Below are 55,418 nucleotides of genomic sequence, written 5' to 3'. Positions count from 1 at the left end.
AAACAGCCCATGCCGGGAGTAAAGCTCATGGGGGAAGCGCTCGTCAAGCTACATTATATGATAGAAGGTTATAAAATCTTTGAGAAACTGCAAAATGACAAAGGTTTTTCCCTACAAGATTAGGTCCAAGGAGGGGCAGGGGTGGTTTGACCCGGCTCCTTCATCTTTACTATACAACTTCTAACATATCAACCTGTGCAGCAGATAAAGAACTACATCAACGGCCAGCTAGTAGCCCCCAAAGCAGGGCAGTATATTGATAACTACAACCCAGCCACAGGCGAGGTTTATGCGCTTATACCTGACTCTGATGCACAGGACGTGGAGGCGGCGGTGCAGGCAGCACAGGCGGCTTTCCCGGGCTGGGCGAATACTTCCGCCGAAAAACGCGGCCAACTGCTGATGCGCATCGCTGACCTGATCGACCAGCACCATGACCGCTTGGCCGAAGCCGAATCGATTGATAACGGAAAGCCACTGAAATTGGCAAAGGCAGTCGACATCCCAAGGGCCAGCAGCAACATGCGCTTTTACGGAACCGCTATCCAGCACTTCGCTTCAGAGGCGCATTACATGGAGGGAACGGAGGCCATCAATTATACCGTCCGGCATCCGCATGGGGTGGCTGGGTGCATCTCCCCCTGGAACCTGCCGCTATACCTATTTACCTGGAAAATTGCCCCTGCCCTTGCCGCTGGTAACTGCTTAGTGGCAAAGCCCTCTGAGGTGACGCCCATGACGGCCTACCTGCTTTCTGAGATATGTATGGAGGCTGGGCTGCCGGCTGGCGTACTGAACATCGTGCATGGGTATGGGCAGAAAGTGGGTGCTGCCATCGTGGCCCACCCGAAAGTGCCGGTGCTTTCGTTTACCGGCGGCACCAATACCGGCCGCAGCATTGCCGCCACCGCAGCACCCATGTTCAAGAAACTCTCTTTAGAATTAGGGGGCAAAAACCCGAACATCATTTTCGCGGATTGCGATTTTAACAACGCACTCCACACCTCTATCCACTCTTCGTTTGCCAACCAAGGGCAAATTTGCCTTTGCGGCTCCCGCATTTTCATCGAGCGCCCGCTTTATGAACAGTTTAAGCAGGCTTTTGTGGAAAAGGTACAGAACCTGACTGTTGGTGACCCGCTGGAAGACGGGACTAAAATGGGAGCCGTGGTTTCGGAGGAGCACATGCAGAAGGTGCTGTCCTACATCGAGCTGGCCAAGCAGGAAGGCGGCATCATCCTAACCGGTGGACACCAGGTACAGGTAGAAGGACGTTGCGCCAACGGCTGGTTCATCGCCCCAACCATTATCGAAGGGCTCTCGCCGGAATGCCGCACCAACACCGAGGAAATCTTCGGCCCTGTGGTCACGCTCACACCTTTTGATACCGAGGAAGAGGTTATACAATATGCCAACTGCACCGACTATGGCCTCTCCGCCACTATCTGGACCAAAGACCTGTCACGTGCACATCGTGTCGCGCATCAGGTCCATTCAGGCATCATCTGGATTAATACCTGGCTCCTGCGCGACCTGCGCACGCCTTTTGGGGGTATGAAAAACTCCGGCGTGGGCCGCGAGGGCGGATTTGAGGCCCTGCGCTTCTTCACCGAGCCGCAGAATATTTGTGTGAAGCTGTAAAGGGCGTTTTGTTGTATAAACGGGCAGGACAAATCTGAAATCTGACGATTTCAGATTTCTTCCAGCGATAGAAGCTAGCTCCGTTTAGCGTTCCTCTCAAAAGGAGGCAAAGGGACAGTGTCGGGTATAACTTGCAACATTCATCTCCCAAACCAACTATACTTTAAAGAGAGCGCATCATAATAGCGTTCTGCTTATGCGTAAAAAGGATGCCACATACCAAAACATCACCCCTTATCTACTTGCCGAACTGGAAGTAAGCGAGCAGGACCTGCACGCACTGGAGATTGATCCGCTGGAACTGGCTGCGATTTACTACGACTACCTAGGCCGCCAGGAGACACTCTATGACCTGGCCCGGATGGTTACCAGCATTCTGAAGCGGGCGCCCCATGCCTATACCGTGCGTTACCGTGTAAAGGAACCACTGCACTTGCTCAAAAAGATCATTCGAAAAAAGAAAGAGTACCCTTACCGCTACCTGACGCCGCAGAACTACCTAAAATACATCAACGACCTGGTGGGCGTGCGCATCCTGCATCTGCACAAGAACGAGTACCACGACATCGGGGAGCATATAAAACAGCTCTGGAAACTGAAGCGAAAGCCCTATGCCTATGTCAGCAGGAAAAAAGCCTCGAAGTCTCTAGAACTAACAAAGCAGGGGTATAAACTGCTGGTGAACCCCAGGGGGTATACCGCCCTTCATTATATCATTAAGACGCAACTGGGCAAGCAGGTTTATTTTGTCGAGATCCAGACCAAAACGCTGTTTGAGGAAGGCTGGAGTGAGATTGATCACCAGGTTTATTACCCCGACCACAGCCACCATGAGTTACTGGAGCTGCTCCTGCTGTTGCTGCACAAGTTTACGTACCAGGCAGACAACATCGCCACATATACTCAGGCCATTGCCGATGAGCTGCAACAGCACCGGAACGCGTCCATTAAAGATTGCGCCGCCACCAAAGCGCGCATCCGTCAACAGCTGGACAAATTACCTGTGGAGGCGCCTGAAAAGCAGTTGTTCTATAATTGCCTGGCTAAGTTAAAGCTGTAGCCATACCTCCCACAAAGCAAAACAGCCCACCAAAACTAGCGGGCTGTCTGTAACATGTTATTCTATTTGCTTACTGGTTTACTGGGGCGCCTTTGGGGTTGATTAGCTTGCGCTCCAGGAAATCGGTCATCATGGTGAAGCGGTGCAGGTAAGTGTTGCCGCCATAGATGCCGTGGTTGCGATTCGGGTAGTAGAAGCTCTCAAACTGCTTGTTAGCATCGATGAGGGCATCCTGCATGGCCACCGCATTCTGGAAATGCACGTTGTCGTCGCCAGTACCGTGGATGAGCAGCAGGTCGCCTTTCAGCTTGTCAGCAAAAGAAAGCGGCGAGTTGTCATCATAGCCAGATGCGTTCTCTTGTGGTGTTTTCAGGTAGCGCTCCGTGTAGATGCTGTCGTAAAAACGCCAGTTGGTTACCGGAGCCACCGAAATGCCGGCTCTGAAAACGCCATCTCCCTTGGTCAGGCCTAATAGGGTCATGTAACCCCCGAAACTGTGGCCCCAGATACCGATGCGGTCCTTGTCCACGAAAGCTTGCTTTCCTAACCACTTGGCTGCTTCAATCTGGTCCTCAATCTCATACTTGCCCAGGTTGGCATAGGTGGTTTTCTTGAAATCTGCGCCCCGGGCACCCGTGCCGCGGTTGTCCACGCTCACGATGATCAACCCTTTATCAGCCAGCACCTGATACCACAGGTAGTTGCTCCCGCCCCAGCTGTTGGTTACCGTCTGCGAGCCTGGGCCGCCGTACACAAACATCAGCACCGGGTACTTCTTGTTCGGGTCAAAATCCGTCGGCTTGATCATCCAGCCGTTCAGCTTGGTGCCTTCTGCCGTGTTCAGGGTGAAGAACTCCTGCTTGGCCAGGTTATACTGCGCCAGCGTATTCTTCAGCTTCTCGTTTTCCTCCAACATTTTGATCAGCTTACCGTCTTTGGCGGTGTGAAGGCTAACGGTAGGCACCTGGTTAGCAGCCGAGTAGTAATCGAGGTAGTACTTGAAGTCGTTGCTCATGTTCACGCGGTGCGTACCTGCTTTCTCGGTCAGGCGCTGCTTCTTTTTGCCTTTGCTACTGATGCTATACAGGTGGCGGTCCAGCGGCGATACCTCAGTAGAGAGGTAGTACAGGCGGTCGTTCTTCTCGTCATAACCGATAAACTCGCTTACCTCCCAGTTGCCGTCCGTGATCTGGCGTACCAGTTTGCCATTCATGCTATACAAGTACAGGTGGTTGAAGCCGTCTTTCTCTGAAGAGTGAATGAAGTATTTCCCATCCTTCAGGTAGGTCAGGTCGTCGGTGATGTCGATGTAGGCTTTGTCGGTTTCCTTCAGCACCACGTTGGCTTTACCGGTGGTCGCGTTGGCGTGCAGAATCTCCAGCGTGTTCTGCAGGCGGTTCATCTTCTGGATCGACAGCAGGTTGGCATCGTTGGTCCACTTGATGCGCGGAATATAAATATCGGCCTCGTTGCCGGTGTCCATTTTCACGGTCTTGCCGCTAGCCACGTCATACACCGATACCTTTACCGTAGAGTTAGCCTCGCCAGCTTTTGGGTACTTAAACTTATAGTCCTGCGGGTATAGCTCGCCCCACATCTGCATGTTAAACTCAGGCACATTGCTCTCATCGAAGGTATAGAAGGCGATCTTCTTACCGTCCGGCGACCAGTGGAAGCCCTTGGCAAACGAGAATTCCTCTTCATACACCCAATCCGCATACCCGTTGATGATGGAATTGAACTTGCCATCGATGGTAATCTGCGTTTCCTGCATGTTGCTCAGGTCCGTCACAAACATGTTGTTCTCGCGGGCAAAGGCAACGCGCTTGGCATCCGGCGAGAAAGACGCGTATAGTTGCTTGCCGCCATCACTCAGCTTGGTCAGTTTTTTAGAGGCGATGTCGTAAATGTAGAACTCGGCCTTGGAGGAGCGGCGGTAGATTGGCTCCGTGTCGGTGGAGAACAGCACCTTCTGCTCATCAGAGGAAAAAGTATAGTCGTCGTACTGTATGGGTTGGTTACTGCCGGCCGGCACCAGGTTCTCGCCCTCGATGATGGTGGCCACCGGCTTTCCGGTTGTCACGTCATACCTCACGATGTCTTGTACCCTGTTTTGCTCGTCAGGCACCTGCGAGCTGTAATAACGGCCGTCGTTCATCCAGTTCACACCATACACCGATTGGGCACGGAACGTACCTTTCTTATAGACGTCTTCCAGGGTAATGTTTTTTTTCTGCTGCGCTTGCGCCACAAAAGCACAACAAAGCAAAAAAGCGGTTAGAAAATGATTTTTTAGTGTTGAATGCATGCGGGTTAGTTTTGTTTCTCTGCTCTAATTTAGAGGAATATTATCGTTCTGCCATAAACCATAGCCAAAACCATACCGAGGCCAGTTCCAAAATGGCTATCCTCCAAAAAGCAAGAGGCAGCGCCCTTGCGGAGGCTGCCTCTTGCTTTTATAATGTGCTGCTGACCGGTGCTAGAAGTTATAGCCAACCGTTAGCAACACCGATTTCTGATTGTTGTCAATATCCACAACGGGCTCTCCACTGCCAGAAGTAAACTGGTACGGCGAGTAACGGCTATCGCTCTTGGTGTTCACGAAGGCCAAGTCGAGGTAATAATTCTGCAGACGCACCCCGGCACCCAGAGAAAGTGATTTAATAGAGCCGTCCAGGGAAGCGCTCTGGTATGGATCGCCGGAATAGGCGTAACCGGCGCGTAACCTAAACGCTTCATAGCGGCCCTCTGCCCCTATCTTATAGTTCATCGCCGACTGGTATGTGCCGGATATTTTGCTGTTGAGATTCGAGTAAAAGTTGCTGGAGCTACTTCCTAGTTCATCCTGCTCTCTAAAGCGGTTACTGGCATAATCCACATACTCCACATCGCCCGATATAAAGCCATATTTGCCCAGGAAAACAGCGGCGCCGCCCGATGCCCGGAATGGTGTCGTCAGCTTATAGGAGAATTCGCCGGGAACCTCTGAAGCGTCAAAATTCTCAGTAGCACCTGTAGAGGGGTTCAGCGAAGTAGAGAACAGCGAGCGCCTGTAAGTATCCGTCAGCGAGTAAGCTGTTGGCGTTTGGATGCTCACCCCCAGGCGCAGGGCGTCAATCGGACGGGCAATTACTCCTACTTTTAAGTTCACGCCTGCCCCACGGGTGGTATAATCATCGTACAACTCCAGGCTATAGTCACCGGCCACCACAGGGTTACCGTTCTCATCATAACTGGCCTCATAATATCCCGATTCCCGGAAAATACTCTCTTGGGTAAAGTCGGTTGTCAAGATACCCACCGTCGCGCCGATGTATATCCTGTCCTTGTAGCTAGTGCCCACGCCAATATCAATCTGGTTCTGCGAGCCTCTGCGCTCAATATCCTCTCTTTGGGCAATATTGCCGAGGCTGTAAAGCGGTGCGGCATATTGCCCCTGCTCATCCTCAAACACATCGATCAGGTAATTGCTGTAGGCCAGGCCTTCTAACGTACTGATGCCCGCCGAGAACTCATTATCCAGGCTTTGCAACAATGACTCACCTCCCCTCAACACCCGGTTATTTGCTTTGTCTGCAAAATAATCCAGGATGGTGTTAGGCGGCGTGGAAGTGTTCTGGTAAGAAATACGCTGGTTGAAATTGTTCAGGCGGGTCAGGCCAATCCCAAAGTTTAAGCCTCGCCAGTCGCTGTTATCGCTGTCGCCTTTCCGGTTAGAAAGCACAATGCTGATCTGAGGTACCGTCAGCAGGTTCCGCTCGTCAGGTTGCTGCGCCCTGTCATTTGTAGTGGCAGTGGTAGTGTTATACTGCAGGGCAGGCGTAAAGCTAAACTCTGATCGGCGGAACATACCCAAGCCGGCAGGGTTCGAGAAAAGGCTGGAAACATCAGCGCCCAAGGCTGTCTGAGCGCCTCCGATGCCCTGTATGCGGGCAGAACCTGCTACTCCCAACTGAGAGTAGCGCAGGGCATCCACCTCGGTTTGGGCAAAAGCAGTTCCGCTCCAGCCCAGCGCTAACGCCAGGCTGGCCAAAACTATCTTTTTCATATGCAATTGAGTTGTCCTTTCAGGTTGATGGTAAAATTAATTTCCCCTTGTAGGGCGGCCGCCACGGCTACCAGAAGAGGAACCGCTGCTGCTGCCCGAGGAGCTGTTGCTATTATTGTAAGAAGGGCTGCTGCTCTCGAATGAACTACGTTCCGGACGGCTTTCGTAGGTGCGCGTTGGGCGGCTTTCTACCGGCCGAGGCCTATTTATCTGCTGCTGCTGTTGCGGCTGTCTATATTCCTGGGCAGGTGCGCTGCGGCGCTCTGTCCGGCGTGGTGTAATAACACGGCGTTCCTGCTGCTGCTCGTTGCCGTTTGTGGCTTCCGACTGGCGCACAGGGCGGCTTGGACGCGCTGGCAAGGCTGTTCTGGTCTCCTGCGTCTCACTGGTCGTACCCACAGACTCCCCACGGCGTGCTGGCCGGGTAGTTATCTGGCGGCCCTCGCGGCTGCCTCCATCAAATGCCTCGCCTCTAGCCGGACGGCCAGTGTTAGCAGGTCTCTCACTTACCACCGCGCCTCTGGAATCGCGCGGACGGTTCTGCAAGCGCACCGGGTTGGTCACAACAAGCGGTCGGTCATAGAACATATTGTTATAAGGGGAACCGGCGTAATAACCGTTATGGAATCCGTTGTAGTACCCATTGCGGAAGCCATTGTAATAGTTATAGCCATAGCTTCCGGGCCACCAGTTGCTGTAGTAAGGGCGGTTATAAAATCCTCCCCAGTTCATACCATAGCTAATGCTCACGCTCAGGCCATTCCCCCAATAAGGGTTGCGACGGAAAGAGCTGAAAGAGCTATAAGCAAACGGGTCGTTGAAAAACGGGTCATAGAATGGGTCATAATAGGCATAACTGGCCATGCGCGGAGTATAAGCCGCCCCCCAGTAAGGGTCTACATACGAGTGGCTTGGCCGATACCAGTTATCCCGTGGGTCATAGTCGCGGCCGTCATAGTATTCATCGCTGTTCGCATAATCGGCAGCAGCATTGCGCTCCCTATATTCAGGGTTCAGCACCTCGTCTTCGCCAAGCGGCTCTTGCACTCTGCTGGGCTGGCTGGCGTATTGCTGCTCCGGTGCGTTGCTTTCTGGCTGTACGTATACCGTCTCATCAGACGAGCTATAATACATATCGTCGTATTCAGATGACTGCATCGCGATTGGGCTGCTGCAGCCTGCCACCAACAGCGCGAGCAGTGGGGCTAAAGAGTATAAAGTATATTTTTTCATGGCGTGTGCTGGTAAAGAATCCCTTAGGAAAGCGCTATACCAAAGATATACACACAATGGTGTAATTCCTTGCTCATAGTACAATATAATTAACGTAATTTTGGGCTTGAATGATATACGCTTTATACTACCAGATAAGCAAATGCCATTCCAAAGCACTATAATAAAAGTATTATTTACTATAAAAGTTTAGATTATGAGCAAGGGGTTACCAAAAAGAAGCGAGGATTACTCGCTATGGTACAATGAGCTGGTAAAAAAAGCAGGCCTGGCAGAGAACTCCGCAGTTCGTGGCTGTATGGTGATTAAGCCCTACGGTTTCGCGATCTGGGAGAAGATGCAGCGCGTGTTGGATGATATGTTTAAGGCCACAGGCCACCAGAATGCTTATTTCCCACTGTTCGTGCCTAAGAGCCTCTTTGAGGCAGAAGAGCAGAATGCAGAGGGCTTTGCCAAGGAATGCGCCGTGGTAACCCATTACCGCCTGCAGACGGACCCCGATAATGCCGGAAAGCTTCGCGTAGACCCCAATGCTAAACTGGAGGAAGAACTCATCGTGCGCCCAACTTCAGAGGCCATCATCTGGAGTACCTATAAAAACTGGATCCAGAGTTACCGCGACCTGCCCCTGCTCATTAACCAGTGGGCAAACGTAGTGCGCTGGGAGATGCGTACGCGCCTGTTCCTGCGCACGGCTGAGTTCCTGTGGCAGGAAGGCCATACCGCCCACGCCACCGCCGAGGAGGCCATTGCCGAAACCAGGCAGATGATGGAGGTATACGCCACCTTTGCAGAGCAGTATATCGCTTTACCAGTTATACGGGGCGTGAAAACGCCAAGTGAGCGCTTCGCCGGCGCCCTGGATACTTATTGCATCGAAGGACTGATGCAGGACGGGAAAGCCCTGCAGGCCGGCACGTCGCACTTCCTGGGCCAGAACTTTGCGAAGGCTTTTGATGTGAAGTTTGCCAAGAAAGACGGCGGACTGGAGCACGTATGGGGAACCTCGTGGGGGGTAAGCACCCGCTTGATGGGTGCCCTTGTGATGGCGCACTCCGATGATGAAGGCCTTGTGCTACCTCCAAAGTTGGCTCCGATCCAGGTGGTGATCGTGCCGATTTACAAAGGCGGGGAGCAGTTAGCCCAGATCAGCGAGAAAGTGCATACCCTGAAGAAGGAGCTGGAGGCGCAGGGCATCAGCGTGAAGTACGACGACCGCGACACGGAGCGCCCGGGCTTCAAGTTTGCCGAGTGGGAACTGAAAGGCGTTCCGGTGCGCCTGGCCATCGGCGCGCGCGACCTGGAGAACGGCACCGCTGAGGTGGCCCGCCGCGACACGAAGGAGAAGAGCACGCAACAGTTTGCAGAATTAGCCGACTATATCCCGGCCCTGCTGGATGAGATACAGGAGAACATCTATACCAGAGCCCTGACGTACCGTGAGGAGCACACCACCAAAGTAGACTCTTACGAGGAGTTTAAGGAGGTGCTGGAGGGCAAAGGTGGCTTTGTGCTAGCCCATTGGGACGGCACCGCCGAAACCGAGGAGCGCATCAAAGAAGAAACCAAGGCAACAATTCGCTGCATTTCCATCAACTCTCCGGAAGAAGAAGGCCTGGACATGTTGACGGGCAAACCAAGCAAGCAGCGCGTATATTTTGCCAAAGCATACTAGCACCACAATTATAGGCAGCCTGTTGCCAGGCCATAGCTTATACATGTATTTAAAAGAGCCGTTTCCATTGGTGGATGCGGCTCTTTTGCTTTCCGGTGCGTTGATAAGATAAGGGGTATAAAACTCTTGCCTCGCAGTGGGCATCACCGGCCGTGGTGTGCCTCCGTAATTATTAATTGACTATTCGTGATTGAAAATTGCTATATTTACTAACGTAAGCCCTACACTATGGTATTAGACTGGATTACAGTTTTATTGCTGATCGGCATTGGTCTGCTGCTCATTATCGTTGAGTTGGTTTTTGTGCCCGGCACTACGGTGGTTGGTATCCTTGGCTTTATACTAGCGGGCATCGGCATCTGGATCGGGTATGCGGCACTGGGCAATACCCTGGGGCACATCATCCTCGGCACCACGGTGCTGATCGGGGCTGTGGCTTTCTTCTATAGCTTCCGCTCTGATAGCTGGTCGCATTTTGCCCTGAAGGATCAGAACCGGAGCTTCGTGAACGAGGAGTTCCCGCATGTGCTGGAAGTGGGCGAAGAAGGGAAAGCCGTATCGGCACTCCGTCCGCAAGGCACTGCCCTGTTTGCTGAGCGCCACCATGAGGTGCAAACGCAGGGCGAGTTTTTACCCCCTAGCACTCCTATCCGCATCATTCGCTTACATCAAAATAAAATTATAGTAGAAGCAATTTCCTAAACTCATTTCGATGGAAAACCTATCCGTGTTATTGATTATTGCGGGCGTTATCGTAGCGCTCATGATTTTTTTATACTTCGTGCCGATCAGCCTCTGGATCACTGCCCTATTCTCGGGTGTGAAAGTGGGGCTGGCGGAACTGGTGTTCATGCGCATCCGAAAAGTGCCGCCAAGCCTGATTGTCAACTCCATGATCAACGCCACCAAGGCCGGTATCGACCTGACCACTACGGAGCTTGAGACGCACTACCTGGCTGGCGGTAACGTGCCGATGGTGATCAAAGCCCTTATCTCTGCCGACAAAGCAAATATCCCGCTGTCCTTTAAGCAGGCCACTGCCATCGACCTGGCCGGCCGTAACGTGTTTGAGGCTGTCACCACTTCCGTTAACCCGAAAGTAATCAACACCCCGAATGTAGCTGCTGTTGCCCAAGACGGTATACAACTGATCGCCAAGGCTCGTGTAACGGTGCGTGCCAATATTAACCAGCTGGTAGGTGGTGCCGGCGAAGAAACCATCTTGGCCCGTGTGGGCGAGGGCATCGTAACGTCCATCGGTTCGTCCACATCGCATAAAAGCGTGCTGGAGAACCCGGACATGATCTCGAAACTGGTCTTGCAGAAAGGTCTGGACGCAGGCACAGCCTATGAAATCCTGTCGATCGACATTGCCGACATTGACGTGGGCGAGAACATCGGTGCCAAACTCCAGATCGACCAGGCAGGTGCCGACCTGCGCGTGGCCGAGGCCAAAGCCGAAGAGCGCCGCGCCATGGCCGTGGCAGTGGAGCAGGAGATGCGTGCCAAGGCCCAGGAGGCCCGCGCCAACGTAATTCAGGCCGAGGTAGAAGTACCACAGGCTATCGCAGCGGCTTTCCGCAGCGGCCAGCTGGGCATCATGGACTATTACCGCATGCAGAACATCCAGTCCGACACCGACATGCGCAACTCCATCGCTAACCCAGGCCAGGGCGGCGCTAACAAGCCAAAGGAAAGCTAAGGAATTAAGTACCTGCAAAACAGCTACGGCCATACCCCAACAGGTATGGCCGTAGCTGTTCTGTGGTGAGCTGTTTAGTTTTGAAAGTTGCCTTTTAAGCCCCCTTTGTATGGTATTAGATTACAATTGATTGCATACAATCAATTGTAATTCTTCTGCTATCGAGCGGTTGGCTCAATAATGATTCTGCGGTAGCTCGTTAAAGGATGCGTTCCGTTATCTGTTACCTCACAGATGACATGGAAGCTTTTTCCTGCAGCGTCGGATGGGATTTGAACAGTAATGCGGCTCGCGCTGGTATCAGACAGTGTTATCTCCTGCTCATAAGTGCCCGCCTCAGGCAGAACCCACCATTTGTACGTCAGCTTGTTTCCGTCAGGATCATAGGATGCCGAGGCGTTAAGGGTGATGGAGGCAGTACCTGGCTTAGGATTAAATTTAATAGGGGCAATACTTTTGTCTTTGTTGACGATGACAATTGGGTTTCGGTTGCCGTTGCCGCCTTTTGCCCAGTCCATGCGGGCCGCGAAATTGTTGAACGTGGCGGGATAGAAGTATGCTTCATACTTTTTGGATACGGGATGTGCCTCGCTCTCACCATGATTGGTATAAGCATAGGTCTTCCGGTCCTCGCTTAGCACCCATTCAAAATAACCGCCCCAACCGCCGTGCCCGGGGTTTTCTGGGTTGTTGAGGCCATTGGGTAGTACATACAGGAAAGAGGGCGTGTCGCCTTCTACACCGTATTTATACTTGGGGTATACCTTGCCCAAGTTGCCGTGGCTCTGGATATGCGTCTCATACTGCTCCCAGTTTTGCTTGCCTGTGCCATTTTGATAGCCCCAAGCCGACTCGTCCCAAATGAAGAAAAGCTCCTTGCCGAACTCCTGCCGCATCCATTGGTGCGAGCTAATATCAAAAGGGGTGCGTTGGTCCCGGTCCTGGTCGGTAATGGCATAGAAGCGGATTTTCTTTAGGAACTGCTGTACCTCTTCTTCCGATCGGTCCTGGCGCACGCGCCAGAGGGCCTGCGCGAGTGTATTGCCACCTCCCCAGGCCAGCACCCACACCGGGCGCTCATCCTTTTCATCGGCCATCCTGATAATCAAATCGCTGCCGGGAGAATCGTTGCCTTCCCCGATGAACTGCATCCCCCTGTTTTTGCTGCCATGCACCGTCCGCGACCTCAGGTAATCGGCGCTGGGCCAGTAGCCAATGCGTTGTTTGGACTCATCAGCCACATGTTCTTTTTGATTAGAGCGTTTGCGCAGGTTAGGCAGGTCCTTTGCGTAAGCATCCGTTGCATCATGTATCAAATCGAAGAAAGCGACCCGCGTACTGTCCAAGCTCCAACCTGTGGTGTAAACAAGCCCCTCGATCTCCAGCATATCGGCATGCACCATAAGCCGGACCAGTGACTCGCTGTCGTCTGTTTCCCAGGTCGAAACATCGGTTAGGACAACAATGCGCGGTTTTAGCGAAGCGGAGCCAGGGCTGCGCTTTTGTATTCCCTGCGCATATAGCGCCTGCGAGACAAGGGTTAGAAAAGCAAGGAGCAAGAAAAACTTAAATTTCATATTCTGAATGCCTATTTAAAAATGGACTTCTAAATCACCACGCTTGGATGTATGGATTAAGTTTATAAAATTAACCTCGCTTTTAAATGGATACTACTGGATTTTAAAGAAAAACATGCCGAATTCCGAGATTTTGAAAACGTTTAATGAAAGCCGCAAGGAGTTTAGGCCTTACGACCTGACGTGTGAGCTATGGGCTCCGAGCCTCATGCGAAAGCCGGACCGGCACAATGAGATAGAAATAAACTATTTCCCGGAAGGGTCCGTGACTTACCTTTTCCAGGACAGAAAAATAACTGTTACAGCGAAGAGGCTTACCTTGTTTTGGGGGCTTATCCCGCATCAAATTGTGCACCATGAGGGAACTACTCCATACTATGTTTGCACCATCCCTTTTTCACAGTTTCTGGAATGGAAGCTCCCCGCCTCGTTCGTGGACAGCGTGCTGAAGGGCGAAGTTCTGTTCGAGGCATCTGAGGAAAGTGCTTCGTATGATGCATTCCTGTTAAAGAACTGGCTCAAGGACATAAACAACAATGCCTCTGTTGGAGTAACCTTACTGGAGATGCGCGCCCGCCTAGCCAGGATGGCGACGAACATGCCGCCTAAGAAAGAGACCGATAAATCTCCTGTTCCTTTACATGAGATCAGCCAAGTAGAAAGGATTGCGGTTTACATTGCCCAGAATTACTCTAACCCTATCAAGGCTGCTGATATAGGGGAGGCAGTCGGTCTTCATCCAGATTATGCGAACTCAATCTTCAAGAAAGCCTTTGGCAGAACATTGAGTGAGTATATCCTGGAAGAAAGGGTTTCCCATGCACAGCGGAAACTTGTGACAACGGATAGCAGCATAACCGAAATTGCCTTTGAATGCGGCTTTAACTCCATTAGCCGTTTTAACGCTGCCTTCTCGAAGGGAAACGGCTGCACTCCCCGGCAGTTCAGGAAAAACTACCAATAGAAGATGGTGAAGTCAACCTAGAAGCAGTTCCCTCTCCCGCCGGCGCACCAAAACCTTTGCCCCGATTCCAAGTCAGGAAGGCCATTTACTTTATAACCAGTGTTATGATTGCTTGGACCAGTTTTTAACGAAGCTCTATATGAAAGCAGCAATGAGGAGAAGTGCTAGTCGGTAATAGCGCTAATGACAAAATTGACCTTGGTAGGTGCTATTAGCGCAATCTGTAAGAAGAGTTTTCCGAAGCAGGGATGCAAAAACCCACATAGCGTTCACTGAAGACAGTACTAGTGAAGCGTGAGCCAGCTTAAAGCATCTTCTACGCTGTAGAAGTTCTTGATTGGTATTGAAAGGTGCGCAGCCTGTGTCACCTCATTGATAGGGCCTTCCCGGAGAGTACTCTCCGTCACAACGCGTGCAAGCTTCTGGAGGCGGGTTGTCGCTAAGTCTGTAGCAAACCGAAGGATAAGCTTTTTGTATTCTTGCTCTGAAATATCAACAGTTCCTTTCCTGGCGTCAGTAAGCAAGTTCTTCACGTCATACAGCTTCACCGTCTCAATAATTGTATCCATAATGTATACTGCCTCGCTGACACTGTAGTCTCGTACCTCTGGCCACTCAACAACAAGCACATCCCTTGCAGGGTCGTAGTTAAGCTTGATAACGGCATTAGGTATAATCATTGAGGCGCGAATAGAGGGAAACAATTGTAAAGGTAACGCGAATATACAACTTTATAAGCTACCGCGTTCCTTTGTAATGGCAAGAACGTGGCAGATTATATACACCACTGGCAAGCACCGATCATGAGCATCTCGCTAGTGGTGTATATAACTTTTCAATGATTCAGATTCTGGATAACTCCTGAATTACCCCAGAGTCAGTAAGGTGCATTTGTATACTTGTGTATACTTGGTCTTTTTGTGATCAAGTATATACCAAAGCAGTATTCTACTTCAGGAAACACTGTCTAATAATGCCGGTCTAACTTATCTACTATTCTCCACTTCTTCTCTGCCGGCACAATGGCTATCAGCCCTACAACTGCACTTTTACCTTGCTCGAAGAGCATGTATAAATAAAATGTTTCTAGGGTAATCACAATAAATAGGTATCTGTTTATATTTGCCGCTCTTTAAACCAATTAAATGCCTGCTACCCAATTCTTACAGCCGCGTCCGGGCAACAGGATCGGCTGCGTTCAGGCTGCGCCGAAGCAAGGCCCCTATACCAATATTCCTATTGAAACTGCTGCCTCAGAGGCTGCTGCTTCAGCAAATATCTTAGTTGTTGAAGCGGTTCAGGCGTTTTAACTCTCCATCCTCAGGCATTACGGGTATAAATTTTAGTAATCACCGTTCTTTTAGGTCATCAGATGAAAAACCTTTGTTATGTTTTGCTGATTGCGGCTGTGTCTCTGACAGGCTGCATGAGCAGTAAAAAATACGCGAGCCTGGTAGATGAAAAGCTACGGGCCAGCACTGTGCCCCAAGCCACTACTGCCCAACACGACAGCTGGCTGGTTATCAACACCGACAGCATCGCCAAAAAGCAAAGCTCGGTGAAACAGGTGGAGCGCTCTTTTATACCGGCAATCCTGTATTGGGGCTGGAATTCAACGATGGAGACGGAGCTTGCCACGGCCACAACTATAGGCTTCCTGGAGGGCGCTGTGCTAAAAGCTGCCGACAGCCTGCACTTGGCCGAGAAGCTTCAGGGAGGCAAGCTGGTCATCACGCTTCGGGAGGTGCCGGACAAGTTTGTCTATCAGAACAAAGGCAGCGTGCTGTTTTTGCTGGTTGCTTACACCGTGAGCGGCGCTGAAGCCATCGCTCCCGCGCAAAAGGCTCTGGTTGCCAGCTTCGAGGTGCAAGATGGAGTTCAGGTGGCCACGAGTGGCGATGTGCTAGTCCGCAATAGCGACAAGCCGGTCAGAAACATTTGGAAATCGACTAAGAAGTTTACCTGGTCCTACCTCGATCTCTACCGCAGCGACACAGAGCGAATGGGCACAGCACTCGTGCAGCAGATTGTGCAGCAGCTGGATGCCCGCGCCACCCTTACCACTTACTAAGCCACCGTATGCAGCCAAACTTATTCAACTCCATCATCAGGCATTCACTTACACTAGTATTACTGCTTGCCAACTACACTGCGTTTAGCCAAGCCAAAATAGAGTGGGCAGCGAATTACAGGATCTCAGCACCCGACTTCGAGGCCCAGCCTCCTAAAAGCCGCGAAGATGTTACGCAAAGTTTCCTTTTGGCCGGAAGCCTGGACTATGGGTATGCGATGACCAACTATGAGTTCATGCTTACAAAAAACTTCAACAAGCACGTAACGGCCTATTTCACTCCTGCCAACTCCTGGATGCAGACAGGAGAGCAAACAGACTTTCTCCTGCGTTATGCCCAAATGGAGTTTGACTTGCTGGAGTTGTATGCACGGAAACTGCGAAAGCGCCTGTATGAGTCTAAAAATGCATTGTCTAACTATGATTTTTTTCAGCAGGCTTATGATGAGGTGATTGCGGAGATGGGTAAAAAGCAGGTTGAAATGCAGGATGCCGCCCTGGCGTCTGAAGCGAGTATGACGGCATATCATCAGCAAATAAGAAAAGACATTGTCGAGCTGCCGGACTATTGCAAAGCATGCAAACCGGTAAAGACGAAAAAGTAGGAATAGTATGAATTTTTTCAACCGAAAGAGCCAGCATGTGCTGGCTCTTTCGGTTGAAGGCAACTGCCTAAGTGACAGCACAGATACATCTTCTTACCTTTTCAAGTTCTGAAACAGCGCGTGCAACGCTAAACTCTAAATGTGGATATGCGAAACGGAGTAGAACCTTTGCAATTCACCGTCAGGTCGGCTTCTCTTTAAAGAATCAATGGTGCGTATCCAGGCGAGTTCTGCGGTGGCTTTGTCGTAGCGTCGGATGGTGTCGTTGTTGCACGACCACTAACAATACCCCAGCCGCTTTCCCCATCCGCAGGCATCGACAGCGGCGCCTTGATCGTACCTCTGTAACCAGGCATTGGGAAACTCATCAGAGAGGCGATAGTGAGCCCTCCCACAGCGTAAACCGACAGCTTGTGCATGAACTCGCGCCTGTAGGGCCGGTTGTGTGCATAGTCGCGTCATACAGGTCAAGCACTTCTTGCGTGATGTCTTCTTCCTTGAGTTCGTCTATTATCGTAACATATTAGTTGCACACTATCGGGTAGGCTGTATACCTGTTTTTTCTAATAATACCGGCCTAGCTTATCTACTATTTTACGTTTCATCTCCGCTGGCACAATGGCTCCCTGCTTGCGGTATAGCACCTTGCCGCCCGGCTCGATCAGGAGGGTATAGGGCAAGGCTCCCTGCCACTCCGGATCGATGGCTTCTATCAGCGCGTACTTGTCCTCGGAGTTGAAAAGGTAATTCGTATTGGAGGCTTCCAGTTTCTTGAGCACGTTCAGCGCCTTGTCTTTTTTGTCTGGCTTGTCGGCACTGATGGTGATTAGCTCGAAGTCGCGGTTGCGGTACATGCGGTTGATGTCCACGAAGTCGGGCAGCTCTTGTACGCAGGGGCCGCACCAGGTGGCCCATACATTCACCAGCCGCGTCTTGTCGGTGTCGTTTTGGAGTAGCGCCCGCAGGCCAGCAGCATCAATCGTATTGAGTGTTACTTCTTCTTTGGCCCATTTGGCCCTTGCCCGCTCCGCCAGTTCCCGCTTGTCCGCCCACTTGATGGAGCAGCCGAAGGTTTTGGTCTTTGCCACCGGCACGGGCTTTCCGGCCAGCATGGCATCCAGCGCCTGGCGAGTGTCTTCGGCGTTGGCTGAGCCTGGCTTCTCAGACGCATCCAGGCGGCCATTGTACTGCAGCTTGCGCTGCTTGTCGAAGAGGAACACATGCGGGGTGGCCGCCGGCCCATAGGCCATCGACATCTTCTGTGTGGCCCCGTCATACAGGTACGGGAAGTTATACCCCTTCTCCTTCGCCCGCAGCTTCATTTCCTCGAAACTATCGCCCATGTCGCTGTAGCCCAACTCGTCAAGGGTCACGGCATCCGGGTCGTTTGGCGACACGACCACCACTGCTACGCCCTTATTTTTGTAATCTGCCGCTAAGGCCTTCATGCGGTCTTCGTAGGCTTGCGCGGTGGGGCAATGGTTGCAGGAGAAGATAACAGCCAGCACCTTGGCATCGGCAAAGCTTTTCAGGGTGTAGGTTTTACCATCGGTGCCAGGCAGGCTGAAGTCCGGTGCCTGTGCCCCGATCTCCAGCGTTTTAGGGTCTGCGGCAAGCGCCGAACTAACTGCCAGCATAATCATACCCAGCATGAGGCAACCCTTGTGTAAAGCTAATCGCAACATAGTTTTTTATTTTAACGCCCTGAAAATTTAATGCTCCTTAAGCTTTTACGCTTACCTAAAGATAGGAATTTAAGGCTATCCTACAAATTCTCCCAGCACTGCATCGCCACTGCGAGCACCTAATGGAAACTTTGTAACAAGCATGGATTCTCCGAAAGCAACAGACCCACACCAAATAGATCGATGCGGGCCTGATGCTCCTAATAATTATCTTCTGTTTACGCTTAGGCCGAAGGCTTCAGTGTAAAGGTGCGTGTAACGCTGTTGTATGGGCCGGGCAGCACCTGGCCACCGTTCCCGATTAACTCCAGCTGAATGGTGTTCTCACCCATTGGCAGGCCCTCGATGATGTATGGCAACCATCTATCCAATACAAACTGGGTTCCATTAATGGTCGCTCGGACTTTGTTGCCTGCTGGCGACAAGTCTGTGTTCACCAGGTAAAAATCCAGCATAACACGTTCTGTGTCTTTGCCCACATACTCTCCCTTCGGGCGGCTGTAAAACATGTGCGGCTTCGTTAGGTCAATGTCCAGTTTTTCGGCAGGGCGGCCCACGGTTACCTTGCGTAGGTCATAAGCACCCTTGTGCTTCAGGCTCTCGTGGTAAGAGCGCGAAAGAAACGACAGAATCACGTGCTCGCCCTCTGTCATGTCTTTTGTAAAGTCAGTCTCGTAATGAGCTGTATAAGGCTCGTTGTCAACGATATTGTGGATATGCTGCCCCTGTTGCGAGTTGGCCAGGTGCTCCGCATTGGAGTGTGGCGTCATACGGGTCAGCTGGTAGTTCGATAAAGAGTAGTTGAACTGTACCGGCCCTGGCTCCACGACCCCTCCCTCCGGCGGCGTGTTCAGGCGCAGCTGCGACTCCGGGTAGTTTTGAGAATTGTTGAAGGCAAAAACGCGCAAACCATTTTTGCTCATCACGGCTCCGTCTGGCACAGGGCCCTGGCCAACCGGAGTAGTCTCTGGAGCTTGAGTCTCGGCCTCCTGTGTCTGCCGGGCAGTGTCGCAGGCGGTAAATCCGATTGTAAGAGCCGATGCAAGTAGTAAGAACGTTTTTTTCATCTAATTCTGATTTGGTTAGCAACAGTGCTAATTTAACGATTTCATTTTTCCGTATATTGCGGTCTACGTATTAATCACAAAAAAGTATACAGTTTTTACTATATGAGCGAAATTTTGTTTGAGGAGGTCCCTTCGTTGGATTTAGCCGATTTCACATCAGGCGACGCAGAACGGAGAGCAAAATTTGTAAGACAACTAAGCGACGCGTACCAGAACATTGGTTTTATTGCGCTGCGAAACCACGGCCTGAGCGATGAGCTGACTCAAAAGCTGTATGCTGCTACCAAAGCGTTTTTTGCCCTTCCGGAGGAAGTAAAGCAAAAATACGAGGTGCCGGAACTGGCAGGGCAACGAGGCTATGTGGGCAAGGGGAAAGAGCACGCCAAAGGCCGCAACACCGGCGACCTGAAGGAGTTCTACCACGTGGGCCAGGAGGTAACCGACAACGACCCGATCAAGGAGGAGTACCCAGACAACATCTTCCCGGAGGAGATTGCCGGTTTCAAAGAGGTGACTTTAGAGGCGTACCGCAAGCTGGAGGCGGCCGGCAAGCAGGTCCTGAAGGCCATCGCCATTAACCTGGGCCTGGAGGAGACCTACTTCGACGACAAGGTGCATAACGGTAACAGCATTCTGCGCCCGATCCACTACTTCCCGATCGAAGACCCGGACAGCGTGCCGGCCGATGCCGTACGCGCCGCCGAGCACGGCGACATTAACCTGATCACGCTGCTGATGGGCGCCAGCGCCGACGGCCTGCAGGTGCTGCGCCGCGACGGCAAATGGATTCCGATCACGGCATTACCAGAGCAGGTAGTGGTGAACGTGGGAGACATGCTGGCCCGCCTCACCAACAACAAGCTGAAGTCAACCATCCACCGCGTGGTGAACCCTCCGCGTGAGCTGATGAACACGTCGCGCTACTCTATCCCGTTCTTTATGCACCCGCGCTCCGAAATGGATCTGACTTGCCTGGAGAGCTGCATCGACGAGAAAAACCCAAAGGCTTACCCGGATGCGACAGCCGGAGAGTACCTGAACGAGCGCCTGATAGAGCTCGGCCTGAAGAAGGCTTAACAACAGTACTCATTAAAGTAGGAATGAAAAGAGAGATAGTTAAAAGCTGTCTCTCTTTTTTTACTTTTGCGCCCACATGAGCCTACGCTATTATATCTTCTTAAGAGACGTTCTCATCCTGGCCTTCACCGCATTCGGGGGGCCACAGGCGCATATAGCCATCATGTTCAAGCTGCTGGTGGAAAAACGCCGCTATCTCACCGAGCAGGAATTGATCGAGTTGAACGCGCTCTGCCAGATACTGCCCGGCCCCACCTCTACCCAAACCATCACCGCGATCGGCTTTAAGATAGGCGGCCCCAACCTGGCTTACCTCACCCTTTTCGTCTGGATTGCCCCTGCTGCCATCTTTATGGCGTTAGCCGCGGTGGGCATTTCATTCCTGCAGGAACAGGGCATTTCGCTGGATTTCCTGAGGTATATACAACCCATGGCGGTTGGCTTTGTGGCTTATGCCGCTTACATGATCAGCGCCAAGGTGATTCATACCAAAACAGCCACTATACTGATGGTGGTATCGGCTGTGCTGGCCTATTTCTTTTCCTCGCCCTGGGTTTTCCCGGCTCTGCTAATCGCTGGCGGAGCCATCACGGCGCTACGGTTTAAGCAGCACCCCCTGGAAGAGAACAAGCGCATGCATATCCAGTGGGCTAATTTTTTCCTGTTCGGAGGAGTGCTGATTGCGGCAGCCGTGCTGGGCGCCACCACCTCTTCGCTGCCAGTGCGCTTGTTCGAGAACTTTTACCGGAATGGCAGCCTGGTTTTTGGCGGCGGCCAAGTCCTGATCCCTCTGCTCTATACCGAGTTTGTGGATTTCAAGCACTACCTCACCGGCGAAGAGTTCCTGTCGGGGTATGCGATTGTGCAGGCGCTGCCAGGCCCCACCTTCTCCTTCTGCTCCTTTGTAGGTAACCTGGCCATGCGGCAGTATGGTATAGCCGGTCAATTGCTCGGTTCCTTTGTGGCTACTATTGGCATCTTCCTTCCGGGCACCTTCCTGATTTTCTTTGTGATCCGGTTTTGGGATGAGTTGAAAAAGTATCGGGTGGTACGGGCCTCGCTGGAGGGTATCAGCGCTGTCAGTTCGGGTATGGTGGTTGCGGCAGCCATCCAGCTTTATCACCCCATCGAAAATACCCCTCTGAACTTCGGCATTGTTGTCGCTACCTTCTGCCTGCTGATGTTCACCCGTATCCCGGCGCCGCTACTTATCATTGCGGGCTTGCTGCTTGGATTTGTGATATAGCAAAGATCCTCTCATCTCAATCTCATCGCTTATATAGCTAGTCCGGCTCAAGCATCTCAACGCTGTATGCTCAACCTATAAACAGGAAGGCCCAGCTGAGTTTCCTCCGCCGGGCCTTCCTGTTTCACGCTTTTCGTCGTTTTTATCTAATGATATTCAGCAGGTACTCGCCATAGCCGCTCTTACGCAATGGCTCGGCCACCCGCTGCAGTTGCTCGGCGTTGATGAAACCCATGCGGTAAGCCACCTCCTCTATGCTGCCGATCTTGAGCCCCTGCCTTTCCTCGATTACCTGCACAAAGGTGGCCGCCTGCATCAGCGACTGAATCGTGCCCGTGTCGAGCCAGGCGGTGCCGCGGTCCAGGATGCCCACCTTCAACTTGCCTAGCCGCAGATACTCCTTGTTTACGTCCGTGATCTCATACTCCCCGCGCGGGCTGGGCTGCAGGTTCCTGGCGATCTCCACCACGTTATTATCATAGAAGTAGAGGCCCGGCACGGCAAAGCTGGACTTAGGCTGCTTCGGCTTCTCCTCAATGGAGATGGCCACCTTTTTCTCATCGAATTCCACTACGCCGTAGCGTTCCGGATCATGCACGTGGTAAGCGTACACCACACCACCATCCGGATTGTTGTTGGCCTGCAGCAGCTTGCTCATACCCGACCCATAGAAGATGTTGTCTCCCAGGATCAAGGCAACCTTGTCGTCCCCTATAAACTCCTCCCCGATCACGAAGGCCTGCGCCAGCCCGTTGGGCTCCTCCTGCACGGCATAGCTAAAATTACACCCGATCTGGCGGCCATCGCCTAAAAGCCGCTCGAATAGCGGCAGGTCGTGGGGCGTGGAGATGATGAGGATGTCCCGGATACCGGAGAGCATCAGCGTGGACAGCGGGTAATAGATCATCGGCTTGTCGAACACTGGCATCAGCTGCTTGCTCACCGCGATGGTGAGCGGGTGCAAGCGCGTGCCGGAGCCCCCGGCGAGTATGATTCCTTTCATGTCGTTTCGTTGTTTGTTGTCAGTTGCTCGTTTTTCGTTCCGTATAGATGGTTACTCGCTTCATGCTCCTGCTTTCCCTTTTCGGCAGTGCGCAAAAACCGAATAACAATCAACGAGCGACGATCAACGGTGTGTATACTGCTTCTCGTAATAGCGTTGGTAATTGCCTGAAGTCACGTTCTCGAGCCACTCCGGGTGCGTCAGGTACCAGTCCACTGTTTTGCTGAGGCCTTCCTCAAACGTTACAGATGGCTTCCAACCCAGCTCGTTCATCAGCTTCGAGGAGTCGATGGCGTAGCGCAGGTCGTGGCCGGCACGGTCTTTCACAAACGTGATCAGCTTTCGTGAATGCCCTTTTTCGCGGCCCAGCTTCTCGTCCATCTGGTCGCAGAGTAGCTCGATCAGGTCAAGGTTCTTCCACTCGTTCACGCCGCCGATGTTGTAGGTGTCACCCACCTTCCCTTCATGGAAGATCACATCGATGGCGCGGGCATGGTCGATCACATACAGCCAGTCGCGGACGTTCTCGCCTTTGCCGTATACCGGCACCGGGCGCTCATGCTGAATGTTGTTGATGGCCAGCGGAATCAGCTTCTCGGGGAAGTGGTTCGGCCCGTAATTGTTAGAGCAGTTCGAGATCTTTACCGGCAGACCGTAGGTATGGTACCAGGCGCGTACAAAATGGTCGGAGCTGGCTTTGGAGGCCGAGTACGGCGAACGCGGATCATAGGCCGTTTCCTCTGTAAACAGTCCGTCCTCGCCCAGCGAGCCGTATACCTCGTCGGTAGAGATGTGGTAAAACAGGTGCTGCTGCAGGTTGTCGGCCCAATGCTTACGCGCTGTGTTCAGCAGGTTCACGGTGCCGATCACGTTTGTCTGCACGAATGCCAGCGGGTCGGTAATTGAACGGTCTACGTGCGACTCGGCCGCCAGGTGAATCACGGCATCAAAGCGATGCTCCAGGAATATCTCTTCCAGGTAATCCGCCTCTACAATATCCCCTTTCAGGAAGGTATAGTTTGCCCTTTCCTCTATGTCGGTCAGGTTAGCCAGGTTGCCCGCGTAGGTCAGCTTATCGAGGTTAAAAATCTGGTAGTCGGGGTACTTGTTTACAAACAAACGCACCACATGCGATCCGATAAAGCCGGCACCACCCGTGATCAGTATTTTCATCTTGCTCGGTTTTAATTTTTGTTTTGGAGAGACACTTGCCAGTCCCAGGCGCTTTTCATGGCTTCATCCAGCGTGCTGGTTGTTTTGAAACCGAGCTCCTCGGTCGCTTTTGTGACGTCAGCATATATTTTCGGCACATCACCGGCGCGGCGCGGCCCTATTTTGTAGTTGAGCTTCTCGCCGGTGGCGCGCTCAAATGCCTGCACTGCTTCCAGCACGGTGTTGCCACGGCCTGTGCCTACGTTAAAAAACTCAATATCGGCCACCTTGCCTGCCAGCATACGCGCCACAGCTGTTACGTGCGCCTTTGCTAAGTCTACTACATGCACATAGTCCCGCACATTAGTGCCATCCGGCGTGTCGTAGTCGTCTCCGAAAATAGTTAGCTGCTCGCGTATACCGGCAGCTGTCTGGGTGATAAAAGGTACCAGGTTGCTTGGCACGCCCAGAGGCAGTTCTCCAATCTTAGCAGATGGGTGCGCTCCAATCGGATTGAAATACCGTAGCGCGATACTCTTCACGCTGCTTCCGCTGGCAGCCAGGTCCGTCAGAATCTCTTCGCAAATCTTCTTGGTGTTGCCGTAAGGCGAGTTGGCTTTCTGCACAGGCGTCTGTTCAGTTACTGGCAGCTTTTCCGGTATGCCATACACGGTGCAGGAAGAGGAGAACACCAGGTTGTATACCTTAAATTCCTCCATTACCTGTAGTAACGCTACCAGAGAGCCCACATTGTTATGGTAGTACTTCAGTGGCTGCCCCACGGACTCACCTACGGCTTTGTACGCCGCAAAATGGATGACACCGGCGATGTTCTGCTCTTTTTCAAATACCTGGCGCATGGCAGCGGCATCCGTACAGTCTACACGGTAAACAGGCACACTGTAGCCAAGTATGGCAGTAATTCCGTCTAACACGCTTTCCTCTGAATTAGAGAAATTGTCCATGATCACAGGTTCGTAACCTGCTTCCGCTAATTCAACTACGGTATGTGAGCCGATGTAACCGGCACCGCCGGTTACCAGAATTTTTGCTTTTGCCAATGTTCTAATCGTTATAGTTTTAAGCTAGATTACTTTCAAAATGTTGTGGAGGCAGTGCCAGCATACAGTGCGTACCCCCTTGCAAGGTATAAACTTCTCCGGTTTCAGGGCAAGTGGCCTTGTGCTCGGCATCGAAGTGCAGCCTATGCCCATAACGGCTTACCCACCCCTGGTGTCGGGCCGGGTTGCCATACCACAGCGCGAAGGCCGGTATGCTTTTGGTCAGCACGGCCCCTGCCCCCACCATCGCAAAGGCGCCGATCTCTATCCCGCAAACCACCGTCGCGTTCGCACCGATGGTAGCGCCCTCCCGAATAACCGTAGGCCTGAACGCTTCTTTGCGATTAACGAAACTACGAGGGTTTAGCACGTTGGTAAACACCACCGAGGGACCGATAAACACATCATCTTCGCAGGTTACACCTGTATAAAGTGATACGTTGTTCTGCACTTTTACATTGCGCCCGAGCACCACTTGCGGTGAGATAACTACGTTTTGCCCGATATTGCAAGCCTCGCCAAGGCGGCTCCCGCTCATGACATGCGAAAAGTGCCAGATACGTGTGCCCTGTCCAATATGGCAGCCCTCGTCAACTATCGCGGTTTCATGCACAAAGTAGGTCATCAGTCGTGGATTAACGCATTCGCAGCCAAGCAGGGCCTTTAGATGCAATGAATATTTAATTTCCTCAAATTCACTTTACGCCAAATACGATGCGGTCTTTGCCGAACAGGTCCTGTACCACACCTGCTGCTGAGAATCCCTGCTGCAGCAACAGCGCTTTCACCTCCTGCCCATACCGTTCGTTGATCTCAAAATAAAGCATACCTCCCTGCCTCAACAGTTGTCCTGCTACCTCCGCAATCCTGACATAATACCTCAAAGCATCGGTATCTGGCACAAACAAGGCGAGGTGTGGCTCGTACAGCAACACATTGGGGCGCATCTGCTGCTTCTCATCCTCCAGCACATAAGGCGGGTTACTGATGATGATATCCAGCGAGGCTACGGGCAAGGCGTTGATTGGGTCGAAAATATCCTGCTGCAGCCACGTTACAGGCAGGTTATACCTGGCAGCATTGGCTTTTGCTACTTCCAGTGCCCCCTCTGATATTTCCAGGCCATAGACAGTGGCGCCAGCTAAGTTGGCGGCCAGGGCCAGCGGAATGCAGCCGCTCCCGGCGCAGATGTCGAGTACCTGCAACCCTTGCCGCTGCCCATGCTGTTTCAGCACAAGGTCAACCAGTTCCTCCGTCTCGGGCCTCGGGATTAATACCCGCTCATCCACCAACAGGTCCAGGCCATAAAAGTGCGCCTCGCCCAACACATACTGCACTGGTTCCTGCCCTTGCAAACGTGCTACCGCAGCCTCGATGGCCTGCTCCTGCGCCTCGCTTACTGGCTCCTGCTTATTCAGGCTCAACTGCACCCTGCTCTGCTGCAGCACATGCTCCAGCACCAGTTGCGCAATACCCCCGGCCTCAGGCTCGGGATATACCTCCTGAATGTGTTGGCGAATAAGCTGCTGCATTTGCTGAATCGTGGGCACGGCTATTTTTCGTTAGTTTTCGGTAACTTTACAAAAGTAACTTTTTTGAGTTAGATAGCAGGGGAATTAGAATTTAGAAACCAAGGAAGTATCGCTTTAAGCCCTTGGATACATAAGCTAAGGCGGTTGATTTCCCTTCCTCCTACCTGCCCCTGGCTCGGAACTCATAATTCTTTAACTGGAAAAGACTTCGCATAACCCATGGCCTCCTCTGACGAAAGATACATGCGCCGCGCACTGGAGCTGGCTAGCCTGGGCAGCGGCTATACTAACCCTAACCCGATGGTGGGCTGCGTGGTGGTGCACGGGGGGCAGATAATTGGGGAAGGTTGGCACAGGCAATACGGTGGTCCGCACGCCGAGGTGAACGCCGTAGCAGCGGTGCAAGACAAAAGCCTTTTACCCAAAAGCAGGGTATACGTTACGCTGGAGCCTTGCTCGCATTTTGGCAAGACGCCCCCCTGCGCCGACCTCCTCATCAGCTGCGGCGTGAAAGAGGTGGTAATCTGCAACACCGACCCGAACCCGCTGGTTGCCGGCCGTGGCATTCAGCGGTTAATGGCAGCGGGGGCGCAGGTAAAAGTAGGCGTCTTGGAGGAGGAAGGGCTGGAGCTGAACAAACGCTTCTTTCATTTCCATACCAAAAAACGCCCTTTCATACTCCTGAAGTGGGCCGAGACTTCTGATGGCTTTATTGCTGCACAGGATTATACCTCTGTGCAGATCAGCGGCAGACTTACCCAACGGCTCGTGCACCAATGGCGCTCGGAAGAGCACGCCATCATGGTGGGGAGCCGCACGGCGCTGCACGACAACCCACGCCTGAACACCCGATTCTGGCGCGGGAAAAGTCCGTTGCGCCTGGTCATTGACAAAAACCTGCAGCTGCCCCCTTCCCTGCACCTGTTTGACGGAAGCCATCCCACGGTAGTTTATACCTATCAGGCTCGGGAGGGGCAGGAGAACCTAACCTTTGTACAATTACAGGCACAGGAGCCGCTGTTACCCCAGATCATGGAAGACCTGTACCGGCGCAACGTGCTCTCGGTGATGGTAGAGGGTGGTGCCTTTCTACTGACCAGCCTGTTGCAGGCGGGCCTGTGGGATGAGGCTATTGTGCTGAAGAGCCTGCAAAAAAACCTGGGGCAAGGCATTCAAGCTCCCACCATCATAAACGGGCGTTTGCAGCATACCCAAACATTAGGCCCTGACCAATTGTTGCACTACCTTAACAGGTAACAATTAGCAGTTAGCAATTAACAATCACATATTCAGTCATTCAAAAATCACTCATTCAAAATTAGAACATGGCAGAATCACTTTTGATCGATGCAGCCCTTAGCAAGGAGGAAAAATACAAAGCCCTGTTACCGCAAATCGAAGCGTTAGTAACCGGCGAAACAGATTTAATCGCGAACATTTCTAACCTGGTGGCTGCCCTCCGACAGGGGTTTGGCTTCTTTTGGGTAGGCGTATACTTTAACAAAGAAGGCCAGTTGGTGCTGGGTCCTTTTCAGGGACCGGTGGCTTGTACCCGCATCCCGTACCACAAAGGTGTTTGCGGTGCTTGCTATACCCGCCAACAAACCATTATTGTGCCCGATGTAGAAGCCTTTCCCGGCCATATAGCCTGCAGCAGCGACTCTAAATCAGAGATAGTAGTGCCTGTGATAAAAGACAGTGAAGTGAAACTGGTACTGGATGTAGACAGCGATCAGTTAAACGACTTTGATGAAGTAGACCAGAAATACCTGGAGCAACTGATGAAGCTGGCGGAAAGCTGGTATTAGTTTTCCGTAGCACGATAACATTGCGATGAGCAAGCCCAGTTTAGCCTGACTTGCCGAGTATATAAACAGAGCGACCGCTGCAGTCTATACCTGCAGCGGTCGCTCTGTTTATACTATTGTCTTGATACGGATATCGTGCTACGTGCTATGCAGTAAATTACCCAAACAAGGTTGGGGGCGCTGTTTTCAGCTGTGCGATAACGGTCTGGCCGCCCTTCGTTTTCTGGCCAAGCTCCACTTTTATCTCTGTGTCGAGCGGCACGAACACGTCCACGCGCGACCCGAACTTGATAAAGCCGAACTCCTCGCCCTGGCTTACCTCATCCCCCTCATTCACATACCATACAATACGGCGCGCCATGGCTCCGGCAATCTGGCGGAAAAGCACCTCGGGCCCTGCCGTAGACTCTACCACAACCGTCGTGCGCTCGTTCTGCGTGCTCGATTTCGGGTGCCAGGCCACAAAGTAGTTGCCTGGGTGGTACTTGAAGTACTTCACAATGCCAGAAACCGGGTTGCGCGTGATATGCACGTTGATCGGTGACATGAAAATCGAGATTTGCTTGCGCTTGCCCTTGAAATACTCCGGCTCTTCTACTTCCTCAATCACCACTACCTTCCCATCCGCCGGAGCCGTGATCAGGTCTTCGTGCAGCAGCAGGTTCCGGTAAGGGCTGCGGAAAAACTGAAGAATCAGCAGGAACAGAACGGCTGATACCGCTGAAAAGATTTTGTTGAATGTGGCGTTCTCTGCATTAAAATTGTAAAGCAGCAAGTTGAGCACCAACAAAACCAGCAGCGTAAAAAATAGAATTCTCCGTCCTTCTTTGTGAATCTTCATCAGTTTTTATATTATCCTCAGGATCCTTGTAAGTTTACAATAGCCCATCCTCTTTACGAGGATGGGCTACGATCCCGGTTCAAAAATAATAAACTTACGTTTATTGTTATAAAATTTTAATATTTAGAATCCGCCGCGATACTTATAAGTCATCGCCACCTTATCGATCGCCACGATGTAAGCCGCGATACGCATTGGCACATTGTACTTCTGCGACGCCGCGTACACGCGCTCAAACGCCTCATTCATGATACGCTCCGCACGCTCGTTCACGCGCTGCAGTGTCCACTTAAAGCCCATGCGGTTTTGCACCCACTCGAAGTAAGAAACCGTTACACCGCCCGAGTTCGCCAGGATGTCCGGCACCACCATAATCCCTTTCTCGTTGATGATGCTGTCGGCTTTGTAAGACGTAGGGCCGTTTGCACCCTCTACAATCAGGCGGGCCTGAATCTTGTCTACGTTGTGGATCGTGATCACATCCTCTACCGCAGCCGGTACCAATACATCCACTTTCGCGATCAACAGGTCTGCAGGGTCCATCATCTCAGCTCCTTTGTAGCCTTCCAGGCGACCGTTGTGCTGGTTCTTGTACTCGATGGCCTCGTCGATGTCGATGCCGTTGTCGTTCCAGTAAGCACCACTCACATCGCTAATCCCTAAAATCTTCACGCCACGTTCCGCCATCAGTTTGGCAGCCCAGGCGCCCACGTTACCAAAGCCCTGCACCACGGCAGTAGACTTATGCGGGTCCATCCCCAGTTTGTCCATAGCAGCCATCGCCGACACCATCACGCCACGGCCTGTTGCCTCTACGCGGCCCAGTGAGCCACCCAGTACCAGCGGCTTACCTGTTACCACAGCATGTACTGTAGAACCCTTTGTTTTGGAGTATTCATCCATCAGCCACGCCATTTCGCGCGGACCTGTACCCATGTCCGGTGCAGGTATATCCTGGTCCGGGCCAAAAAGGTCTACCAAAGAGGAGGTATAGGCTCGGGTCAGGCGCTCGATCTCGCCGGCAGACATAGAGTATGGGTCGCAGATGATACCGCCTTTGGCACCTCCGTAAGGAATGTCCACTACGGCGCACTTCCACGTCATCCAGGCAGCCAGGGCTTTCACCTCGTCCAGGAACACATCCGGGGCGTAGCGGATACCGCCTTTCGATGGGCCCAGGATGTTGGAGTGCATCACACGGTAGCCTTCGAACACGCGCACCTTCCCATCGTCCATGGTCACGGGCACGTTCACGATCACCTGGCGTGTCGGGGATTTTAAAACATTATATACTTCTTCATCCAACCCCAGCACCTCAGCCGCCACGTTAAAACGCGACATCATCGACTCGAAAGGATTCTCCCTGTCCTTAATCGGCGCAGGCTCTTTATATAACATCATTTGTTAGAGTAGAAAAATAGTGAGTAATCAATTATTCGGCAAAGTTGATAATATTAAAGGCAACCTCCTACGGGCGGTGCGCAATTTTTTTCAGAAGATTTTGAGGAAGGCCACTACGAAAGGGATGGCCATCAAAAGGCTGTCGAAGCGGTCCAGCAGCCCTCCATGGCCCGGCAGCAAAGTGCCTGAGTCTTTTACGCCCAGGCTGCGCTTCAGCATCGACTCCACCAGGTCGCCCAGCACACCAAACACCGCGACAATCACCCCGACAGACACCCACTGGTATACCTCCAAATCAGTCAGGAAAAGGGACAGCCCATAGCCAACAGCCACGGCCAGCAGGGTGCCACCTATCCAGCCTTCCCAAGTTTTGCCTGGCGAGATGCGCTCAAAGAGCTTATGCTTGCCAAAGTTTTTGCCGGCGATGTAGGCACCCGTATCGGAGGCCCAAATCAGCAGCATCAACCCCAGCACCGGCTGCCAGGTATACGCCCCTTCAATAAAGGCCAGCAGGTGCAGCAGCCCGAAGGAGCCGCCCACATATACCGCGCCCAACACAGTGAAGGCAATGTTGGTGAATGGCTGCGGCCGCTTGCGGTACAACTCATAAATAAAGACAGAGAACAGCACTGGCGGCGACAAGTAAAGTATTTCCCCCGGCATTACGTCGGCCTGTACCAGAAACACGGAGGCAAAGAACAAACCGCCCAGTAGTTTCCCGATGCCGCGGTTAGCGTGTATGCCCTGCACCCGCACGATCCGGTAAAACTCGCCAATGCCCAACAGTGTGAGCCCCATAAACAACAGGAAGTACGTCCATTGCCCGTAATAGATGCTTCCTATAAAAACGGCGGCACCCAGCACCCCCACAATAACACGTTGACTTAAATTACTAAGGGCGGATATCTTGTTGCTCATGCATCGGATTTGTGTCGGTAGGGCGACAGGTCTCGTGATTGGTTTTAAGGGTTAGCAGCTTATGCGTGGTATTTCTCCTCTTCAGCTTCGGCCACACTCTCAGGTCGCACCGGCAGTGCCATATACTGCTGGTAAAGGTAATAGATAACTGCAGCACTTAGCACGATTGAAAGGAAAATCAAATATAGCGGCATGGATTCGGTGCTCTCGATATCGGCATCCACCGTTTTGGTCTGGTAAAGGTAGAGCATCACCACCGTGAAACCATTGTTTACAAAGTGCGCCACAACAGGCACCACCATGCGCCCCGACCAGAAGTACAGGTACCCGAACAACGCGCCCAGCAGCACCCTTGGTACAAACCCAAAAAACTGCACGTGAATCGCACCGAAAATAAGCGCCGCCAGCCAGATGGCCACATGCATGTTGCCGAGCCACCGGTGGAACTGCCGCTGCGTGATGCCCCGGAACACAATTTCCTCGCCAATGGCCGGAATCAGAGCAAAGACCACTAAGCCCACCAACAAGTCTGTAACAGTATCGAAGCGGGTGATGAGCTTCATGATCTCGGCCAGCTGGTCCTCCTGCTGCCGCGCCCAGCGCTCAAATCCGTCCATAAAAGCGGGGAAGTCCAGGTTGGCGTTCCAGTTAATTACAGCAGAGTTGGCCGGCATGATCATTACAATCAGCAGGCCGCTTAGCAGCACCAACCAGAGTTGGGGCTTTACTTTCCAGTTCAGGTAGCTGTCCAGGTTATACCCTATGGTGCGCAGCAGGATGATCGGTCCGATAATAAAGGAGATAAACTGCAACACAGCCTGCAGCAGCAGCATCACGCCTGGCCCCTGCGGGTGCGCGGCCGGGTCCGTCACGACTTCCATTAGTTGGAAAACACTGATCCCGAAGATCCACTTTGCCAGCAGGCTAACTAAAAACGTGGCCACAAAATAGCCCCCCGCCATAAACACCAATAGCAGCAAAAGTACCCAGAACGGGTGCAGATCTTTGGAGATGAAACCTTTCATACAGAAGATTAGGTTTAATTGACGTAAATTTACGCGAAAAAAAAGATTTAGCTGTGGTAAAGATAGCGAACATAGAACTGGGCGAGTTTCCGCTGCTGCTGGCACCGATGGAAGATGTAAGCGACCCGCCCTTCCGGAAGGTGTGCAAGGCCAACGGGGCAGACCTGATGTATACCGAGTTTATCTCGTCGGAGGGGTTGATACGCGACGCTGCCAAGAGCATCCAGAAACTGGACATATTTGATTACGAGCGCCCGATCGGCATCCAGATTTTCGGTTCGGATATTGAGTCGATGCGGGAGGCGGCCATTGTGTCGGCCCAGGCCGGGCCTGACCTGATCGACATCAACTACGGCTGCCCGGTAAAGAACGTGGCTTGCAAAGGCGCCGGCGCCGCCCTACTGCGGGACATCCCGAAGATGGTGAAGATGACCGAGGAGATCGTGAAGGCCACCAACCTCCCCGTGACGGTAAAAACCCGACTGGGCTGGGATGAGGAGACCAAGTATATTGTAGAAACTGCCGAGCGCCTGCAGGACATCGGTATTCAGGCACTGAGCATACATGGCCGCACCCGCGTGCAGATGTACAAAGGCGAGGCCGACTGGAGCCTGATTGCGGACGTGAAAAACAACCCGCGCATGAAGATTCCGATCTTTGGCAACGGAGACATCGACTCGCCGCAGAAGGCCCTGGAGTATCGCAACAGGTATGGCGTAGACGGCATCATGATCGGCCGCGCCAGCATTGGCTACCCCTGGATCTTCAATGAAATCAAGCATTACATGGAGACCGGTGAAATGCTTGCAGGGCCAACCCTGGAGGAGCGTGTGGCCGTGTGCCGCCAGCACTTCACGCACTCGCTGGAGTGGAAGGGCGATAAACTGGGTATTTTTGAGATGCGCCGCCATTATACCAACTACTTCCGTGGCCTTCCGCACTTTAAGCCGCTGCGCATGCGCCTGGTGCAGTCCGAGGACATCCAGGAAATCTACGACACACTGGAAGAGATCGCCCAAACGATGAGCTACGAACCAGTAGAGAGTTAAGAGAGTTATAAAGTAATAGAGCTGGGGAGTTGAAGGCTGTGTATGTATAGACTGTCTTCGGTTCCCAGCTTTTATACATGCCGCTTTGCCTAAACACACTGCCGCCCCCATACCCTTCCCAAATTTAACGCCCAAACATTCTAACTTATCAAAACCGCCACTACTCCCGCACCAACCAAAGCCACCAACAACGCCTTGGCCTGGTTCCTGATCACAGTCCTGACCCTGATATGGGGAACATCCTTTATTCTGATGAAGAAAGGGCTGGTGGTTTTCTCTGCTGGCGAGGTGGGTGGTTTGCGCATGGCGATCGCTAGCCTGGCACTGCTGCCGTTTGCCCTCCGGCATATCCGCAAAATGGAAAAGGAGAAGTGGAAGTACTTAGCCGGAAGCGGCTTGCTGGGTAATTTCCTGCCAGCATTCCTGTTTGCCTACGCCGAGACAAGGCTGGCCAGCGGATTGGCCGGTGTGCTTAACTCGCTTACCGCCCTGTTCACGCTGCTGGTGGGCGCCTTGTTTTTCCGGCAAGCCATTACCTGGATGCGGATGCTGGGAATTGTAATCGGCATCGCCGGCACCGCTATCCTTATTTTCTCGGGCAACGGCAGCGCCGACCTCGACAATAAGTACTATGGCATTTATATCGTGCTGGCCACTGTCTGCTACGGCGGTAGCGTTAACATCATTAAGCACCGCCTGCAGGGCAGTAAACCGATTGTTATTTCTAGCCTGGCTTTACTGACCGTGGGGCCACTGGCTTTGGCCTACCTGGCTACGACCGATGTGGTGGACAAGCTGCAGCATATACCCGGCGCCTGGGAGGCTTTTGGGTACATCTTTATCCTGGCTGTGCTTAGTACTGCCTTTGCGCTGGTGCTTTTCAACAAGCTCATTCACATTTCTACCACGCTCTTTGCCAGCTCCATCACCTACCTTATACCCATTGTGGCGCTGATGTGGGGCTTGCTGGACGGGGAAACCATTCAGCTGCTGCATTACCTCGGGATGGTGGTGGTGCTGGCTGGTGTGTACATTGTCAACCGGGCGAAATAAGGCTGGCTATTCGCGGATGAGCTTGTAGCGGTATAGCTTGCCGTTCAGCTCTACGTTCAGCACATAGACACCGTGCGCATACCCTTCGCCAATCAGCAGTGGCAGTTCTGTTGCGCCCTGCCTAACCTGCACATCCTGGTGGAACAGCTCTTTGCTCACTATATCCTGCAAGCTAATTTTGGCAAGTCCTGCGGTTATGGCCTCGATACCAAGCTTTACCTGATCGCGGAATGGATTAGGGTAAGCTACCAACGTGGTGCTGCGCGCATCCCCAAAATCAACCACCACAGGCCCGTACAGTTTTGTGGTGCCATTCAGGTCACGTTGCCGAAGCCTGTAGTAACGAACGCCGTGTTTCCCATTTTCCTGGTCAGCGTAGGTATACTCCTGCTTTGTTTCTGACGTGGATCGTTTGCTCGGCACAAAGCCAAGCGTGCGGTATACTCTTCCGTCTTCAGACACCTCCACCCCAAAGCCAGCATTGTCCTCTTCCATAGCAGTGGCCCAGGCTAGCACTACATCCACACCTGCCCTAGCCGCAGTGAAGCGGGTAAGCTCGACAGGCAGCGGACTGTCCTGGCGGCCAATGGTAAAGTACCCGTTATAGCCGGAGTCTGTCGCCCGCACCTGGTTGCCCGCTGGTGTTGCGCTTGGGAACATGGTGCGCCAAAACGATGACTCGTCGTTTCGGTCAGACCAATAAATGATCAGCTCCTCCTCCTTGCCTACCATGTTATCTTTCAGCTCATGTCCGAAGTAGCTCATGGTGATATTTACCCGATTATCTTTGTTTGGTGTGGTGGGCTGCAGCAGGTAAGCACGCTGAATGTTATTGCCGTTACCAAGTTCGCCGCTTGCACCCGTCAGGCGTAGTAGCTTCAGTTCTCCCGGTGTGCCTTTAGTGGGAGTCATGCTCATACCCATGTTGCCGAAGGTCTCTGTAGTGGTAACGGTGCGCGTTGTTTCCACAGCTCCGGTTACGTAATGGCTCCCAGACTCTGAGATTGTGGCAGCATTGCCGAGTACAAACTTATACGGTCCGGTTGCTACATTCCCACCTGTCAGCTCCAGCTTATCAACAATGGTGGCATTGGCCTCCAAAGTTTTTTTCCCTCCCCCCGACGCAAGCACGCCATGATAATCGAGGCCGGGCATGGTCTGTGGTTCAGTGCCGTTAAAATTTAATACACTACTGTTTGAGAGCAGGTCTGCGGCAGCTCCATCTGTCAGGGTAAAAGCGCCAAAAACGCTTGTGGTACCTGCCCCGAAGGTTTTAGTGCCGGCATTTTGCAAAGCAAGGTTGCCATAGGTCAAAGGCTTTACAGTTTGTGTGCTGCCATTATACACCACCGTGCTCGTTTGCTTAAGTGTATAAGTACCGAAATCCGGAAATGCCTGAGAACCGCCGACCTTTATGGTCGCGCCATCCGAAAGCAAAAAGGTTGTTCCTCCTGTCGCTTTCTTTGTAAGAGCCGAGGCTCCTAGGTCCAGGGTACCCGATGCAATGTTTACGCTCTGTAATCCGGAAATCTCCTTTCCTAAAGAAACGGTTGTAGTGGCTCCCCCCTTGCTAATCCGCAACTCGCTTATATTATACACACCGGTTCCTGAAATGCTTGCCGGGTTTGATCCTGCTAAGTCTATTTTATTGGCTGTTGCATACAGGTTTGTGCCATTGTGCAGCAGGTTTCCGTGCAGGTTGATGTTCTGGCTTATGGTGAGGCTTGCTCCAGTTTTAACTGTTAGTCCGCCCAAGGTGGTGGTTGTGCCGGTTCCGCTCAGGGTGGAGGCAGCCCCGTCAAAAATCAGGTTTGTGCTGCTTGCGCTGATTGTGCCATTATTTACAAGGCTCTTGCTCAGCGTCAGGTCCACAGCGGCATTGTTCAAAGTTGACCCGCTGGAAACGGTCATGGTATTGGCTATTGTGGCATTCCCTTGAAACGCACGGGCGGAAACATCCTGAAATGTCAGATTGCCATATCTTCTGGACGCTATCCCACCAGTGCCGCCTGAATAAATCACATGGCTATTATCCCCTAAGTTATTGGCAGTGAAATTAGAAGGAAATACGGCTGCATTGTTTAATCGCAGGGTGGCGTTATCAGCCAAGGTCAGTGTTCCGCCTTCACTGCTCCGGTTTAGGGTATGCCCGTCTAGCACCAAAGTCCCGCCTAGCACTTGCAAGTCACCGCCAAGGGTTATGTTGCCGGTTGTGGTCAGGCTGGAAGCTGCTTTGTTTACTTTAAGGTGATGAAATGCAGTAGGAGCCAGCGTCTGTGCGGCGGCACCGGAAAAAGTGATCGTGCCGGTGTTCGGTATAAAAGCTCCTCCCACGGTCCAGTTGCCTTTCAGATCCAGTTCAGAGTTTCCGACAGTTTCTAGAGTACCCGCATCAATCCTTACGTTGCCTGCTACATTGAGCACAGGAAGGTCTAAGGCTAGTTTGCCAGCACCACTGATGGTCAGGGCGCCGGTCATGCTGTGTGCAGTTGCCGCGGCATAAGTTGCTGTTCCGCTTGTTTTGCTAACAGCCAAGTGATGGTAAGCAATTGCTGTCACTGCCTGAGTACCCGAACCATTGTAATCTACCGTCGCTGCGTTTGTGGTGGCGTCTGCTGCAGCGTTGGTTAATGTGAAGGCTCCTGCGATGCCCGTTATGCCAACACCCAATTTCTTGGTGCCTCCTGTGCTAAAGCTCAGGTTGTGATAATTGATCGGAAGCACATCTTGCGCACCTGAGCCTTTGTAATCTATCGTACACCCATTGGCAGTTGCGTTTAATGTACCGGCTGCCGTCAGCGCCCCATTTATACCTAAGGTGGCGTTGGCAGAGAGCGTCAGGCTTCTGCCCGCCGGTACATCAGCAGAGAAAAGGTCATGTCCCCCACCGAAAGTGGTAGCAGCACCATTAAAAGTGATTTTACCGGCAGAAGCCGTTAGCTTAGCTACACCGCTCAATGCTGCGTTTATAGTAAAACCATTTGCTGTTGAAGATGCGGCAGCGATGTTTAGCGTAGAAAAAGTGGCAGTGCCGGGCGTATTGATTTGCTTCCCTGCACCGTTCATGGTTACCGTCCCCGCTGTCGCATTAAAAGATTTTCCTGTATCCACAGTCAGATCCCCGCTCAAAGTCAGGTTTACTGCAGTGTTTATCGCGCCTTCTATTTTCAGGTTATTGAACCCCGCAGCACCAGCAGTACTGGAGATACTTTTCCCAGTCCCCGACATGACCACTGTACTGGTATTCCCGTTGTAAGTGCCGTTCGCCGCCCAGCTGCCAGCTACAGTATGCGTTGCGCTGCTGCCATTCAAAACAGCCCCTGCGTTAACCGTTAAGTCGCCGTTTGCGGTAAAGGCCCCGTTCGCGGTCTTAGCCCCTCCGTTTGCGAAAGCCAAATGGTGATACGTGGTGCTCAGCACTGATTGAGCAGCTGTACCGTTATAGGTTACGGTGTTGGGTGTGTTAGCCGTCACGTTGAAAGTACCTGTACGGGTTAAGGCACCAGCCACATTCAGGTTGGCGTTGGCGAGCATTGTCAGGCTTGTACCAGAAATGTCAACATTAAAGAGGTTGTGTGAATTGCCAAAGGTAGAGGTACCGCCGAATTTAACAGTGCCCGCTGTAGCCGTTAAGGCACTTGTACCGCTCAATGAGGAGTTGATTGTAAAGCTACTTGACGTAGAGGTAGCACCCGCAATGCTTAATCCAGAGAAAACGGCTGTACCCGAAATAATGATGCTTTTACTGGCTCCGGCCATGGTTACTGTGCCGGTTGATGCAGAAAATGACTTACTATCGTTTACAGTAAAATTGCCATTAACCGAGAAGTCAACGCCTGTTGCCACAGTGCCGTCTATGGTTAGGTTCTGGAAGCTATGGTTTGATCCGCTGATAGTTTTTGCAGTTCCGGCCATTGTCAGCGTGCCGTTAGCCGATTGCTTATAGCCCCCTGACCCATCAACATTCCCCAACACCTTAAGCGAAGGGAAGTTCACGGTTACACTTGGTCCATTGATGGTCAGGTTATTAAACTCAGGCGCGCTTGTTGTGCCTGAGATAGCCTTGCTTGTACCTGTAAAGGTCACGGTGCTGGTGCTTGGCGCAAAGGTGCCATTGGTTACCCAGTTTCCTCCAACTGTATGTGAGGTGCTACCGCCGTTAAAGGTGGAGGTTCCGTCGATCAGCACATTGCCATTAACCGTAAGGTTACCGGCAGCCGTAGCAGAAACCGCTCCTTGAGTTGTAAAGTTGCCAGCGATGGTCATAGCAGTTGCGGGCAGGGTTTTCGTGCCTGATGTGCTTAGTGTTAAGTTGCCATAGGTTTGGTGGGCAACCGTTTGATCTGTACCATAATAGTCAGTGGTACTGTTTGCATTGAGCGAGACTGCAGCGTAGTTTGTTGGGAAAGTAGAGTTAGTACCTCCAATTTTCAGGCTTGCTCCGGACAGCACATTAAAAGCACCTCCCGTAGTTGTTCGGTTTAAGGTAAAGCCCTGAAGATCCAGTGTGCCGGAGTTCACGGTTACATTCCCTGCAATCGGAGTGCTTGCCGCCAGGCTTTTAGTACCTGCGTTTCTAACCGTTAAATGCCCATAATTTCGGTTTGCGATTGTTTGCTCTGCGCCGTAATACTCTACTGTGCTGTTGGCATCGAGCGATATGGAGCTATAATTTGCAGGGAAGTAATTATCATGCGCTATCTTCAATGCCGTCTCGCTAGCTAAAGTAAGGCTACCTCCGTTAGAGACTCTGTTTAAGGTTGAAGTTTGCAAGTCTAATGTGCCGCCATTGACAGTTAAATCACCTCCAACACCTGTATTCGTGTTTAATAATTTTACACCTCCACCCCTTATACTTAAATTCCCATAGTTACCACCTCCTAACATCACCTGCGTGCCTGATAATGCCCCGTAAATAACAGTACTTGAGGCTGGTAGCGTAGTGCTTGAAGGGGGTTTCCCGTAATTATCAAAAAAAGATGGAGCCATGACTATCAGTGTTGCCCCAGCGGATACATTAAAGTCTGAATTGCTTGCCTGACTCTCGAACGTAACTTTATTCAGGTTCGGATTAAATGTGCCTGTAACGTGTAAACCATTTTCAATTGAAGTCCAAAGCGATTTAATGTGAATACTTTGCTCAAGGTACATGCTCCCAGAGATGACTAAATAAGCAAATGTTGAAACAGAAGCCCCCCCTATCAACTTATTGATACCTGAGAGGGTTAACTTAGTTGCCGTCGCAGATCTTCCTGATCCCATCGGTGCCACCTCATTCTGAAAATTCCCGTTGTTTACCCAGTTTCCCCTTACTTCAACAGTGGATCCTTTAATTGTAAAGTTTGCATTGGCGCCAATCGTCACATCGCCATTAGAAAGGAAGCCTTTATCAGTATCGATTATTAGGGAGGCTCCGTCCTGTATAGTTAATGAGGCACAACTCAGCAGTCTGCTATTAGAACTTGCAACAGGCTTGTTTGTAGTATTAGGAATAATCGCGTGAACTGTAGAGGTGGGTTCACTGTTGCTCCAATTCGAATCCTTATCCCAACTTTTATCTGTGTTTCCAGTCCAAGTGGTCGTTTGGGCTATAGCCCCTGAAAGACCTGCGCCAAGCAGTATAAATATGAAAAGGGTTACTTGGGAAGCAAGTGCTTTACTTGCCTGAATTGGATTTAGCATTTTTATAGTTGCCAATTACACAATCGATGTGTTGCTGCTATGCTAACCCATCAAAGAAATCACTCCATTTTTGACAGCAATCGGGCATGTCAATCAAAACAGAGCAGCACACTGTACTTATCTAATACGCAAATATATAACTATATAATTATATATATTCATGAGTTTTAATAAAGTTTGACTTTTCCTTGCAATAATTTACATGACACAATTACCAAGGGCCCGTCCGGAGTATCCTTAAACTACTTTTAGAGGTGCTTTTAACACAATTAAATCCGTTATTAATGTCTAAACAGTATATTTCATAAACAACCCAAGAATTCGATAGCACAATTCAGGCAAGTTACAAACCACACCATTTCACAGAAATGATTTTATAATTTTACAAATAATAATCTACACAAAATCATCGACTTATTTCCGGCATTAATCCAATTTCCATATTTGTAAAAGGTTTTTGGCACACACACTGACACTTGGACCTCAACCGCTACTACCCCATACAAAGCCTGAATTTCTGCCATACCCTGTTATTTACCCCTCCGATCATTTTGAGCACAACGGACCTAACCAATTGCTTATAAGCCCCTACACGCCAGGCGCTGTGGGTACCATAAGCTTACCAAATAACTCTCAGCTTACTGGCAGGGTATGGTGTTTTTGCTCCACTATGGGGAAAGAAGCAGTTTCTAAATGTGAAAAATATTCGCTTATTTTAATGGTTTAGATTACCCTTAAGCTGATAAATGAAGCTATATAAGTCACTCCTAGGCCTGCTACTTCTCATGTTACTGTGTTTCCGGGCACAGGCGCAGGAACCCATATCGAAGGCCGAAATCCAGGAAATAACCTTACAGGCCATTAACGACACGGCCTATACCCTCCGAACTACCAATGGAGCCGGCAATCTGATAAAATACAGCGGTGTGCTGCCTTTACGGGTAAACGGCCAGACACAGGAAGCTAGTTTTGTAGACGGAGAAACCCTGGTGGTGCTTCCGGAAGCGGGCGAACTTGTGCAGGTCAGCGCAAACCTGGGCGACCATACCCTCGCCCGGCTATACCGCCCGGACGATGCTGCGGAGGGCGGCTTGCGTGAGTTCCCGATGTGGCTGTCCATCCTGCCGCCGCTTATCGCTATTGTGCTTGCGCTCATTTTCCGGGAAGTACTGCTGGCGCTTTTCGCAGGCATCTGGGTGGGCGGCTTCGTTATCTATGGGCTGTCCCTCAAATCAGCGTTCACGGGCCTGCTGGCCGTGGGCGATACCTTCATCATGGAAGCCCTCACCGACTCAGATCACGTTTCCGTGATTGTCTTTTCGATGCTGATCGGGGGTATGGTGGCCATTATTTCCAGGAACGGGGGGATGGCCGGGATCGTGAATTTGCTTTCGCGTTACGCGAAGTCTGCCAGAAGCTCGCAGGTAGTAACCTGGGCACTGGGTATCGCTATTTTCTTCGATGATTACGCCAACACCCTGATTGTGGGCAACACCATGCGCCCGGTAACGGACGGCCACAAAGTATCGCGCGAAAAACTGGCTTACCTCGTGGACAGCACCGCTGCCCCGGTTGCCGCCATTGCCTTTGTCACCACCTGGGTAGGTGCTGAGTTGGGCTACATTAAAGATGCCGCTACCTCGCTGGGTATAAATGAAGGCGCTTACTCGCTTTTCTTCCACTCCTTGGAGTATGCGTATTACCCGGTGCTGACCCTGGTGTTTATGCTGATGCTCATTTTGATGAACCGCGACTTTGGGAGTATGCACAAGGCCGAGATGCGCGCCCGCACCACGGGCGCCGTTACCTCCGCCAGCATGGACCCGCAGGGCGAGGCAAGGCAACAGCAGGAGATGGCTGAGTTTGAGCCGGTAGACCTGAGCAAGACGCGGGCGATCAACGCGCTGCTGCCGGTGCTGGTCGTTATCTTCGGCACGCTGGTGGGTTTGCTTTATACCGGCTATAACCCAGACATATGGGCAGATGGGAGCCTAAGCTTTATCCGCAAACTCTCCATCACCATCGGCGACTCTAACTCATACATCTCCCTTATCTGGGCTTCGCTGTCCGGGGTGATTGTGGCTGTCGTGCTTACCGTAAGCCAGCGCATCATGTCCCTCACCGAAACCATGGAGTCGTTGGTGATGGGCTTTAAGACAATGCTGCCCGCCATCCTGATCCTAGTGCTGGCCTGGTCGCTGGCTGCTGTTACCAAGGAGCTTTATACCGCAGAGTACCTGACCTCGCTTTTCTCGGGCAATATATCCCCGTACTTCCTACCAGAGATCACGTTCTTCCTGGCCGCTATCATTGCCTTCTCCACAGGCTCCAGTTGGGGCACCATGGCTATTTTATACCCCCTGATGCTGCCGGCGGCCTGGTATGTTTCCCAAACGCAGGGCCTGACACTGGAAGAGACGATGCCTATTATCTACAATGTTATTTCAGTGGTGCTGGCAGGCTCGGTGTTCGGCGATCACTGCTCTCCTATCTCCGACACGACTATACTAAGTTCCCTGGCCTCCGGCTGTAACCACATCGACCACGTCAAAACGCAGCTGCCTTACGCCGTGACAGTAGCGCTAGTGGCCAACCTGGTGTGTACTAACTTATCTAGTTGGGGCGTACATTGGCTGCTGGTATACCTGATCGGAGCGGTAGTGCTCTGGGCTATCATCAGGTGGCTGGGCAAGAAGAATGTAGTAGAATCGGTACAAGCCACCGTTACGGTAGAAGCCTAGATAACCCTGAAGCAGCAGCGGCCACTACCGATCAGGAGTGGCCGCTGCTGCTTCAGAGGGGTTCATCAGTTATACTTAAAAGGGAAGAACATAAAAATCATGCACTACTGCGCGGGCGCCGTAGCTTTCCTTGTTCCGGATCAGGCCTTCGTTGAGGCTTGATCCCTGTTGCTCTGTGGAAATGCCAAAGCTGAAGTAGGGTTTCCGAGGGTATACCTCCGTGAGCAGATAATCAATTAACACATTTAAAGCACCCAAACTACGGCCTCTGGCGGTACTACCGATGTACTGGCAATGAGCAACTCTCGCTGTCTCATACATCAGCACTCCTGCTACCAGCTCTTCTCCTTCAAAAGCCGCAAACAACCTGATGTGCTCAGGGAACCGTCCTGCCAGCAAGGCTAATTCTGTTGCCGTATGCACAGGCTGCTTGTTGTATTTCTGCTGAAGCAACTCTGCCTCCAGCTGCATAAAGGATTCCCACTGCTTTGCTTCCGCTACTCGCAGATTACCACCCTCTTTGGCTCTTTTTACTTCCCATCTTCTCTTCCGGCTATACCCCGCCTGTTGCGCCACCTCTATCACAGAACTGACATCACGCCGGCTCATTTGTGCTCCAAAACGAAACAAGGCGTACAGGTCTTCCTCGGCAGGTTGTTGGTGGTAGATATGCGGAATGGTTTTATAAAGCATTCCCCGGAAGCCGCTTGCTTTGTAGTAGGCCATCATTGCCTCAAACACCTGCAGCATTGTAACCGTCTTCATGCGGTTGTCGCTGATGATGCCGCCGTACGTCAGGCCACCATGGCTGTGAATTTCCTGGCCTGCTTCATTAGCCGGAAGCAACGCCATCAGCTTGCCCTTTCGGTAAAACAGCAGCGAATGGTCCGAAAACCTATCCGCATGATATTCCATGTAGTCGCGGTAAAGCAGGAACGTGCCGTTCTTGGAGCCTGCCACAAAAGCATCCCAAGCTGTTTTATACCCCGCACTGTACCGTATTACTTCAATCATTCGCTTTTCCAGTAAGCCATCAATCTTAAGGCTAGAGCTTCTGTGGACGTTATTTATACCCGAAATTCGTCACGCTTCATTCACATTACCTGTTCAGCACGATCCGGAAGGTTGTTCCTTTTGCCACCTCAGACCATTTGATGTATAAACGCCCTTCGTGGTAGTTGTCGATGATGCGCTTGGCAAGGGCTAGGCCCAGGCCCCAGCCGCGCTTTTTAGTGGTGTAACCGGGCAGGAAAACCGAGGCGATCTTGCTTTTAGGTATGCCTTTGCCCGTGTCCGTAATGTCTACAGCTATGCTGCTCTTGCCCAGCAACACCAGTTGTATGTCGATGTTTCCGCGGCCCTCCATCGCGTCCACGGCGTTTTTGCAGATGTTCTCGATCACCCAATCATAGAGCGACACGTTTACTTTGGCCGTGATATCAGGGGCGAAACTGGAGGTAACGGAGAAGATCACTTTGCGCGAGATGCGGTTCTGCAGGTAATTAATGGCGTTCTCGGTAACCTGCAGTATATTCTCGTCACGTAGCGTCGGCACCGATCCGATATTAGAGAAACGCTCTGTGATCACCTCCAGCCGCCGCACATCCTTGCCAAGCTCCTCCACAATCGGCTCCTTCTCGAACTTAGGGTTGGCCTTGATGTACTCATACCACGCCATCAGCGACGACAGCGGTGTACCCAACTGGTGCGCGGTTTCTTTGGCGAGCCCCACCCATACCCTGTTCTGCTCGGCCCGGCGCGAGTAGCTAAAGGCAAAGTAGGCCATCAGGGAGAAGCAGGCAATCACAATAAGTTGCACATAAGGGTAATAGCGCAGCTGCGAGAGCAGGGCCGAGTCTTTGTAAAAAACATAGTTGACAGACCCCTCTGCCCACGGCACCACAATCGGGGCATGCTGCGTTTTCATCTTCCGGATCTCACCCTGCAGCAGCCTGTTGATTTTATCCGGGTCATCCGAAATGTTTTCAGGGATATCGATGTTCTTGGAGTCGAGTATGTTTTCGTTCTCGTCCGTGAGGATAACAGGCACGGTGTGGTTCGAGGACAGAATCTCCTCCTCGATGAACACAATATTATCGTCGCTGGGCGCATTGATCATGTAGCGCAGGCCTTTGGCATAAAGCTGAACTAATTCCTGCTCGCGCTCAGACAATTTGGCTACTAAGATGTTGGTATAAGTAATTGTGGCTGCACCGATAATAAGAGCAACGATAACGACAATAAGCTTTATCCTGTTCTTCTGAGAGTAAATGGGGATCATGCAGTATACACGTAATTTATTTTGAAATTAGTATAAATAGAACATTAACAGCAACTAAGTTTCATTTTAATAAATTGAAACTTAACTTTGTACTTTAGTAGAACCTACTTTAATTATGCTTCAGAATTTCAAAGCGATCAGTCTGTCTTATAAAAAAGCACCGCTTGACATCAGAGAACTGATTGCCTTAGATGAAACTTCCTGCAGGCTATTCCTACAGACGCTCAAGAGCTTTATACAAGCTTCTGACATACTGGTGCTTTCCACCTGCAACCGCACCGAAGTATATTACAATGCCGATATAGATTACAGCGCTGACATCGTGAAGCTGCTGGGCATCACCAAGGGCATGGAGAATATATCGCAATACCTGGATTACTTCACCATCCTGAACGAGCACGACGATGCCGTGCAGCACCTGTTCGATGTGTCGATGGGCCTGGAGTCGCAGGTGGTGGGCGATATGCAGATCTCGAACCAGGTGAAGCAAGCTTACCAGTGGACCGCTGACAACGAAACGGCGGGTCCGTTCCTGCACCGCCTGATGCACACCATTTTCTTCACTAACAAGCGCGTGGTGCAGGAAACCTCTTTCCGCGATGGGGCGGCCTCTACTTCTTATGCTACCATCGAGCTGATTGAGGAGTTGACCACCGATATGGTTGACCCGAGCATTTTGGTGGTGGGTGTTGGCGAGATTGGCGCAGATGTATGCCGGAACCTGAAGGACAACGGCTTCCGGAACGTTAAGATAGCGAACCGCACGCAGGCAAAAGCGCAGGCTCTGGCAATGGAGTGCGGCATGGAAGTGCTGCCGTTTGAGGAGATTGTGCAGGGAATGAAAGCCGCCGATGTGATCATTTCTTCTGTGGCCCGCGAAACACCCTTCTTTACAAGGGAAATGGTGAAGCGCCTGGAGGTCCTTTCCTTTAAATTCTTCATCGACCTGTCGGTGCCGCGCAGTGTGGAACCGGAGGTGGAAGCAGTGCCGGGTGTGCTGGTGTATAACATCGACACGATCCAGAACAAAGCCTCCGAGGCTTTGCAGCGCCGCATCAACTCGGTGCCGAAGGTGAAGGAGATTATCACTGAGTCTATCGACCAGTTTAATGATTGGTCGAAGGAGATGATGGTATCTCCGACAATCAACCGCTTGAAGAATGCCCTGGAAACGATCCGCCAGGAGGAATTGGCCCGCTATATGAAAAAGCTGGGCCCTAAAGAGGCAAAACTCATGGACAACATCACAAAGTCCATGATGCAGAAAATTATAAAATTACCGGTATTGCAGTTGAAGGCCGCCTGCAAGCGCGGCGAAGCCGAAACATTGATCGACTTGCTCAACGACTTGTTTAACCTGGAAAACGAATCCGCCGAGGCAAACCGTATTTCTGAGTAAACGGCCCTTTTTTATTAGTGAATAAAAAAGCCCGAGGCCTCCGCAGCGTTCAAACTAGAACGAAATGCGGAGGCCTCGGGCTTTTTTAATAAGTGATTTGACAGTGGTTAAGCGGTGCAGGCAACAATTAAATGTCGATGCAGCACTCCTCCAGGCAGTCGATCACGTCAATCAATTTCGGGATAGCAAGCGAATAATAAATCTTCGTTCCCACCTTAAACGAGGACAAAACGCCCTTGTCTTTTAGTGTAATGAGGTGCTGCGATGCGATAGCCTGCGGAAGATCTAACTGCTTATATATCTCTGTAACAGTCATTTTATCTTCTTTCCCAAGCAAATCCACGATCGCCAGTCTTTTCGGGTGGGCCAGTACCTTTAGCATGGCCGCTGCCTTATCTATCTTCTTAGATTCTACTCTTGATAATAAGCTTTTCATAATCATTAATTATACCTAACAGTTTCTACAATTCTATTTACAGTTAACAATCCTATTCATATTAAGATATATACGAGGCCTGCATTATTTGGCTGAACCTACATTCCGCGCTATTTCTTATTTTTGGTGATGGATACAAAATATCATGTGGTCGGCCTCATGTCCGGAACGTCTTTAGACGGCCTCGATTTGGCATATTGTTGCTTTACGTACGAAAGAAAAAATTGGATATATAAAATACTACATACAAATACATTAGAATATCCTAATACTTTAATTGAATCTCTCCGCGAATGCGAAACCGTAACCGGTGCCGAGCTCATTGAAAGGCACCACTCCTTCGGTCAGTATATAGGCCAACAAGTTCTGAGTTTTGTACAGCAACACGGAATTCAGCCTGATTTTGTTGCCTCGCACGGCCATACTATCTTCCATCAGCCAGAAAAGCACATCTCTTTCCAGTTGGGGCACGGAGCGTACATCGCCGCACACGCGCAACTGCCGGTAGTCAGCGATTTCCGGACACTGGATATCGCGCTGGGAGGCCAGGGTGCGCCACTAGTGCCGATCGGGGATGAGCTGCTGTTCGGGGAGTATGACTTCTGCATCAACCTCGGTGGCATTGCCAATGTGTCTTACAGGCAAAACGACAACCGAATCGCTTTCGATATATGCGCCTGCAACATGCTGCTGAACACGCTGGCTAATAGTTTGGGGAAAGCCTATGATGATAACGGCGATCTGGCCCGCTCCGGTTCCCTGCAGCCGGAGCTGCTGGAGCAACTCAACGCACCCGCATACTTTGCAGCACCAGCCCCTAAGTCGTTAGGCAAGGAATGGGTACTTCTAAACTCACTGAGCACCCTGCAGGCCTCTTCTGCCCCGGCGCAGGACAAGCTTCACACGGTTTGCCACCACATTGCCCTGCAGCTAAAACAGGCGCTGCCACACTTGCACACCGGTAAGCACAGGGTGTTGCTCACCGGCGGCGGCGCATTCAACGGCTTTCTGGTGCAGCTCATGCGGGCATACCTCGGCGAACAGTTTGTGGTAGAGGTGCCAGCCCCAGAGGTTGTCTCGTTCAAGGAGGCGTTGATCTTCGCGTTTCTGGGAGTGTTGCGGTGGCGCGGCGAGCAGAACTGCCTGCGCAGCGTAACCGGGGCTTCCCAAGACAACATAGGCGGGTCTATCTACCTTGGTTAGCCCGGAGCATTCGGAATGCTCTCATCTTATTTTGTACCTTTGCACCATGTTTGCACAAATAAATCAAGCACATGAAAGAGCTACTGGAAAAGTTTGAGAACAGGCAGCCTGAGATCGTTTTTGAGTGGAAAGACTCCGAAACCGAAGCCGAGGGCTGGGTAGTCATCAACTCGTTGCGGGGCGGGGCCGCAGGCGGTGGCACGCGCATGCGCAAAGGCCTCGACAAGCGCGAGGTGGAGTCGCTGGCTAAGACCATGGAGGTGAAGTTCACGGTGTCTGGCCCCGCCATTGGCGGCGCCAAGTCCGGCATCAACTTCGACCCGGCTGACCCTCGCAAACGCGGTGTGCTGGAGCGCTGGTATAAAGTGGTCATTCCGCTGCTGAAGAACTACTACGGTACCGGCGGCGACCTGAATGTGGACGAGATACACGAGGTTATACCCATTACAGAGGACTATGGCCTGTGGCACCCGCAGGAGGGCATTGTAAATGGCCATTTCAACGCCACAGAGCCGCAGAAAATCAACAAGATAGGCCAGCTGCGCCAGGGGGTGGTTAAAGTGATTGAGGACCCGCATTACTCGCCTTCCACGGCCCGCAAGTACACCATAGCTGATATGATAACAGGGTATGGCGTGGCCATCTCAGTGTGCCACTTCTATTCTATCTGGGGCGGTCAGTTTGAAGACAAGCGCGCCATCATACAGGGCTGGGGCAATGTAGGAGCCTCGGCAGCCTATTACCTTGCCTCAAAGGGCGTTAAAATCGTTGGCATCATCGACCGTGTGGGTGGCCTGATCAAGGAAGAAGGCTTTACGTTTGATGAGATCACGGATTTGTTCCTGAATCGCCAGGGCAATGCACTAAACCCGGCAAACCTGCTTCCATTTGAGGAAGTGAATGCCCGCATCTGGTCGTTGCCGGCTGAGATCTTTATACCCGCCGCTGCCTCCCGGCTGATATCGCGGGAGCAGGTAGAGCAGATGATTCACAGCGGCATGGAAGTTATCTCTTCCGGGGCCAACGTGCCGTTCCAGGACCCTGAGATATTCTTTGGCCCGACAGGCGAGTACGCAGACCAAAAGCTGGCCGTTATCCCCGACTTTATTGCCAACTGCGGTATGGCCCGCGTCTTCGCTTACCTGATGGAGAGCGAGGTGGAAATTACCGACGAAGCGATCTTCACGGACATCTCTGAAACCATCCGGAAGGCGCTGCAGGCCGCGTTCGATAAGAGCTCGCAGAAAACAGAGATCGCTAAAACTAGTTTTGAAATTGCGCTGAGCCAGCTGCTCTAACTGCTTCCCATGAATTGGAGAGAAATACTTGCCTATGAGTTTCTGGGCAACACTATACAAGAGTTCCTGATATTCTTAGGCATCCTGCTTTTCGGCTTCATCTTCAAAACGATGTTGTCGAAGCTGCTTTCCCGAATCCTGTATAAACTGGTAAACCGTTTCTCTGACGGCACCAACAACCAAGATGCCTTCAAGCGCCTGCTCATACAGCCGCTTGAAGTGCTGCTGTTTCTGGTGTTCCTGTACTTTGCGTTCCTCGTCCTGGACTACCCTCTCGACCCTACTGAGATTCGCAAGGGCGACCCCTTTATCAAAACGTTTGCCTTTCGCACCTACCAGGTTTTCGTGATTGTGGCCCTCACCTGGGTGATCATGCGCTTTGTTGATTTTATTGGGTTGATCTTTAAGCATCGTGCCGAAAAGACTGCCTCGAAGCTGGATGACCAGTTGGTGCCTTTCTTCAAGGACTTCTCCAAAGTGCTGATCGTCATCTTTTCCTTTCTCGCCATGCTTGGGCTCGTGTTTGGGGTAAACGTGGCCGGGCTGGTGGCAGGACTTGGGGTAGGCGGTTTGGCTATCGCCTTTGCCGCTAAAGAAAGCCTTGAGAACCTGCTTGCCTCTTTCACTATCTTCCTGGATCAACCTTTTGTGGTCGGGGACCTGGTGCAGGTGGGCGAGTTGATAGGGGTAGTGGAGAAAATCGGCTTCCGGAGCACACGCATCCGCACGCTGGAGCGGAGCTTTGTGACGCTGCCAAACAAGTATATGATCGACAAGCCGCTGGACAACCTGACGCTGCGCACTTTCCGCCGCGCCAAGTTCGACATCAACCTGACCTACGATACCACCTCAGAGCAAATCCGGGCCATCACCCGCGACATACAGGGTTTTATCGACCATCACCCCCGCACGAACCAGGAAGGCCGCATACGCTTCCTGAACCTGGGCCCACACTCCAAGGATATCATGGTGCTTTACTTTGTGGATACCATGGACTGGAATGAGTTTATAGACATCAAAGAAGAGATCAATTATAAAATTGTGGAGATTGTGGCACGACACAAGGCCGAGTTTGCCTTCCCGACTCAGACCCTGTACCTGCAACGGGCCATGGCAAATCAAGCCATTCCCTCCGAGACTTTATACCCTAGCGCAAAGGAGTCAGATATAGAATAACAGAAAAGTGAATCGTGCTGTAATAAGTTGACTGTTTTAGAAAGGTCCCGGTTTGTTTAGGCAGACCGGGATTTTTGCCTGATAAACCTGCTGTGGTGCTTTCACCTTCAGGGCCAAGTGTGGCCTGTGGCTGCTGCAGTAGCCCTTTTGAATTTTCTCAAAAGCACCTTCTTGCTACTCCCCTCCGTACAAGCCAACTTTTATGTTGACTTATGGCAGGATGGTACAGTGGTATAGACACAAAAAAGCCGGAGAAGCTCCGGCTTTTTTTTCACCCTTATATTATTAATTTTTTTAAATTTTGAATCTGCTTTGCGAGCAGCGTACAGCTTTAGTGCTTCATCTACTTTCTGTTATCTTTTGCTGTGTTGCTGACACTTTTTGTAGCAGATTTGATATGTTTAACGCCCTGATAAACTCATGGTTACAGCAAACCCCTTAATTCCATTGGTATGGAGCACATTACAATGTGAACGTATCTAAAAAATGGGTGAAGGAAATATCCAATTTTTAACATATTAAGATCGTTGCCAAATCCCCTTCACAAGCGCGCAACCGCCATTGGCCAAAACAATCACATTACAGTACAATTATACAGATTGTTTATCAGTCGAAATCAAAGTAGGTATCCTCTGCCAGCTGCACTTCCTTCTCCTTGGCCTTGCGGGGTTTATTGCCACGCAGTAGCTCGCGCAACTCCTGCCCTTCCTCTTTCAGGTCTGCTTTCACCTTCTGCCGTACCCGCGCTTTATCGTAGGCAACCTTAAAGTCGCTCTCATTTCCGGTCAGCGTCAGGAACAGGCTGCTATTACCCGCATCGTCGTCCTCTGCCACCACGCCGAATACAGCGTCCTTATCAGGGCGGCGCTTGTTGAACAGCGGCAGCTTGATTTTATAGTCCATCTGCTGATCGAAGGTATGGGTGCCGGAAATAGACACCACCGGTGCAGCCGAGATATTCGAGCGGATATCCATTTCGGGGATGTAAATGGTGCGCTGCTGAATCCAGAAGCTGTTATGGAGCTCCGCAAAACGCATGTTCGCCAGTTCCGAGCGCTTCACAAACGCCGACATCTTCAGCATTGGAGCAAAGTCAATTAGTTGCCCGTTCCGCACAGTAGCTTGTATTTCGGCCTGCAGCAGGTTTGTTTTAGGCTCCAGCTGGCTATTCAGGAACACATCCGACACAATTTGCGCCGTGAGTTGCCCCCGCAGGTGCCGCTCCTCTACAAAGCTCTGATGGAAATTCTCGAACACATAAAACAGGCTATCCACGCTCATGTTCGTCAGCTTACTGGCCGTACTCACCTTGATGTGGTCCCGGGTGCGGGCATCCAGCGATCCGCGCACTGCAAAGTTGCCCCCTATCGCTTTAAAGGAGATGTTAGGCGTGGAAAGTACCTGGTTGCGGAGCTTTACTTCGCCCTGCACTTGCTTGGCCCTGAAACGCCTGAAACGGAGCCGGTCGATGGAGGCCGCCAGATCAAAGGCGATATAGGGGGACACGACGAATTTATAGCTGCTGCCGGTGCCCACCCGGTCGGCTTTGGCCGTATTCTGCTCCTCGCTCAGCAACTGGTCGAAGTTAAGGTAATGGCTCCTGAAGTCGGCTTCCACCAAAAGGCGCTGCCGGTCTAGCAGCAGCCACGCCATCATGTTCTTAAACATGCCGTTCACCACGAAGTCCGATTCCCCCAGCTTCCCCTTGAAGTCCGACACAGCCACATCGTTTCGCTTGAACATGAGGTTGCCGCTCAGGTCACGGATCGGCAACGGCAGGCTGTTCAGGCGCAGCGATACATTGTGCAGGGTAATGTCGCCGGTGGTACTGACAGTGCTGTTGCCAGGGCGCGCCTTGAACTCATTCAGGTCGCCGGAGAAGGCGATGCGCACATCGGCCAGACCGCTTCCCTCCCGTACCTGCTCCAATTTAGCCAACCTCAGGATATACCCCACATCCAGCATCCCCTGCACATCAAATGCGATGTATGGCTTGTTAAAATTCCGGTAGGTCAGGTTGCCCTTAAAAGCCCTGCCATTCAGCACACCGCTCAGGTTCTCGAGCCTCAGCACAGAAGTGCTGGCCTTTTGTTTCTCGCCGTTGGTAAAGCTCCCCTGCAGGTTTATCTTCGTGACTCTTTGCTTCACGTCAGGGTGGTAGAAAGAAGCATTCCGGGCTCCGAAGCTAAAGTTTACATGCGGCGTTTCCGTGGCTGAGACAGCCCCCTTCACCGTTCCTGAGAAGTATACATCGCCTTCGCTGCGGTACTGGCTAAAATCATGTGTGATATCCTGCGGCAACAACGACAGGATAGATTGGATGCTCGTGTTCTTTCCCTCCAGCTTTAAATCGAGCGCGGTTGCGCCATTATAGTCCACGGTACCGCCCACCTCATAGGCTGCTCCCTCAACGCGCACCACCGACGGCTGCAGCACGATGGCCTGCGCCTTCCGGTCTATGCGCAGCATGGTCTCCAAGGCAACCTGCTTACCCTTGAAATACTCGCCGGTGCCTATTTTGATGGTCCGAATGGTGGTATTACCGGCTACCTGTATGTCAACGATCTCCGAAGAGATTGCCAATGCCGCCTCTAGGCTATGTGCCGCGGCTACGTAGCTCTGCTGCAATTGCTGGTCTATATAATGCAAATCCACCTCGCTCAGGCTTATTTTTTGGAGGTCAAAAGAGAAGTCTTTGTCATCGGAGGCGGTAGTGTCTGATGCGATGACCTCGTAATTTACGGTGCCGTCGGGCAGTACTTTCACGTATATCTCCCCTTTCTCCATATAGAGCTCCTTCACGCTGTACTTGCCCAGCAGCACATCCAGCACACTGAAGGTAAAGTATAGCTTGTCGGCCCGTGCCAGGGACTCACTGCTTTCCGGTAGCCCTTCGTGCACGTTTACCTGGTCCAGGGTAACGGCCACATGCGGAAACTTATCGAACAGCGACAGGGAGATTTTGCCCACCTCCACCTTTGTTTTGATATGCTTGTTGGCTTCCGCCACAAAAAGCTCAATAATTTTATCCTGATAAGTGTATACCAACGCCAATGCCATACCTATGGCAACCGCTATACCAGCGATTCCATAAAATAGCATTTTTTTAACAACACCTTTTCTCACAAACCGAAAGTTCAGATTTATAGCACCTTACAAAAGCTAAAGGTACAGCAGTTAAAACACGCGCACAATAGCCGCTCAGCACAGAAAAAAAATTAAAGTTTTTTTTCGCAAATGTTTTGCAGTTAAAAAAATATGCCCCATATTTGCATCATCAAAAGGGGACAAAAGGTCTTCAAAAACAAAAAACGGGGTGTTAGCTCAGCTGGTTCAGAGCACCTGCCTTACAAGCAGGGGGTCACTGGTTCGAATCCAGTACGCCCCACAAAAGGACAACTGTAAAGTTGTCCTTTTTTTATGTCCATACTTTTTCACAGCCCTGTCTAACACGCTGTTTTCCTGCCACTTTCATTCTACCCACATAGCGTTAACGCTCCCACTCCGGGCATTCGTATCCAAGCCGTGCTGTTCTTTCAGAACAGGCCGCAAGAGGTGAGGGAAATTAAAAAGTAATCTTAGGCTATAAAGGTAGGAGCTGCCGAAAGTTTTTCGTGCAGTTGCAGCACTTGTGGGATAACGGGCTGCTGGTCGTCGTTGTAGATTACGTACGCAGCACGTGCCATACGCTCTTCTTCGCTCAGCTGTTTGCTGATAATGGTTTTGATGTCGGCTTCGGTGCGGTGCGTGTCGCGCTGCAGCAGCCGCTTGATGCGCACTTCCATCGGGGCATACACTGTAATGATCTGATCCATCTGTTTCCAGGCATCCGACTCATACATCAAAGCGGCCTCTTTAAGCACATAAGGTTTGTCGTGGTGTGCGTCAGCCCACTCTTTAAAGTCCTGCGCCACGTGTGGGTGCACCAGGCTATTCAGAAGCTCTAATTGCACCGGGTTGTTGAAAACCAACGGTGCCAGGTAGGCGCGATTCAACTCACCCACCGCAGTATAGGTTTCTGACCCAAAAGCACTCGATAGCTCCTGCCGTAGGGAGACATCATGGCGCATCACCCACTTGGCACGGGCATCAGAATCATATACAGGCACGCCCAGTAGCGCGAACATACGGCTTACGACCGTCTTCCCTACTCCAATTCCGCCAGTTATACCTATCTTTTGCATCGCATTTTTTGTTACTGCTTCAGTACCTTAAATTTTTCCGGCCACATCTGCATGTTCCGTATACCGCGCGGCTTTTGGATCAACTCAGGCACAACTGTAGAATCCTGTGGATTGAACTTGCTGTAGTCTAGCACAACCTTAAAGCTGTTCCGGTTCAGCAACTGTGTAGAGTCTTCACGCACCTGAAAACGCACCATGGCCAGTGGCGGCCGAATCACAAAGTTATCGCCTTGTGGTTTGTTAATCAGGTCTGGGGCTACCTGTTGCTCGTCCTGGGCCAGGCCTTTCACTGTTATTTCCACCTGCACTTCCTCTACATTTGCCCTTATCAGCGATTCATAGTCATATTTTAAGGGGATAGACAGTTTGGTTGTGCTGGTTAGTTCTTGCTGGCCCTCTGGCAACCGAAGCAGGAAAGGCTTCGGTAGGCTGTCTATCAATGAAGATGGCCCAGTGAACGTGACAGAGTCCGGTGAAACGCGAATTTTACCCAGCACGACATGCTGCCCGTTGGTGAGGGGCAC

Annotated in this window: 43 protein-coding genes and 1 tRNA gene (1 of these 44 running past the window's edge); 21 read left to right on the top strand and 23 right to left on the bottom strand. The window is 51.7% G+C overall.

What is annotated here, in order from left to right; translation table 11 throughout:
* The first annotated feature begins 195 nt into the window (after positions 1-195).
* Together ACXYMU_RS12435 and ACXYMU_RS12430 are read left to right on the top strand one after the other, a co-directional pair.
* Positions 196-1,641, top strand: a complete 1,446-nt coding sequence (locus tag ACXYMU_RS12435; protein ID WP_458986717.1) for an aldehyde dehydrogenase — start codon at positions 196-198, stop codon at positions 1,639-1,641.
* A gap of 196 nt (positions 1,642-1,837) precedes the next feature.
* Entirely contained in the window at positions 1,838-2,701 is an 864-nt protein-coding gene (locus tag ACXYMU_RS12430; protein ID WP_458986716.1) for a nucleotidyltransferase family protein, read from the top strand.
* 70 nt (positions 2,702-2,771) lie between these two features.
* On the opposite strand, the gene ACXYMU_RS12425 is transcribed toward ACXYMU_RS12430, so the two are convergent.
* The 3 genes from ACXYMU_RS12425 to ACXYMU_RS12415 all read right to left on the bottom strand — a co-directional run bounded on the left by ACXYMU_RS12425 (position 2,772) and on the right by ACXYMU_RS12415 (position 7,982).
* Positions 2,772-5,009 carry a S9 family peptidase gene (locus ACXYMU_RS12425; protein WP_458986715.1) on the bottom strand — a complete coding sequence of 746 codons (2,238 nt, stop codon included), beginning with the start codon at positions 5,007-5,009 and terminating at the stop codon, positions 2,772-2,774.
* Between the two features lie 171 nt (positions 5,010-5,180).
* Positions 5,181-6,749, bottom strand: coding sequence for an OmpP1/FadL family transporter (locus ACXYMU_RS12420; protein WP_458986714.1), 1,569 nt, complete (start codon positions 6,747-6,749; stop codon positions 5,181-5,183).
* A 36-nt stretch (positions 6,750-6,785) separates the two neighbouring features.
* On the bottom strand, positions 6,786-7,982 hold the full coding sequence (locus ACXYMU_RS12415; RefSeq protein ID WP_458986713.1) for a hypothetical protein: 1,197 nt from the start codon (positions 7,980-7,982) through the stop codon (positions 6,786-6,788).
* Positions 7,983-8,178: 196 nt separating this feature from the next.
* On the opposite strand from ACXYMU_RS12415, the gene proS reads away from it, so the two are divergent.
* The 3 genes from proS (at position 8,179) to floA (ending at position 11,359) form a co-directional block, all read left to right on the top strand.
* Positions 8,179-9,657 carry a proline--tRNA ligase gene (proS, locus tag ACXYMU_RS12410; RefSeq protein ID WP_458986712.1) on the top strand — a complete coding sequence of 493 codons (1,479 nt, stop codon included), beginning with the start codon at positions 8,179-8,181 and terminating at the stop codon, positions 9,655-9,657.
* Between the two features lie 228 nt (positions 9,658-9,885).
* Positions 9,886-10,359 carry an NfeD family protein gene (locus ACXYMU_RS12405; RefSeq protein ID WP_458986711.1) on the top strand — a complete coding sequence of 158 codons (474 nt, stop codon included), beginning with the start codon at positions 9,886-9,888 and terminating at the stop codon, positions 10,357-10,359.
* A gap of 10 nt (positions 10,360-10,369) precedes the next feature.
* A complete protein-coding gene (gene floA / locus ACXYMU_RS12400) occupies positions 10,370-11,359 on the top strand; it encodes a flotillin-like protein FloA (protein ID WP_458986710.1) in 990 nt (329 codons plus the stop codon).
* A 158-nt stretch (positions 11,360-11,517) separates the two neighbouring features.
* On the opposite strand, the gene ACXYMU_RS12395 is transcribed toward floA, so the two are convergent.
* A complete protein-coding gene (locus ACXYMU_RS12395) occupies positions 11,518-12,936 on the bottom strand; it encodes a DUF1593 domain-containing protein (protein ID WP_458986709.1) in 1,419 nt (472 codons plus the stop codon).
* A gap of 115 nt (positions 12,937-13,051) precedes the next feature.
* Between ACXYMU_RS12395 and ACXYMU_RS12390 the strand changes: the two genes are divergently transcribed.
* A complete protein-coding gene (locus ACXYMU_RS12390; protein ID WP_458986708.1) occupies positions 13,052-13,900 on the top strand; it encodes a helix-turn-helix domain-containing protein in 849 nt (282 codons plus the stop codon).
* Positions 13,901-14,184: 284 nt separating this feature from the next.
* Here ACXYMU_RS12390 and ACXYMU_RS12385 read toward each other — a convergent pair whose 3' ends face one another.
* A complete protein-coding gene (locus ACXYMU_RS12385) occupies positions 14,185-14,580 on the bottom strand; it encodes a hypothetical protein (protein WP_458986707.1) in 396 nt (131 codons plus the stop codon).
* A gap of 465 nt (positions 14,581-15,045) precedes the next feature.
* On the opposite strand from ACXYMU_RS12385, the gene ACXYMU_RS12380 reads away from it, so the two are divergent.
* The 3 genes from ACXYMU_RS12380 to ACXYMU_RS12370 all read left to right on the top strand — a co-directional run bounded on the left by ACXYMU_RS12380 (position 15,046) and on the right by ACXYMU_RS12370 (position 16,576).
* Positions 15,046-15,210 (top strand): hypothetical protein, encoded by a 165-nt coding sequence (locus ACXYMU_RS12380; protein ID WP_458986706.1) that lies wholly within the window; start codon positions 15,046-15,048, stop codon positions 15,208-15,210.
* Positions 15,211-15,326: 116 nt separating this feature from the next.
* A complete protein-coding gene (locus tag ACXYMU_RS12375) occupies positions 15,327-15,971 on the top strand; it encodes a hypothetical protein (protein WP_458986705.1) in 645 nt (214 codons plus the stop codon).
* Positions 15,972-15,979: 8 nt separating this feature from the next.
* Positions 15,980-16,576, top strand: a complete 597-nt coding sequence (locus ACXYMU_RS12370; protein WP_458986704.1) for a hypothetical protein — start codon at positions 15,980-15,982, stop codon at positions 16,574-16,576.
* Positions 16,577-17,139: 563 nt separating this feature from the next.
* Here ACXYMU_RS12370 and ACXYMU_RS12365 read toward each other — a convergent pair.
* On the bottom strand, positions 17,140-18,261 hold the full coding sequence (locus ACXYMU_RS12365; protein ID WP_458986703.1) for a redoxin family protein: 1,122 nt from the start codon (positions 18,259-18,261) through the stop codon (positions 17,140-17,142).
* Between the two features lie 224 nt (positions 18,262-18,485).
* Positions 18,486-19,328 carry a hypothetical protein gene (locus ACXYMU_RS12360; protein ID WP_458986702.1) on the bottom strand — a complete coding sequence of 281 codons (843 nt, stop codon included), beginning with the start codon at positions 19,326-19,328 and terminating at the stop codon, positions 18,486-18,488.
* Positions 19,329-19,430: 102 nt separating this feature from the next.
* On the opposite strand from ACXYMU_RS12360, the gene ACXYMU_RS12355 reads away from it, so the two are divergent.
* Both ACXYMU_RS12355 and chrA read left to right on the top strand, forming a co-directional pair.
* Entirely contained in the window at positions 19,431-20,405 is a 975-nt protein-coding gene (locus ACXYMU_RS12355; protein WP_458986701.1) for an isopenicillin N synthase family dioxygenase, read from the top strand.
* Positions 20,406-20,481: 76 nt separating this feature from the next.
* Positions 20,482-21,651: a chromate efflux transporter gene (gene chrA, locus ACXYMU_RS12350; RefSeq protein ID WP_458986700.1), complete on the top strand. Its 1,170-nt coding sequence runs from the start codon at positions 20,482-20,484 to the stop codon at positions 21,649-21,651.
* Positions 21,652-21,793: 142 nt separating this feature from the next.
* Here the strand turns inward: chrA and rfbA are convergent, their stop codons facing one another.
* The 5 genes from rfbA to prmC all read right to left on the bottom strand — a co-directional run bounded on the left by rfbA (position 21,794) and on the right by prmC (position 26,417).
* Complete coding sequence (gene rfbA / locus ACXYMU_RS12345) at positions 21,794-22,654, bottom strand: glucose-1-phosphate thymidylyltransferase RfbA (protein ID WP_458986699.1); 861 nt, start codon at positions 22,652-22,654, stop codon at positions 21,794-21,796.
* A 123-nt stretch (positions 22,655-22,777) separates the two neighbouring features.
* A complete protein-coding gene (gene rfbB, locus ACXYMU_RS12340; RefSeq protein WP_458986698.1) occupies positions 22,778-23,827 on the bottom strand; it encodes a dTDP-glucose 4,6-dehydratase in 1,050 nt (349 codons plus the stop codon).
* 11 nt (positions 23,828-23,838) lie between these two features.
* Positions 23,839-24,867: a UDP-glucose 4-epimerase GalE gene (gene galE / locus ACXYMU_RS12335; RefSeq protein ID WP_458986697.1), complete on the bottom strand. Its 1,029-nt coding sequence runs from the start codon at positions 24,865-24,867 to the stop codon at positions 23,839-23,841.
* Positions 24,868-24,886: 19 nt separating this feature from the next.
* On the bottom strand, positions 24,887-25,492 hold the full coding sequence (locus ACXYMU_RS12330) for an acyltransferase (protein WP_458986696.1): 606 nt from the start codon (positions 25,490-25,492) through the stop codon (positions 24,887-24,889).
* Positions 25,493-25,562: 70 nt separating this feature from the next.
* Complete coding sequence (gene prmC / locus ACXYMU_RS12325; protein WP_458986695.1) at positions 25,563-26,417, bottom strand: peptide chain release factor N(5)-glutamine methyltransferase; 855 nt, start codon at positions 26,415-26,417, stop codon at positions 25,563-25,565.
* Positions 26,418-26,618: 201 nt separating this feature from the next.
* Between prmC and ribD the strand changes: the two genes are divergently transcribed.
* A complete protein-coding gene (ribD, locus tag ACXYMU_RS12320) occupies positions 26,619-27,656 on the top strand; it encodes a bifunctional diaminohydroxyphosphoribosylaminopyrimidine deaminase/5-amino-6-(5-phosphoribosylamino)uracil reductase RibD (RefSeq protein WP_458986694.1) in 1,038 nt (345 codons plus the stop codon).
* A 68-nt stretch (positions 27,657-27,724) separates the two neighbouring features.
* Positions 27,725-28,207: a GAF domain-containing protein gene (locus ACXYMU_RS12315; RefSeq protein ID WP_458986693.1), complete on the top strand. Its 483-nt coding sequence runs from the start codon at positions 27,725-27,727 to the stop codon at positions 28,205-28,207.
* A 157-nt stretch (positions 28,208-28,364) separates the two neighbouring features.
* Here ACXYMU_RS12315 and ACXYMU_RS12310 read toward each other — a convergent pair whose 3' ends face one another.
* The 4 genes from ACXYMU_RS12310 to ACXYMU_RS12295 form a co-directional block, all read right to left on the bottom strand.
* Entirely contained in the window at positions 28,365-29,048 is a 684-nt protein-coding gene (locus ACXYMU_RS12310) for a phosphatidylserine decarboxylase family protein (protein ID WP_458986692.1), read from the bottom strand.
* Between the two features lie 123 nt (positions 29,049-29,171).
* Entirely contained in the window at positions 29,172-30,446 is a 1,275-nt protein-coding gene (locus ACXYMU_RS12305; RefSeq protein ID WP_458986723.1) for a Glu/Leu/Phe/Val family dehydrogenase, read from the bottom strand.
* A 93-nt stretch (positions 30,447-30,539) separates the two neighbouring features.
* Entirely contained in the window at positions 30,540-31,367 is an 828-nt protein-coding gene (locus tag ACXYMU_RS12300; RefSeq protein ID WP_458986691.1) for a phosphatidate cytidylyltransferase, read from the bottom strand.
* Positions 31,368-31,426: 59 nt separating this feature from the next.
* Positions 31,427-32,392 carry a CPBP family intramembrane glutamic endopeptidase gene (locus ACXYMU_RS12295; protein WP_458986690.1) on the bottom strand — a complete coding sequence of 322 codons (966 nt, stop codon included), beginning with the start codon at positions 32,390-32,392 and terminating at the stop codon, positions 31,427-31,429.
* A gap of 53 nt (positions 32,393-32,445) precedes the next feature.
* Here ACXYMU_RS12295 and dusB point away from each other — a divergent pair, with 53 nt between their 5' ends.
* Both dusB and ACXYMU_RS12285 read left to right on the top strand, forming a co-directional pair.
* Complete coding sequence (dusB, locus tag ACXYMU_RS12290; RefSeq protein ID WP_458986689.1) at positions 32,446-33,441, top strand: tRNA dihydrouridine synthase DusB; 996 nt, start codon at positions 32,446-32,448, stop codon at positions 33,439-33,441.
* Between the two features lie 195 nt (positions 33,442-33,636).
* Positions 33,637-34,494, top strand: coding sequence for a DMT family transporter (locus ACXYMU_RS12285; protein ID WP_458986688.1), 858 nt, complete (start codon positions 33,637-33,639; stop codon positions 34,492-34,494).
* A gap of 6 nt (positions 34,495-34,500) precedes the next feature.
* On the opposite strand, the gene ACXYMU_RS12280 is transcribed toward ACXYMU_RS12285, so the two are convergent.
* Positions 34,501-39,201, bottom strand: coding sequence for a beta strand repeat-containing protein (locus ACXYMU_RS12280; RefSeq protein ID WP_458986687.1), 4,701 nt, complete (start codon positions 39,199-39,201; stop codon positions 34,501-34,503).
* Between the two features lie 1,721 nt (positions 39,202-40,922).
* Here ACXYMU_RS12280 and ACXYMU_RS12275 point away from each other — a divergent pair.
* Positions 40,923-42,917, top strand: coding sequence for a Na+/H+ antiporter NhaC family protein (locus ACXYMU_RS12275; RefSeq protein WP_458986686.1), 1,995 nt, complete (start codon positions 40,923-40,925; stop codon positions 42,915-42,917).
* A 75-nt stretch (positions 42,918-42,992) separates the two neighbouring features.
* Here the strand turns inward: ACXYMU_RS12275 and ACXYMU_RS12270 are convergent, their stop codons facing one another.
* Both ACXYMU_RS12270 and ACXYMU_RS12265 read right to left on the bottom strand, forming a co-directional pair.
* On the bottom strand, positions 42,993-43,931 hold the full coding sequence (locus tag ACXYMU_RS12270; protein WP_458986685.1) for a GNAT family N-acetyltransferase: 939 nt from the start codon (positions 43,929-43,931) through the stop codon (positions 42,993-42,995).
* A gap of 85 nt (positions 43,932-44,016) precedes the next feature.
* A complete protein-coding gene (locus tag ACXYMU_RS12265; RefSeq protein WP_458986684.1) occupies positions 44,017-45,198 on the bottom strand; it encodes an ATP-binding protein in 1,182 nt (393 codons plus the stop codon).
* 115 nt (positions 45,199-45,313) lie between these two features.
* Here ACXYMU_RS12265 and hemA point away from each other — a divergent pair, with 115 nt between their 5' ends.
* Entirely contained in the window at positions 45,314-46,597 is a 1,284-nt protein-coding gene (gene hemA / locus ACXYMU_RS12260) for a glutamyl-tRNA reductase (protein ID WP_458986683.1), read from the top strand.
* Between the two features lie 127 nt (positions 46,598-46,724).
* Here hemA and ACXYMU_RS12255 read toward each other — a convergent pair whose 3' ends face one another.
* A complete protein-coding gene (locus tag ACXYMU_RS12255; RefSeq protein ID WP_025608763.1) occupies positions 46,725-47,033 on the bottom strand; it encodes an ArsR/SmtB family transcription factor in 309 nt (102 codons plus the stop codon).
* Positions 47,034-47,162: 129 nt separating this feature from the next.
* On the opposite strand from ACXYMU_RS12255, the gene ACXYMU_RS12250 reads away from it, so the two are divergent.
* From ACXYMU_RS12250 to ACXYMU_RS12240, 3 genes are all read left to right on the top strand, one after another.
* The gene (locus ACXYMU_RS12250; protein ID WP_458986682.1) at positions 47,163-48,236 is read left to right on the top strand and encodes an anhydro-N-acetylmuramic acid kinase; all 1,074 of its coding nucleotides are present in this window, start codon (positions 47,163-47,165) and stop codon (positions 48,234-48,236) included.
* Positions 48,237-48,307: 71 nt separating this feature from the next.
* Complete coding sequence (locus ACXYMU_RS12245) at positions 48,308-49,534, top strand: Glu/Leu/Phe/Val dehydrogenase dimerization domain-containing protein (protein WP_458986681.1); 1,227 nt, start codon at positions 48,308-48,310, stop codon at positions 49,532-49,534.
* A 9-nt stretch (positions 49,535-49,543) separates the two neighbouring features.
* Positions 49,544-50,710 carry a mechanosensitive ion channel family protein gene (locus ACXYMU_RS12240; protein WP_458986680.1) on the top strand — a complete coding sequence of 389 codons (1,167 nt, stop codon included), beginning with the start codon at positions 49,544-49,546 and terminating at the stop codon, positions 50,708-50,710.
* 606 nt (positions 50,711-51,316) lie between these two features.
* Here ACXYMU_RS12240 and ACXYMU_RS12235 read toward each other — a convergent pair.
* Entirely contained in the window at positions 51,317-53,812 is a 2,496-nt protein-coding gene (locus ACXYMU_RS12235; RefSeq protein ID WP_458986679.1) for an AsmA-like C-terminal region-containing protein, read from the bottom strand.
* A 211-nt stretch (positions 53,813-54,023) separates the two neighbouring features.
* Here ACXYMU_RS12235 and ACXYMU_RS12230 point away from each other — a divergent pair.
* A tRNA-Val gene (locus tag ACXYMU_RS12230) sits at positions 54,024-54,098 on the top strand.
* 190 nt (positions 54,099-54,288) lie between these two features.
* On the opposite strand, the gene coaE is transcribed toward ACXYMU_RS12230, so the two are convergent.
* Both coaE and ACXYMU_RS12220 read right to left on the bottom strand, forming a co-directional pair.
* Positions 54,289-54,894: a dephospho-CoA kinase gene (coaE, locus tag ACXYMU_RS12225; RefSeq protein ID WP_458986678.1), complete on the bottom strand. Its 606-nt coding sequence runs from the start codon at positions 54,892-54,894 to the stop codon at positions 54,289-54,291.
* Positions 54,895-54,905: 11 nt separating this feature from the next.
* Positions 54,906-55,418 carry the 3' portion of a YbbR-like domain-containing protein gene (locus ACXYMU_RS12220; protein ID WP_458986677.1) on the bottom strand. It continues 294 nt past the right edge of the window, so the window shows 513 of its 807 coding nt (coding positions 295-807); the start codon falls outside the window, past its right edge; it ends in the stop codon at positions 54,906-54,908.

It is taken from the genome of Pontibacter sp. CAU 1760 (genome assembly GCF_054482735.1).
This window is presented reverse-complemented; position numbering and strand designations above follow the sequence as displayed.

Excerpts from the sequence above, each read along its gene's own strand:
- ACXYMU_RS12315 (WP_458986693.1), top strand. The coding sequence starts at position 27,725 with ATGGCAGAATCACTTTTGATCGATGCAGCCCTTAGCAAGGAGGAAAAA.
- ACXYMU_RS12395 (WP_458986709.1), bottom strand. The coding sequence starts at position 12,936 with ATGAAATTTAAGTTTTTCTTGCTCCTTGCTTTTCTAACCCTTGTCTCG.
- ACXYMU_RS12425 (WP_458986715.1), bottom strand. The coding sequence starts at position 5,009 with ATGCATTCAACACTAAAAAATCATTTTCTAACCGCTTTTTTGCTTTGT.
- ACXYMU_RS12235 (WP_458986679.1), bottom strand. The coding sequence starts at position 53,812 with ATGCTATTTTATGGAATCGCTGGTATAGCGGTTGCCATAGGTATGGCA.
- hemA (WP_458986683.1), top strand. The coding sequence starts at position 45,314 with ATGCTTCAGAATTTCAAAGCGATCAGTCTGTCTTATAAAAAAGCACCG.
- proS (WP_458986712.1), top strand. The coding sequence starts at position 8,179 with ATGAGCAAGGGGTTACCAAAAAGAAGCGAGGATTACTCGCTATGGTAC.
- ACXYMU_RS12330 (WP_458986696.1), bottom strand. The coding sequence starts at position 25,492 with ATGACCTACTTTGTGCATGAAACCGCGATAGTTGACGAGGGCTGCCAT.
- ACXYMU_RS12360 (WP_458986702.1), bottom strand. The coding sequence starts at position 19,328 with ATGAAAAAAACGTTCTTACTACTTGCATCGGCTCTTACAATCGGATTT.
- ACXYMU_RS12305 (WP_458986723.1), bottom strand. The coding sequence starts at position 30,446 with ATGTTATATAAAGAGCCTGCGCCGATTAAGGACAGGGAGAATCCTTTC.
- floA (WP_458986710.1), top strand. The coding sequence starts at position 10,370 with ATGGAAAACCTATCCGTGTTATTGATTATTGCGGGCGTTATCGTAGCG.
- ACXYMU_RS12250 (WP_458986682.1), top strand. The coding sequence starts at position 47,163 with ATGGATACAAAATATCATGTGGTCGGCCTCATGTCCGGAACGTCTTTA.
- ACXYMU_RS12240 (WP_458986680.1), top strand. The coding sequence starts at position 49,544 with ATGAATTGGAGAGAAATACTTGCCTATGAGTTTCTGGGCAACACTATA.
- ACXYMU_RS12390 (WP_458986708.1), top strand. The coding sequence starts at position 13,052 with ATGCCGAATTCCGAGATTTTGAAAACGTTTAATGAAAGCCGCAAGGAG.
- coaE (WP_458986678.1), bottom strand. The coding sequence starts at position 54,894 with ATGCAAAAGATAGGTATAACTGGCGGAATTGGAGTAGGGAAGACGGTC.
- ACXYMU_RS12310 (WP_458986692.1), bottom strand. The coding sequence starts at position 29,048 with ATGAAGATTCACAAAGAAGGACGGAGAATTCTATTTTTTACGCTGCTG.
- ACXYMU_RS12255 (WP_025608763.1), bottom strand. The coding sequence starts at position 47,033 with ATGAAAAGCTTATTATCAAGAGTAGAATCTAAGAAGATAGATAAGGCA.
- ACXYMU_RS12370 (WP_458986704.1), top strand. The coding sequence starts at position 15,980 with ATGCAGCCAAACTTATTCAACTCCATCATCAGGCATTCACTTACACTA.
- rfbB (WP_458986698.1), bottom strand. The coding sequence starts at position 23,827 with ATGAAAATACTGATCACGGGTGGTGCCGGCTTTATCGGATCGCATGTG.
- ACXYMU_RS12275 (WP_458986686.1), top strand. The coding sequence starts at position 40,923 with ATGAAGCTATATAAGTCACTCCTAGGCCTGCTACTTCTCATGTTACTG.
- ACXYMU_RS12385 (WP_458986707.1), bottom strand. The coding sequence starts at position 14,580 with ATGATTATACCTAATGCCGTTATCAAGCTTAACTACGACCCTGCAAGG.
- ACXYMU_RS12295 (WP_458986690.1), bottom strand. The coding sequence starts at position 32,392 with ATGAAAGGTTTCATCTCCAAAGATCTGCACCCGTTCTGGGTACTTTTG.
- ACXYMU_RS12375 (WP_458986705.1), top strand. The coding sequence starts at position 15,327 with ATGAGCAGTAAAAAATACGCGAGCCTGGTAGATGAAAAGCTACGGGCC.
- ACXYMU_RS12430 (WP_458986716.1), top strand. The coding sequence starts at position 1,838 with ATGCGTAAAAAGGATGCCACATACCAAAACATCACCCCTTATCTACTT.
- ACXYMU_RS12365 (WP_458986703.1), bottom strand. The coding sequence starts at position 18,261 with ATGTTGCGATTAGCTTTACACAAGGGTTGCCTCATGCTGGGTATGATT.
- ACXYMU_RS12245 (WP_458986681.1), top strand. The coding sequence starts at position 48,308 with ATGAAAGAGCTACTGGAAAAGTTTGAGAACAGGCAGCCTGAGATCGTT.
- ribD (WP_458986694.1), top strand. The coding sequence starts at position 26,619 with ATGGCCTCCTCTGACGAAAGATACATGCGCCGCGCACTGGAGCTGGCT.
- ACXYMU_RS12355 (WP_458986701.1), top strand. The coding sequence starts at position 19,431 with ATGAGCGAAATTTTGTTTGAGGAGGTCCCTTCGTTGGATTTAGCCGAT.
- ACXYMU_RS12300 (WP_458986691.1), bottom strand. The coding sequence starts at position 31,367 with ATGAGCAACAAGATATCCGCCCTTAGTAATTTAAGTCAACGTGTTATT.
- ACXYMU_RS12420 (WP_458986714.1), bottom strand. The coding sequence starts at position 6,749 with ATGAAAAAGATAGTTTTGGCCAGCCTGGCGTTAGCGCTGGGCTGGAGC.
- ACXYMU_RS12415 (WP_458986713.1), bottom strand. The coding sequence starts at position 7,982 with ATGAAAAAATATACTTTATACTCTTTAGCCCCACTGCTCGCGCTGTTG.
- ACXYMU_RS12265 (WP_458986684.1), bottom strand. The coding sequence starts at position 45,198 with ATGATCCCCATTTACTCTCAGAAGAACAGGATAAAGCTTATTGTCGTT.
- ACXYMU_RS12270 (WP_458986685.1), bottom strand. The coding sequence starts at position 43,931 with ATGATTGAAGTAATACGGTACAGTGCGGGGTATAAAACAGCTTGGGAT.
- ACXYMU_RS12380 (WP_458986706.1), top strand. The coding sequence starts at position 15,046 with ATGCCTGCTACCCAATTCTTACAGCCGCGTCCGGGCAACAGGATCGGC.
- chrA (WP_458986700.1), top strand. The coding sequence starts at position 20,482 with ATGAGCCTACGCTATTATATCTTCTTAAGAGACGTTCTCATCCTGGCC.
- ACXYMU_RS12405 (WP_458986711.1), top strand. The coding sequence starts at position 9,886 with ATGGTATTAGACTGGATTACAGTTTTATTGCTGATCGGCATTGGTCTG.
- rfbA (WP_458986699.1), bottom strand. The coding sequence starts at position 22,654 with ATGAAAGGAATCATACTCGCCGGGGGCTCCGGCACGCGCTTGCACCCG.